A 41,097-nucleotide genomic window follows, 5' to 3' on the forward strand; every position below is an offset into this window, starting at 1 on the left:
CTCGGTCACGAACTTCAGGTGAAAATTTGTTGGTCGTCTTGCTCATATCGGCTCCACTTTCTCACGAGTTGGAGCCTCCGGCAAACCCGACGCGGTTCAATCTCATATAAAGAGATGTTATTCGATTTCGCATCGTCCCGAAACTATTGCGTCGCAGTTTCGGGACGGATCATTCACACCACCCCATTTCCCCCATTTCTACCTTGCCGAGCAGAAGGCCGATATTTGCGTAACTCTCTATTGGGAGCCTTTGGATGCGACCGCAGAGCAACGTGCCTGCCTCCTTTGCCCAGATGATTGCGTCCATGACCGGCGGTTGGACCAGCACGTTCGACCAGTTAGACACCTTCCTCGGCGGTCCTGCCTAGTCGCAACACTCGTCTGCAGGGTTGCAGAGATTTGGCGCAATCGCGCTTTATCGATCTTTACAAGCTCGCGGTGTCGAGGTCGGCGGCGCGCACATCCGCATTGCCGGTTGGCCAAGAGGCGATCGCTGCCATGCGGACGGAACTGTCGGGCGCGATGCCAACCTTCGCAACGCCGAATGTCTCAGTGATCCAGCCAGGCCGCCAGTTTCTCCAGCGTCTGCAACCCGTATTCCACCGCGCCGAAGCCGATGACCACCTGACGCCGCTCGCGGCTGGGGTGGAGTTGGCGCATGGTCAGCACCGTCTTGCCGTCGGCCTGCTCGTCGAAAGTCACCATCACGCGGAAACGGTTGGGATCGTCCGGGTCGGGCGAGCCATGGTCCATCACGATCCGTTCGTTCGGGACGATCTCCAGAAAGCGCATGAGGTTGGGGAAGCGCTGCTCCTTGCCCTCGAACATTCCCACCATGTCGAAACGCCAGACCCCGCCCTCGCGGATATCGGCCTCGTGGCTCTCGACGCGGAGCCCGGTCGGGCCGAACCACCCAGCGAGCGCCTCCGGCTTCGTCCAGGCGGCAAACACTTTGGCGCGCGGGTGGTTCAGCAGCTTGACCAGCACGATCTCGCGATCGAGCGACCAGCTCTCGATCGGGCTTGCCACGTCTTTCATTCGCTCTCTTTCGTCGTATCCAGATAGAATTCCAGCCGCTCCAGCCGCATGGCCCAGTTGCGGCGTTCCGATTCCATCCAGTTTGCCGCCTCATCGAAGCGCGCCTTCTCCAGTCGGCACCAGCGGCTGCGTCCGCGCTTCTCGCTGATGATGAGCCCGCATTCTTCCAGCACCCTGAGATGCTGCGCGAAGGAGGGCAGCGTCATGTCGAACGGTTCGGCCAGCACGCTCACCGGCACCTCGCCCTCGGCCAGCCGCGACACCACCGCGCGCCGCGTCGGATCGCTGAGCGCGTGGAAGGCAAGGTCAAGCGGGGTCGAATGGTAAGGCATGTGTATGTGTAAGATGACCGGTGCGATCGGTCAACGATAAAAAGGTACTTGCCTTAGTGTTTACGTTTCGACATAAAGGTACTTGCCTTAGTATCGAGCCCGCGCCGGGCAACCACAAGCAAGGAGGCCCCCCATGGCAGTTCGTGTCGATCTCAACATCTCACTCGACGGTTTCGCGACCACGACGGACCAGACACCCGAGCAGCCGATGGGCGAGGACTGGATGCGCCTCGTCGGCGCCTATATCGCGACACGGACGTTCCGCGAGCGCGTGTTCAAGGACACCAGCGGGGCGGGCACGACCGGCATCGACGACAAATATGCCAGCGCGTATTTCGACAATATCGGCGCCGAGATCATGGGCGCCGGCATGTTCGGGCTGCACAATTTCCCCGACGATCCAAACTGGCAGGGCTGGTGGGGCGACGAGCCGCCATTCCACTGCCCGGTCTTCGTGCTCACCCACAGGAAACGGGCTTTGATCGAAATGGCCGGCTGCACGACGTTCCATTTCATCGAAACCACGCCGGCCGAGGCACTGAAGCAAGCAGTCGCCGTCGCGGGCGGCAAGGATGTACGCATCGGCGGCGGGGCCAGCACCGTGCGTGAGTTTCTCAAGGCAGGTCTCGTCGATCGCCTCCACGTCGCCATCGTGCCAATCCTGCTCGGGCGTGGCATCCGCCTGTGGGACGATCTGCGCGGGCTGGAAGCCGGCTACTCGGTAGCATCGGAAACGGCCGAGAGCGGCGTCATCCACCTCACGTTCCGGCGATGATCTGTCGTCACACGATCCTTAGCCGCGTTGGTCAACCTCGGTTGCGGCGTGGTCTGGATGGGCAACCTATTCCACAAACCGAGCGAGGTTTTCGAGCGTCGAACGAAGCCCGATATCGTGGTCCTTCTTGCTAATACCAATCGGCACGTTGTCGGCGACGATCGAGACATCCGTGCCGCCCGGCGCCGATGAAAGGCCCCACGTCATCCGCATCTCGCCCGCCAACGCCGGATCGTCAGATTGGAATGTAACGAGCTGGACCACGCGCTCATTCGGAACAAACTCCGCAAATCGGCCCTCGACGACATCGGTATCGTCTGACGTCTTACCCGCGCTCGGGTGATCGCCGCTATAGGTCAGCGCCATCCGGTATTTTCCGTCCGGTCGCGCATCGAATTCGTAAATCACGCCGGTCATGCCTTTGGGCGGGAGCCATTGCAGCCATGCCTCGGGATCGACGAATGCGCGATAGATCACGTCCGCAGGCGCGGCGATGAATCGGCTCGCCGAGTCGGTTCTTCGATGCTGAAGATTTGCCGTCATCGATCATTCTCCCCGCACTGTCCAAAGTCTCGCACCGCCGTTCTCCTGTATTTGCACGCTACACTACTACGCCGGTAAATCCTTGTTGAATCGGCCCAAAATCAGGCCCTTTTAATCATCCCCGTCAGGGGAAGGTTTGTCTCAACCCCGTTTGAATCGGGGTTACATGGCGGCGTCCGCGCTCGCGCGCTACCTCGACGACGCCGGCATCGTCGAGGTGATGCTCAATCCCGAGGGCGGCTCTGGATCGACCGCCTTTCGGAAGGCCTGTCCGAAACGGGGGAGCGGTTCGAGGGGCTTTTGCCTCCCGTCGTCGCCGCGCCGACCTTTGCGATCCGCAAGCCCGCCGTCGCGGTGTTCGCGCTCGACTGTTATGTCACCGCCGGCATCATGTCGGCCGAGCAGGCCGAGGCCGCATGGTGCGGTCTCGGGAACGGAAAACGGAGACTAACAATGGCGACCATCGGCACCTTCAAGAAGACCGGCAACAACGAGTTCACCGGCGAAATCGTCACCCTCAGCGTCCAGGCCAAGAACGTCCGCATCGTCCCTGACCAGCGCGCCACCGGCGAAAACGCCCCCAGCCACCGCGTCCTGGTCGGTCGCGCCGAGATCGGCGCCGCCTGGTCAAAGCGCTCCAACGAGGGCCGCGACTATCTGGGCCTCAAGCTCGACGATCCGAGCTTCAACGCTCCGATCTACGCCAATCTCTTCGACGACGAGGAAGGCGACACCTTCTCGCTCATCTGGTCCCGCCCGAACGGCCGGCGCAGCGACTGAGCCCCACGCAAGGCCCCGGCCGGATCGGTCGGGGCCTTTGCCGCGCGGGAACTTCCGCCTGCAAAAGCCGGACACGAGCAAAGCGAAGTCGCTCTCCAGACCCTCCAGCATAACGCTTCGGCTTTACGAGATCACCCCAAGGGCATCCCTGGTTATGCCCCATAAGGCCCGCCGTGCATCTGGATCATCGCCGGGCGGGACGGGCTTTAGGGGCCTTGCGCCCTTCACCGAGAAATATCCGCCAGTGGCGATCCCAAATTCAGCATCCATGGCGAGGCGGACGATGATGTCCGCGCCCCGGCGGGGATCGCCAATCTTAAGTCTCATCAGGACGCGCTCAAGCATTGGCGCGAAGCTCAGCTCTCGTCCCAGCCCGGTGACGTTGAAGCCTGGGTCGAGGCAGTTGACGGCTACGCCCGTTCCCTCCAACTGCCGTGCAAGTTCGAGGGAGAACATGATGTCCAGCAGCTTCGTGCGTCCGTAGATCCGCGAGGAACCGAGACCGGAAAAACCCGTCGGCGCGAACATATCGCGCGTCAGCTTGATCTTTCCGTGACGGCGGGACGCTTCCGATGCTGTGGTCACAATGCGCGAGGGCGCCGACCGGACCAGCGTCTCGCGCAGGACGTTCGTCAGCAACCAGGGCGAGAGGTAATTGACCGCCATCATCTCGTCATGGCCGTCGACCGTGCTGCGCGGCGCAAAGGCGTGAATGCCCGCATTGTTGATCAGCACATCGATCCGGTCGTAACGCGCGGCGATCGCCCGGCCGACGGCGCTCACTGTTTCCAGGCGTGTCAGGTCAGCAAAATGAATATCGATCTGCGCCCGCGGCGCGATGGTCCTGATTGCATTCCGCGTCGTTTCGGCGTTGGTCTCGGAGCGGGCGATCAGCACCAGATGTGCGCCTCGCTTGGCCAGCTCGATCGCCGCCAGCCGTCCGATCCCGCTCGTGGCGCCGGTCATGACGATGACGGGGGCAGGAATCTCGGACATGGACACCTCACGAAAGTAATGGATATATGTCCATCATATCCGCAATGCCAAGAAATGAAAGGAGCCCAGCTGCATGGCCTCCCTCACCGATGACGAAACAAATGAGACGTCCCCGCTCTGGCTATCGCTTGGCGAACAGCTCAACGCACTGCTGAGCGCGTCCCGTGCAGTCACGACTGAAATGGCCGCCAGCTTCGGCGCCGATCTCCAGCCGTCGGCCTACCACATTGTCCAGTGGCTTCACGCGTTCGGGCCGGCACAGGCGAGCCATGTCGCAGACGGTTTGGCCATGGACCGGAGCGCGACCAGCCGCCTCGTGCGGCAACTCAAGCAAGCCGGGATCGTCGAATCTCGGTCCGATCCGACCGACAGGCGTGCTGTGATATTGTCCCTCACGGACGAGGGCGCGGCCAAGATGCGCGCCGCGATCAACTATAAGAGTGAGGCTTTTCGCCGGCGTCTCGACGGCTGGAGTGACGCTGATCTGCGCCTCTTTACGGCGCTCCTTCGCCGCTTCAACACGGGCGCGCGGTCGACTAGCGCAACGCATGTGCCGCGGGCAGCAGGCGACCGAATCAGTCGCTCCCTACGATAGGCGGCTGGTGACCAACAAGCGCCTGTTTTTGCTCGCGCGGATCGCCAAGAACGACTATTATAGTCGTAGTTCTGGCAAGTGCGTTCGCGTCGGTGGGAGGTGATCATGCATGATCACTGCCCGCCAATCACGGGCCGCACTCGCGCTGCTGGGGTGGACACAGGAGACGCTCGCTGACAAGGCCCGCACATCGCTGACCGCGCTCAAGCGCCTTGAATCCGAGAGCGGATTAGAGGTGTACGAATCGACGCGCGATCAGGTTCGTAGGGCGTTCGAGGCGGCCGGTATCGTCCTGCTTTCCACCGACAAGGGCGAAGGGGTACTGCTGCTCCATGATCGGCTTGACCGTCAGGGGCGCCGCTGAACTCCTTCGGTCGGACTGCGAATACTGCCTGTCCCCTTTGTTATACTGGCGACCGATGGGAGTGTTAACGAACACTGGTCGAGCGAATATAGTCGCCTGATGGGACACGCGATGCCGCAATTTCTGGACGAGCCACCGATCAGCCAAACCCTTCCGACCTACGATCGCGAGCATATGGCGCTCTACCTGCGTCTCCTCGATTCGGCGCGCGATGGCGCCGACTGGCAGGAGGCCGTTCAGCTTCTCTTCGGTCTCGACCCGACGCGCGAGCCGCAGCGTTGCCGTCGGGTCCATGACACGCATCTCGCGCGCGCAGTGGATGACCGAACACGGCTATCGCGAGATCATCCGCACGGCGCAGTGATCGCGGCGATGCCGTTTCGGCACCGCCCTCCGCCATCTTCGGCGAACGGTTCTTCAACTGATGAAACCGGCCCACCGCACAGAATTCCTGACACTCCCGAAAGATCGCAAAATTAGCCTTCCCGGTCGGCGTGTTCCATACCCGCATCGCCGCAGAATTCGGCAACTGAAAGCCGCCGGGCTTCCTGATACGATCGTTGTAGCCCTCGAAATCAGGAAAAACCGCTTCGATTCTGTCGCGGATCAGGTCGTAATTGCCCGCCAGCGAGTCCCAATCGACCACGGACCTTGCCGCGAGCGTCGCCTTCGCGATACCGGCGAGTATCCACCGCTCCGATCGCACCTGATCGCTTGGCGGCTTAAGAAAACCTCGCGATGCGTGGACCATCGACATGGAGTCTTCCACGGTGATCGCTTGCCTACCTGTCGCCTGGATATCTTCGTCCGTGCGACCGAGCACCGGCAGCAAATAGTTCACCTTGGCCGTCAACAGATGTGTCCGATTCAGCTTGGTTGCGAGGCGGACCGCGAGATCGAGCTTACGGAAGCCATTGAAGCACGCCTGAGGGTCGGACGCCGCCATGGCAAGGTTGCCTCCAAGGTACACCACGGCTTTAGCGTTGCCATCACGCATTGCCGCGATGCTCTCGACGACGGAATGCCCGTGATCGCGAGGCGGCTCGAAGCCGAAGACATCGCGCAGCGTGTCGAGCAGCGCAGTCGGCGGGCGCTCTGAGATGCCGACGGTGCGGTCACCCTGCACATTCGAATGGCCACGAAGGGGGCAGACGCCGGCGCCGGGCTTTCCGATATTGCCCTTGAGAAGGAGCAGGTTTGTTATCTGCTGAACGTTGGCCGTGCCGGTGACGTGCTGGGTAATGCCCATGCCGAGCTGACGATGGTTGCCGACGATGCCGCATAAGCGGTCGCGATTTGCTCCAGGTCCTCCCGACGCAGGCCGCTTGCGCGTTCGATAGCGCCCCACTCTGCCTTCGAGGTCGTGGACAAGCGCATCGAAACCTGCGGTGTGGCGGCGATGAAAGAATGAACCAATACGGGCGCCAGATCGGCGGCCTTGGCCGCCTTGTCCATGGAAACCAGCGCCTTGCAAATTCCCTTGAGCGCAGCGGCGTCACCGCCGACCTTGACCTGGAAATATCTGCTCGCGATCGGCGTCGAAGACAACGTCGCCATCTCGATCGGCGCTTGCGGTGCCTCGAAACGTTCGAGCGCCCGCTCCCTCAGCGGATTGATGGCTATGATCCTGGCGCCACGCCTCGACGGTGACGCCAGTCGCCGATAAAAGCGCCCCATTCGCGAAGAGCAATAAGCAGCTCATGTTGTTTGACTGGCGCGATCGTCGGGAGGTGCCGCCCCACCGATCATGGCCGGCTGGCCCAGACGGCGGAGTAGCCGGCTTTCGAGCGCGCTGTCGGACTATTCTCCAAAACCTGCGCCCTTCCATCAAGATCAGGTATGGCGATCCGCCTTATATGCTGTGCAACCCTATTGGAGCGAGCGGGAGGTCGATAGAACTATGACTGCCGATACTATAGCTGCGGGACATCGCCCGTCGGGTCTGAGGGATCTTTCCGCGGAGGCGACACGGGACGTGGGAGCTGCGCTCCAAGCACTGCTCGCGGATGTCTTTGCGATCTACCTAAAGACGAAAAACTTTCATTGGCATATGAGCGGCCCACATTTCAGGGACTATCACCTGCTTTTGGATGAGCAGAGCGATCAGATATTTGCAATGACTGATCCAATTGCGGAACGTGCTCGGAAGATTGGAAGCAAAACGTTGCGCTCAATTGGCCACGTCGCTCGTCTCCAGCGTATTTCCGATAACGACGCAGACTATGTGGATCCACAAGATATGTTGGCTGAGTTGCGGGACGATAACCTCCGGCTCACTTCGGCAATGCGTCAGGTTCATAATACTTGTGACGAATATCATGACGTCGCCACGGCCAGTCTGCTCGAGAATTGGATTGACGAGACGGAACGACGAACCTGGTTCCTTCATGAGGCATCACACAAAGGGTCTCGCTTGAATTACTGAGAGGTCGCTGGCTGTGACAGTCAAGAAGTCGGAAGACGGTTGCACCAATCACGCGAGGCGATCAACGCTGTACAAGACAGCCATCCGGCAGAACGCATGACGCTAAGCCAATGACCTCGGTTCAGTATTTGCTGGCGTTGCATAACCACGAAGTAGCCGCCTCAATCGCTAAACCTCTCCGGGCGCTCGCGGCCTCGGGCTGTTTTGCGCCAAGACGATGTGCGGCATCGCCGAACGGCATTGACTAGGGCATATTATGACCAATGAGCGATCGTCCCGCAAACCCGACAGCATCGCTTTTTCCCCGTCGATCGATCGTCGAACCGTGCTCGCTCTTGGCGTGTCGGCTGCCACGGTCGTCACGCTCGGAATTCCCGTTACGGCCGCGGCCGGCCCCCGTCAACGAACGACAAAGGAGTTCAACATGTCTAGCATAACCACGAAAGATGGCGTCGAGATCTTCTACAAGGATTGGGGTCCGAAGAACGCCCAACCCATCGCTTTTCATCATGGCTGGCCGCTCAGCGCAGACGACTGGGACGCCCAAATGCTGTTCTTCCTGGCACATGGCTTTCGCGTCATTGCGCATGACCGTCGCGGACACGGACGGTCGGCGCAGGTCAGCGACGGCCATGATATGAACCATTATGCCGCCGACGCCGCGGCGGTGTTCGAACATCTTGATCTCAAGAACGCCATCCATATCGGCCATTCGACCGGCGGCGGTGAGGTGGCGCGGTACGTTGCGAAATATGGTCAACCGCAAGGCCGTGTCGCCAAGGCTGTCCTGGTCAGCGCCGTTCCGCCGCTAATGGTCAAGACCGCGAGCAATCCCGACGGCACCCCAATCGAAGTGTTCGATGGCTTCCGCAAAGCACTGGCCGCCAACCGATCGCAATTCTTCCTCGATGTGGCCTCTGGGCCGTTCTACGGCTTCAATCGATCGGGCGCGAAGGTTTCGCAAGGAGTCATCCAGAATTGGTGGCGCCAGGGCATGATGGGCAGCGCCAAAGCCCACTATGAAGGCATCAAGGCTTTCTCGGAAACCGATCAGACGGAAGACCTGAAGGCGATCAAGGTGCCGACGCTTGTCCTACAAGGCGATGATGACCAGGTCGTACCCTACAAGGACGCCTCCTTGCTTCAGGCCAAGCTGCTCAAGAGCGCTACGCTCAAGGTCTATCCCGGCTTTTCACACGGTATGTGCACGGTGAACGCGGATACGATTAACGACGATCTCCTCGCGTTTATTCGGAGCTAGCGCGGGGCACCAACGATTTTCGGCTTGGCAGGCCAAAAATCATCGCCAAACCACGTCCTCTTTCACTGGCAAAGGCGAACCTTATTGACGTCCTCGGCAGAACGAGGATCAGCATGTTGGCACGTCATCCGAGAAGTGGACCGACAACAATCCTCATTCCAAATATCGTGCTGGCTTAATTGTCCGAACGATTTGGGGTGTCTACTGACACCCACCCCACGGAGGAAGCAGCAATGGATCTCACTTTCAACGGGTCGCCTCACAGTGCTGATGCCCCGGGCGAGATGCCGCTGCTGTGGGTTTTGCGCGACCTGCTCGGCATGACCGGCACCAAATACGGCTGCGGCATTGCCCAGTGCGGGGCATGCACCGTGCATCTCAGCGGTTTCGCGGTGCGCTCTTGCCAATTGCCTGTCGGCGCGGTGAGCGGGGGCGATCACGACCATCGAGGGCGTCGGCGCAACGCCCGCCGGCGCAAAGATCCAGAAGGCTTGGCTCGACCTCGAAATGATCCAGTGCGCCTATTGCCAGCCCGGCCAGATCATGTCCGCATCTGCCCTGCTCGCCGCGAACCCGCAACCCGACGATGCCGCGATCGATGCTGCTATGGCGGGCAACCTCTGCCGCTGCGGTACCTATGTCCGGTTTCGCGAGGGGATCAAACATGCTGCGCAATCCTGACACGACCTTCGCCCCCGCTGTCGATCTCACGCGCCGCACGCTTCTGCGCGGCGCCGCGGCGCTCGGCGACGGTCTTTTGATTGGTATCGAACTGCCGTCTACGGATGCGCGGGCGGATGAGCCAGTACCGACCGGAGCGCGTTTTAACGCGTTCATCCACATTGCTCCCGACGACAAGGTGACTTTCACTCTACCAGCAGTAGAGATGGGCAAGGGTGTCTATACGTCGCAGGCGCAATGCATCGCCGAAGAATTGGACGATTGGACGTCGCGCTGGACAAGGTCATCATCGCCCCTGCGCCGGCAGACCAGGCCCTTTACGGCAGTCCTGATTTCGTCATCCAGGCGACCGGCGGATCTACTACAACAATGGCTTGGAGCGGACCATTGCGGAAGGCAGGGGCAACTGCCCGTGCGATGCTCGTGCAGGTGGCGGCGGCCGAATGGATTGTCGATGCTGCCACCCTCACAACTGAGAACGGGCACGCGTCACGCCTGCCGATGTCCCCAGCGCGCGCCGGCAGGATTGAGACGACGCAGGCCATGGGTCGAGCGCGTGGTGTGGCCGTGTCCGCATTGCTGCGGCTGTCGCCACGCGAACAAGATCTCCTATCCGCTGGAGCACATGACAAATTGTGTCGCCGATTATGCGCTCCTCGAACCGCATTCGAGCGATGACCTGACCATGCGGCTCAAACTTTTCGTCAAGGTCGAGAGCGCCCTGAACGCGCGATACGAGACCTTCGGCGCACTTGTCGACCCAACTGGGGTTTGAGCCCCCGGCGTTCCGGCCTCAGGCATCACCAACGGACCAGCAGTCGACAATCACTTCCAGAGCCCCACCGCGCCGTCCACCGTTTCTGCTGGGGTGAAATTCAAATTCTGAGCATACCATCTCGATACCAGAAGTGCGTGCTTCACAGGACAGTTACCGCGCGGTGTCGGTGGGGCTATTGATCAGACGCCCAGCGGGGGCGCCGTTCGCGGCGCCAAAGGGCGGGACTGCTACCAACGAGGGCGGTGAAGACGCGTGTGAGATGACTTTGATCAGCAAACCCACAGACAAGCGCAATTTCAGCAATCGAAATATCTGTCTCGAGTAACAACGCTTTCGCCTTCTCAACACGGTGTCGCTGCAACCACTTGTGTGGGGTCAGGCCTGTGGAAATTCTGAAAGCCCGTATAAAATGCCCCCGCGACAAACGGCATACGTTTGCTACATCGGCAAGGGTAATGTCTTCGCGTGCACTGCTTGCGAGGTAGTCCTTCGCGCGGGCTTCTGCTGCCGGAGATAGGCCGCCTCGCGCCATTGGCCGGCGCGACACAAGACCTCCATAGGTTGACTGAAGATGACCGCAAACCGCCAAAGCCACATGATCGACGACAAGCGAACACACCTCTTCCGGTCGCTCGAACATGGGAAGGAGTGATGCCGCCAGGTGACCCAGCACCGGATCAACCAGCCCCGGGGGGCAGTTCAGGTCCGCAACCCGACGATCACCCGTATCGTCAGAGAAATTATTTAGAACAGATCTCGGGATGTAGAAGGATATACCCACATGCGGATGAGTAACACGCGCGGAAAATTCGTCCTTGAGGTTGACGATACGAATTGAATTAGCTTCATATCCTTGAGAAATAAACGGCTTACCTCCCTTCCACAACTCGTGATGCTGTACGATTTCGGGATAGACGGCCAGGATGAACGTGTCTTCGGCGGGGATCGGAGTCGTTCTACCAAGATGCTGGTGGCCACAAGTGAGCTTTGTCATCCCCACCTGGGCTGATCTCAACGACCGCGTCACAATCGACGGCGCATCGCTGACTCCGTGACTGTGCGCAATAACATCGCCATATTGACGGCCTCGATCAGCCATCGCACGACGCTATGCGCTTGATATATTTATCCAAATATTTGCCTCCAGAAATAACAGCCAGTTCACCTGCGTTGCCATTATCCTGCCTTAGCCCGCCATGCATAGTCAACAAGAGGTAACCACCTATTTGGCGGAGGTAAACCCGAGAAGCGGGCGCTGGCCAAGGAACGATGTCATCCCTGCCCCCGACGCGCGCTCGGCCTGCGCGTCACGCGAAGATCCACCGGGGAGATGATCGTATGCTGGCGCGGCAATACCCCAGCGGGCTCGCGATCCCGTTCGGGTCTGAACCTTGGTGCAAATCTCCCCGATGGTCAGGCCGCCATCGAGATTTGACTCGCGGCCAAATCGGTTCCCAACAGGCAAATCGTGTTTCCTTCGTCCAAGCCGATATCGCAGGCCTGTCGCATACTCGCAGAGAATGTCGCTTTCACTGCAATCGCAGAAGAAGGCGCGCCGCCAAGTCGGGTGGAGGAGCCAGTATAATGAAACCGACGCATCCTTATTTTGCGATACTGGGGGTCACGTTCGCACTAACCGGGTCCATCAGCAGCAATGCGTCGGAAGCCGCGCCCCAGTCGGATTGGCCAACCTACAACCGCACTCTGACCTCAGAGCGCTATTCTCCTCTGGATCAGATCAACGCAGCAAATGTGAACGCGCTGAAAATTCAGTGCGTATACGATACCAAGGTCAAAACATCATTTGAGACCGGCCTCGTACAAGTGGATGGCACGCTCTTTGGTGCCACGGAGCAAGACACCTTCTCCATCAATCCGGACACCTGCCAGGAGAATTGGCGGGTGCACGAGGCGTTTCGGCATAGCCCGGTCAAAGTGAACCGCGGTGTCGCCATCGCGGGGGGCAAGGTGTTTCGCGGCACCACGGACGGGCGTGTGGTGGCCTATGATGAGGCGAGCGGCAAGCTGCTCTGGGCGACCACTATCGCCGATCCCGCGCGAGGCGAGACGGTGCCGGCCTCGCCGATTGCTTGGCACGGCATGATCTTCATCGGCAACGCCGGCGGCGACAACAAGGGCGTCAAGGGTCGGATTTATGGTCTGGACGCGAGCACCGGGAAGATCATCTGGGAATTCTACCTCGTGCCCAAGGGTCCTGACGACAAGGCGCGTGGTCCGCAGGCCAAGAGCCAGTCAGTAGCGATGTCCTGGGTCAACGCCAAAGGGTTTCCCATCAACGGCGGCGGCACCTGGACCTCCTACACCCTCGATCCGAGCACCGGGCTGCTCTACGTCCCCGGCGGCAATCCGGCGCCAGACTTCCTGAATGCCTATCGTTATGGCGATAACCTGTTCACCGCTTCGGTTGTCGTCCTTGATGCTCGAACAGGCGCCTATCAACGCCATTTCCCGATCGTCAGTAACGACTTCCACGATTGGGATGAAGCAGCCACGCCGGCGGTGTTCACGACTAAATCCGGCAAACGCATGATGGCGGTCACCCCCAAGGACGGACATCTCTACGGCTACGATTTGGCCACGCGGCTCTACCGGGAGCCCGCTCTCCCCAAAGAGCGTCACATACGGGAGTTTGAACAGTGGCCAAACGCTGCATCCGGATCATCGGAGGATCTCTCGGCGGCCTCTTCGCCGCAGCACTTCTTCGTCAGGACGGCCACGATGTGAAGATTTACGAACGATCCGTTGGCGGACTGGCCGGCCGCGGCGCGGGGCTGGTCGGCCAGCGAGAAATCTTTGCGATCCTACGGGCCGTCGGTTGCGAACACGTCGCCCAGGTTGGCGTCATCGCGAGGGAGCGGATATTTCTCGATCGGTCCGGAGCGGTCATCGAGCGGTACGGAACGCCGCAAACGCAGATCTCCTGGGATCGCCTCTATCAGACCTTCGAGGAACTCGTGGCTGACGGCGTTTATTTCCTCGGACGGTCGGTGCGATCCGTGTTCCAAGACGAGACCCGCGCGACGCTGCAATTCAACGACGGGGGGTGGGAAACCGCCGACCTGCTCGTTGGTGCAGACGGCGTCGGGTCGGTGGTCCGGGAAAGTGTGCTTGGCCAGCCCGCTCCGAGCACCTATGCCGGCTATATCGCCTGGCGAGGCCTCTTTCCCGAAACTGAGCTTCCGCCGGCGGCGGCGGAAGTCCTGTTGGATCGGTTTGCCTTCTACAGCATGCCGCGATCCCATATCCTCGGATATGTCGTGACTGGACCGAATGGAGAGATGTCTTCGGGTGCTCGCCGTTACAATTGGGTCTGGTACCGCACCGCCTCGGGCGCGGAAGCGCTCGGCGAAGCCCTTACGGACTCCAGCGGCAACAGCCATCGCTACTCCCTTGGTCCGGGAGCGCTCTCTGCAGACCGGCGTGATCAGCTTTTGACGGATGCTGCAGCTCAGCTTCCGCCGCCCTTCGCGGCCGCTGTCGCGGCCGAACCGCGCCCCTTCCTTCAGGCCATATTCGATTTCGAAACGCCTAAGATGGCGAACGGACGTATCGCGCTGTTAGGCGACGCCGCTTTCGTGGTTCGGCCGCACACCGCGATGGGGGTCGCTAAGGCCGCGGGTGATGCTTTGGCGCTGCGGGCTCATCTCGCTAAAACCGATGACATTCCGTCGGCGCTCGAAGCCTACGACATTGAACGCAGACCCGCGGGGCAATCGATCGCAGCTAGCGGCCGTCGACTGGGCAAGAGCCTGGAATAACGATCCTTGCCGGACGACCATCTCGGATGGCACGCCTCAATCCTCATCCTTGAATCTGTCGGAGGCGGCGACCGATCCCGCCCTAGCCAGTGAAAAAGGGAGCGGTTTAACCTAGAAGGGAGACGACATGAGAAGCGAATCAAATGGTGTTCAGGCGCAGGTCGTCCGGCTCTTTGGGCATCGCGATTCTGCCGAAGCGTGGGAGATTCGCGATTTTCTCAAGCGAAGTGTCGTCGAGTTTCAGTGGGTCGAACTTGCCACTGACGAAGACTGCCGAGCCGCCCTCGGACTCCCGAACCTCGCGAACGTGCGCTTGCCTGTGGTCGAACTGCCGGGCGGCGAGCGGCTGTTCGGTCCATCTTTGCGCGACGTCGCGGCGCGGCTTGGCTTCGTCACGAAGCCAAAGCTTCGGGAGTATGACCTGTCGATTTACGGGGCTGGGCCAGCAGGTTTGTCTGCCGCAGTGTATGCCGCGTCGGAGGGGCTGCGCACAGTCCTAATCGAGCGCAGTGCCGTTGGCGGACAGGCCGGCACCACGTCGATGATCGAGAACTACATGGGCTTTCCGGAAGGTATCAATGGCGCTGACCTTGCTGAACGCGCCCGCCAGCAAGCCGTCAAGTTCGGCGTCGAACTGTTGATGATGCAAGAGGGAGTGAAGTCAGAGTTTCATGACAGCCGTATTTGGACCGACCTTGCTGACGGCGGGAAGATGGTGGCGCGCGCAAACATCTGCGCCACTGGCGTCGAATGGCGCCGATTGAACCTCCCAAATGAAGACCGCCTCCTGGGCCGCGGCCTCTACTATGGAGCCGGAGCGAGCGAGGCGCCGTTCTGCGCCGGTGAGGACGTATTTGTTATTGGGGGTGGTAACTCAGCGGGACAAGCTGTGATGCATCTCGCTACTCATGCGCGAAGTGTCACAATGCTTGTGCGCGACAAGGCGCTTGCTGCGTCGATGTCTCAATACTTGTCTGATCGAATCCTGGCGGAGCCCAATGTTCAAGTGCGCTACGAAGTCGAGATTACCGGACTTGAGGGCGAAAATGCTCTCCAACGGATTGAGGTGACCTCTCGTAGCAACAAGACTTCCGAATGGGCTTCGACGCCTCGCCTTTTTGTGGCGATTGGCGGGGTCCCCAATACGGATTGGGCCATTGATACGACCATCATCAGAGATCCTGGCGGATACTTGGTTACCGGACCTGACCTGCTGAAGGAGGGTCGTGCGCCAGAGTGCTGGCCACTACAGCGGACGCCATACTACCTGGAGACGTCGGTTCCTGGCTCGTTTGCCGCTGGAGACGTCCGGCATCGTTCGATCAAGCGCGTCGCAACAGCCGCCGGTGAGGGCGCAATGGCCGTCGCCTTTGTGCATCGTTATCTGGGGGAGACGGCGTGAAGCGCAACACGCCTCCGTCCAAAAACGAGCGCCCCGAAGACGCGGAAAGCGGCGTCCTACCCGATGGCGTACAATCGGAGATCTCGGAAACTGAGTTCCCAGCGCGACGCATCTTATCACTCGTGGGCGATAAATGGTTCACCATCGTACTCTATTGTCTATCGACGCGTGAGGTTCGTCGATTCAACGAACTCCAGCGGCAGATACCAGATATCTCTAAGAAGAAGATGCTGATACAAACGCTTCGAGGCATGGAACGTGATAGACTACTCGAACGACAGTATATCATCAGGTTCCGCCGAAGACCGAGTATCGGCTGACAAGTGAGGGGACCCTCTTCGTGAACCAATAGCCTGGCTTTGCGAGTGGGCGAACCAAAACGGCGACTTCCTGGAGGCAACTGGTATTCGTCGAAATTCGCGACCAGTCGAATGACTCGGCTTATTCAGACCCTGCGTAGCGCAGCAGATCGGCGCGCTGTGTAGCCTTCTATGCCGCCCATCGATTACCGAGGGCTATGCCATATTCAACCATTTCACGACCATATTCGAGCTGCATCTCCTCGAAGCTGCCGAGCCCTGCATCAACATTTCGGCCGGCGCGCTTCAAGGCCATTGCAAGCACGGAAGCGTCCCGAGCTGCCTTTGCCGCTGCCCCGGCAGTATGGGGGCGCATGACGAATGCAGCGTCTCCAAGGAGACAAGTGCGCCCGAAGACCATGCGCGGAACTTCGACATCAACAATCGTCTGCAAGAACGGCTCGGGTGTCGCGGCGACAAGCTTTGCCAGCATTGGATGCACCTCACGATGCGCAAGCTCTACGAGCGAACGGATCGATGAAGGCGACGCCTCCCCTTGGCCCAGGGACGAATGATGCGAACGACCATCCCGATCAATCAGAAGCCTGTCTCGCTCAGTTGCGGCAGCCTTCACGTACCAAACCCAGGATCGCTCTGATCATCCCGATCGTCATATCTGTTGCATGCCTATATGGCGTTTCGCGGTAAGGTCGCAAACCTCGAAGTGGATGACACGGGCGAGCCCGCCACGCGACGCCCGTCAGTGTAGGATCCGGGATCGCACTTGAGCTGATAGTCTCTTGCGAGGGCTCCTGCCGACCTGATGAAAATCCGATTCGCGCCACATAGAATTTCCTAAATCCACGACGCTCGTCTCGGGGAATTCGATCAAATAAAACAAACGGCCAGGACCCGAACCTTTGCCCTCAACCATTTGCCCGATCGCCCTCGCCGTCTCGGCCAAACACCCGAGTTCGATGTGCCATCGTCGAGCCGCAGCGATGTGCTGTGCATCGCGTGTCGTGACGCCGATCACCAGATCGTCAACAGTCTCAGTCAAAGCATCCGACTAATCGACAAAGCTGCTGACAATTCATCAAGATCGCGGCGACCGATGTTCCTATCGTCAAGCAAAACGAGGCGGGGGATCGAGATATGCCCGAGAAGATTGACAACCGCGGGGGCGGCAACGTTACCTTTCCGACGGTTCGGTCGCGACGCGCGTGAGTTTCTCTTGGATATTTCGCCGGCGCACGCTTGGGGGCGCCGCCGCTGCCGGATTGGGCGGAGCGTTGGCTGCACTTGCGCTGGCATGGCGGCCTGTGATTGCGCCGATCCCCGTCCCGCCACCATCATCCTTCAGCACTGACCAGGTTGCTCGCGGCGCGACGCTCGCGGACATCGGCGATTGCTCCGTCTGTCACACAGCGGAGGGTGGGCGTCCGCTTGCCGGCGGACGGCCCCTGGCGACCCCGTTTGGCGTTCTCTATTCCGACAATTTGACGCCGGACCCGGACACCGGCATCGGCCACTGGTCGCCGGAGGCGTTCAAGCGCGCTATGAAGGACGGCATCGGCCGTGACGGAGCCCATCTCTATCCGGCATTGCCGTATGAGCATTTCACTCATGTGACCGATGCCGACCTCGACGCGCTCTACGCCTTCCTGATGACCCGACAACCAGTTCACGCCGAAGCGCCGGCCAACAGGTTGATCCCACCGCTAGGTTTTCGGCCGCTCCTGGCGGGGTGGAAGCTGCTGTTCCTGCACAAAGGGCCCGTGCCATTCGATCCAAGCCATTCTGCTGAATGGAACCGTGGCGCCTATCTGACCGAAGGCTTCGCCCATTGCGGCGCGTGCCACACGCCCCGCAATTTGGCCGGCGGCGAGGAAGGGTCCAGGGCATACGGTGGCGGTGTCGCAGAAGGCTGGCGCGCGACAGCGCTGGACGCGTCCAATCCCGCAGCGCGGGCTTGGACCCGCGACGCACTTTACACTTACCTCGCAACCGGAATCTCGCCGGATCATAGTGCCGCGGCTGGACCAATGGGCCCTGTGATCAAGGGCTTGTCCACAGCGCCAGAGGCTGATGTCAGGGCTATTGCCACCTATATCGCATCCAAGATGCTCGGGCGGGAGGCCGCCGAGCCATCACCGACCCTGATCGACAACACGGCTGCGGCGGCCAAGGCCTATACTGCGGGCGCGACACTGTTCGCAGGCGCTTGCGCCGGCTGTCACAGTCAGGGCGCGCCGATGCTGGGCCAAGGGCGTCCATCACTTAGCCTTGCCAGCAATCTGGGCGACGGCGACCCGACCAGTGCCATCCAGGACTTGTTGCAGGGGATTGAACCGCCGGTCGCCGGGCGTGGCCCCAAGATGCCAGGTTTCGCCGACAGTCTGACCGATGCCCAGGTGGCGGAGGTGCTCGCATATATCCGCGCTCGCTACACCAATCGTCCGGCTTGGCCGGGGCTGGAGAAAGCCGTGCGCGTCACGCGCAAGGAGGGCGCCGAGCCATGAGCTTTCGCATCAACGTAAATGGCAACGATCACCAGATCGACGCCGATCCGGAAACGCCACTTCTCTACGTGCTCCGCGACGAGCTTCAGTTGAACGGGGCGAAATACGGTTGCGGCCTCGGCCAATGCGGAGCCTGCACGGTCCAACTCGACGGCAACGCCGTCTTCTCCTGTGTCACACCGGTGATCGCGGTCGTGAACCGCAAGGTTCGGACCGTCGAGGGATTGGGCTCGATCGACAAGATGAGCCCTCTGCAACGTGCATTTGCCGACGAACAAGCAGCCCAATGCGGATATTGCATAGCCGGAATGATCATGCGCGCTCAGGCTCTGCTCGACCTCATCCCCAAGCCAGACGAGACACAGATCCGGCGACACATGCAGACCAACCTCTGCCGCTGTGGCACCCATATGCGCATCCTGCGGGCTGTGCGACGGGCGGCCGGTCTTCGCGTCGACGGACACGCAGCGCATGAGTGAGCCCCTTCGACCCACGATCCTTTCGCGCCGGCAGGCCCTCGCCGCGGGCGGCCTACTCGTTGTCTTTGGCTTCTCCTCGCGCGCCTTGGCTGAAACGTCGGGTGGTGGCGAAGGGGGCCCGGCCCCTAAGGCGGTCCGCCCCGACCTGCCCGGTAGCCTGAAGGGCACGCCGGTGCTCGATGCTTGGATTCACATCGCTCCCGATGGCGGGGCCACGGTCTTTTCCGGCAAGGCAGAGTTGGGCCAGGGGATCCGCACGGCGCTGCTTCAGGTCGCGGCGGAGGAACTCGATTTGCCTCCCGGTGTCATCACGTTCACCACCGCCGACACCGCCCTGACTCCTGACGAAGGCCTCACGGCAGGCAGCCATTCTATGCAGGAAGGCGGTGTGGCGCTCGCGAACGCCGGCGCGAACGTTCGAATGCTGCTGACGCAGGCTGCCGCGCGCCAATGGGGACTCGCCCCCGACCAACTTACCACGACCGGCGACGGACATGTCGCCGCACCGGACGGGCGGCGGCTAGGCTACGGCCCGTTGGCCGCGTCGTTGTCGCTGCACGTCGAGGCGGTCGCCGATGCGCCGCGGCGCGATCCGGCACACTACCGGACCCTGGGGCGCAACCTGCCGCGTGTGGACATTCCGGCCAAGCTGACGGGCGGCGAGGCCTTTCTGCAGGATATTCGGCTTCCCGGCATGCTGCACGCGCGGGTCGTTCGGGGTCCTAGCTACGGCACCCGGCTGACAAAGCCGAACCTCGCTGCCGCGCGCCAGATGACTGGCGTGGTCGCCGTCATCCAGAACGGCGAGTTCGCCGCGGTGGTGGCCAAGAAGGAGTGGCAAGCTATTCAGGCGATGCGGGTCGCCCAGGATTCCGACTACGTCCGCACACGACCGCCTCTGCCGATGGCCGATGGTCCCCACCACCTGCAAACCCTGCCTCGGCGTGAGATCACCGTGCTGAAAACCAACGACGGGGCCCTGCCCGCTGCCCATACGTTACGCGCGACCTATAGTCGTCCCTGGTACAGCCACGGCTCGATCGGTCCGTCCTGTGCGGTGGCGCTGGCGAAGGACGGCGGCCTCACGTTGTGGTCGCATAGCCAGGGCGTGTTCGACATGCATCGCGCCATCGCAGAGCTCGTTGGGCTACCGCCCGAGAAGGTGCGCTGCATCCACACACCGGGCTCCGGCTGCTACGGCCAGAACGGCGCTGACGATGTGACTGCCGAGGCCGCATTGATCGCAATGAAGCTCCCCGGACAGCCGATCCGGCTTCAGTGGATGCGCGAGCAAGAGTTCGGTTGGGAACCTTGCGGGTGCGCCATGGTGACAAACGTCGACGCGGCAATCGACGCCAATGGGCGCATCTCCCGCTGGACTTATGAGGTCTGGAGCAACTCCCATAACAATCGGGCAGTCAAAGCCGGCGGCTACGCGGTCGCCCAGCAGATCGATCCGCCGCTGGCAATGCAGCCCCCCGAGCCGATTCCGATGCCGGAGGGCGACGGCGACCGCAACGCCAATCCGCTATACGTCTTCCCCAACATGGACGTCCGCTATCATTTCATTGCCGAAGCGCCGCTTCGGGTCTCGGCACTGCGGTCACTTGGCGCCCACCTGAACATCTTCAGTCTCGAAAGCATGCTGGACGAATTGGCGCTCGTCGCTGGCGTCGATCCCCTCACTTTCCGGCTGAACCATATGAAGGACGAGCGCGCGCGCGCCGTGATGCAGGCGGCGACCGACCGGTTCGGCTGGTCGAGCCGACCCCGCGGTGACGGACGCCGGGGCTGTGGTATGGCCTTCGCCCAATACAAGAATATTGGGGCCTATTGCGCTATCGCACTGGAGATCGAGGTCGAGCGCGAGACCGGCGCCATCACAGTCCATCGCGTCAATGCCGCAGTCGATGCAGGCCAACCGGCCAATCCCGACGGCATCCGCAACCAGGTCGAAGGTGGGATTATCCAGTCGCTCAGCTGGGCCGCAATCGAGGCGGTCACTTATGACGCGTCCAAACGGACCAGTTTCGATTGGGGCAGCTATCCGATCGCCCGCTTTACCGAAATGCCAGGATCCATCGACGTACAGGTCATGGACCGGCCAGGTCTGCCCTTCATCGGGGCTGGCGAAACCGCACAGGCCCCGGCATCGGCGGCGTTAGCGAACGCTTTGGCCGATGCGATCGGCGTTCGGCTTCGCGATATGCCGCTGACAGCTATGAAAGTAAAAGCGGCCATTGGCGTATTAGGAGAACGCTAGGCCAAAGACGCGCGTGAATAGGCTCCAGAGCGGTGGTCGTCGGCGTCTCTCAATCTCAAACGCCTTGTAGTTGCGTATCTATCGTGAACGCGAAACCCGTGACGCTGCCGTATTCGTTCCAAGTCAGGCCGAACCATAATGACCGCTGTGTCGAAAAGCATCGCTGCGTCTCCTAAGCAGCTTCTGCCATAGCTTGTCGCGGTGGCCTTCTTCATGGGGTCGCTGGACACGACAATTTTGAACACAGCGGTTCCGGTCATCGCCAGGGCGCTCAGCGTGACCCCGCTGGCGGTGAAATCGGTGTTGGCGAGCTACGCTTTGAGCCTAGCCGCCTTTATTCCGTTATGTGGATGGATGGCTGACCGTTTTGGCACCCGCCTGGTATTTGCCTCGGCCATTGCCGTCTTCACCATGGGTTCTGCGCTCTGCGGGCTCACGACCGACATGCAGGCTTTGGTGCTCAGCCGCGTCCTGCAAGGCGCCGGCGGCGCGATGATGGTGCCGGTTGGCCGCATTACGCTGGAAAAGACGTTTCCACGATCCGAACTCGTCAAAGCCATGAGCTTTGTTGCGATTCCCGGGCTCGTTGGCCCCATGCTCGGCCCGCTCGTTGGCGGCGCCATCGTCAGCTATTTCCATTGGCGCGCAATTTTCCGGCATTAGGTAGCAAAAACCACCGAAAGCGGACTACATATTTGAATTAATGGGTTATTTCACTACGCGTTTTCACAGCGCCCGGTGCGCGTATGCGTTGTCAGTTTGATAGTGGTTGCGCGAAAAGGGTTGTCTCGGGCACGCGACTTTCTTTCGGCGTGTTTTTCTTGTTGAAATTTACGAAGAACTTCGTATATTGAGGACGAAATGGCTTTCAAGGGCGTCACGTTTCGCGTCATCAAGGCACTGAAGGAGGGTACTTATCAGCATGCGGCTCGTGGGAGCATCGAGGACAAGAATGCCTTGATGACTGGCGATATTTCCCCCGAGGACCTGATAAAGATCATCGACAGGTGCAATGGTACGCATCATGAAAGTTCTGAACACCATGAGTTCAAGGGTGTTGAAGTACATATCCTCAAACGAGATGGCTGGTACATAAAATTCTATTTCGTTGATCCGGACACGGTCTTCATAAGTGTACATCCATCAAGGTAGGCGAACATGAAAATCTGGTATGCTGGAGATAAGAGCAAAGCGCTCTGTGAAAAATGCCGGAAAGTTGTTGCGACGACTTTCGACTACCACGACGTGCCTTTCGAAAGCGGAATCGGCGTAGCGAAGCAGATCATGGCGGCAACCTGCGACGAGTGTGGTACCGTTGTGGCTATCCCGCCGCAGTCGACGCCAGCAATCCGTGTTGCTCGTGAGATTGCCTCCAGACCCCTGGAAGTGGTTATGGCTGCGCCTTTTATGGATACGTTGGACCTAGCGTCCTATCGGATCGATCCTTCGGCTGGCGTGATACTTCGAAAGTCACTGATCGCATACTTCGTGCACAGGTCTGTAAACGACGATTCGTTGGTGGAGAGGCTTCGCAGAAACGCAGAGCTTCATCGCGAGAAATGGAGAAGCTGGCACGATACACCGTCGAAGCGGCTTTCGATGAAAGTGACCCCACGCGTTGGCGACGAGTTTGACGAACTCGTCAAGAAGAGTGCGCTGAATAAGACAACGTTGGTCAAGTCCATCGTAATGGATATTGCCTCTGAAATCGTTGAACCTGAAGAACCCCGAATGATGCCCGAGTTGCGCAGGATGGCTGCGGCGCTTGCTGCGTAGGGCCAAGCCCGTTAACCATCTGCTTCTCCTCCGATGGACTCCTCATAGGATTCCAGGTAAGAACCTGGGTCATGTTCAGGATGATGCGCATACAGCTCTAATATTCCAGCGGTCGTGATTGGCCGCCGTTCTGCTGTGTCTGTCGTCGATTTCTGGAGCCTGAACATGACCTTCAACGCCATCGCCTTTGCCGCCATTCCCCTCCGCCCCCACGCTTCCATGTTGGCTGTCACCTCCTTGGGCGGGGGCTTGGAAATACGCCCGACCTTACTCCGGATTGTGGAGGGGTTGAGCCATGGCGAACCCCGACGACACGCCCAAGGGCCAGCATTTTCTGCTCTCACCAGAGTGCCGAACGCTGACGGTGTTCGATCTCGCCAAGATGCGGGATACGACTGCCAACAACGGGTTTAAGCGCCTGCGCTGGCACGAGACAGAGGGCGAGCCTTACTGCCCAAAGTGCGGAACGTTGCGGTGCCACACGATGAGCCGCAACCGCTTCAAATGCACCGAGAAGACCTGCAAGGCGGTGTTCAGCGTCACCTCAGGCCCAGTGTTCCATGCACGCAAGCTGAGCTTCAAAAAGATGCTCATCGCCATCTGTTTCTCGGCGAACTCGGTGAAAGGCAAGGCGGCGCTCCAGCTCTCGCGCGAGATCGGCGTCCAATACAAGACCGCATGGGTCCTCCTGATGAAGCTGCGCGAGGCCATCGCATGGCGCAGGGAGGGGATGGTGCTCGATGGCGAGGTCGAAATTGACGGCAAGTACGCTGGCGGCCACATCCACCCAAACCGGCCCACTGAGGCCTGTAACTGGCGTCAATTCATGCTCGGCGAGTATCCCATTACGAAGCCTCGGCAGACACGAAACGGCGAGCCGGGTACCCAATGATCGCAACACCGAGAAGGCACACCATTCACGTCACCAGGGGATCGTTTCGTTCTGCCAGCGTGTGAACGTGCCCGTCGGGCTGTCCGGCCCCAGAAGCGCGACCCGCACCGCCTCACGAGCGCCCTGTTCGACAGTCTCCGTGCCCGCATATGCATTGAGATTTGTCTTAGTGAAGCCTGGGGAGACGGCGTGGACTTTGATCCCCTCCGGCTCCAACTCGATCGCCATCGCGAGCGTCAGCGCGTTGAGCGCCGTCTTGGACGCCGGGTAGACAGGGCCGAAGATTGAACGGTGGGGGAAGGCCGGATCCGCGTTCCTCGCCAGCGAGCCGGCGCCGCTCGACACGTTGACGATGCGCGCGTCCGGCGTCGTGCGCAGGAGCGGCAGCATTGCCTGATAGACGGCGAGCACGCCAAACACATTCGTGTCCCAAACCGCGCGCATTTCGTCGAGCGACACGTTGCTCGGGCGCGTTGTCGCTGCGTACTCCTCGACGGACTGACCGGGCCGCTTCGTCGTATTCGAGATGGCAGCGTTCTGGATAAGCACGTCGAGGCGGCCAAACTCCTTGCGAACGCGCTCCGCGGCCGCAGCGACCGAAGCCCGATCCGTCACGTCGAGTTGGAGGGCGTGGGCATTCGGCCCAACCTCGTTGGCCGCGGCTCCGCCGCGCTCAAGGTTGCGCGACCCGACCAGCACGGTGAAGCCATGTGCGACCAGGTCCTTTGCGATCTGGAGGCCTATGCCTTGATTGGCCCCCGTAACTAACGCGACGCGCTTGTCCTGCATGGCAATCTCCTGCTCGTGTTGAATTCTGGCTCGACGGGTCAGGCCGCCTCGGCCGCCCACGCTTCGGCGTCGGCGCCGGCCGGGATGCGCATCGGCGATGACGGATCGGTCGCCGCGCGCCACACAGCTTCGGCGACGTCCTGCAAGCGGGTGATCGGGGCGGACGCATCGAGCAACGGCGCGAAGGTCTTCTTGACGAGATCGGCATACGCCTCGTGATCAAGGCCAACCCTATGCGCGTTCTGCCTGAAGCGGGTGTCGGGGGAACTGCCCGGCAGCACCAGGCGTGCCCGCACGCCGAATGCCTCGAGTTCCAGCGCCAGCGACTCGGTGAACGCATTCACCGCGGCCTTGCTCGCGCGGTAGGCGGCGTTGAGGGGCATTGGCTTCAGCGTCAAACTCGACGTGACGTTCACGACAACTCCAGTCCGGCGTTCGCGAAACTGCGGCAACACCGCCTGCGTCACGGCGATCGTGCCGATGGTATTGGTCTCGAACATCTCGCGCACTGTCGCCATGGGCACGAATTCGACCGGGGACGCCGCGCCGTAGCCCGCGTTGTTGACGAGGACGTCGATCGGCCCGGCAGCCTCGATCGCGTGGCGAATGCTCTGCGGATCAGTGACGTCGAGCGCCAGCAAACGCAGGCGATCTGATGGCGGCAGCACGTCGGCTTGCGGCGTGCGCATCGTGGCGACGACCTTCCAATCGCGAGCCAGAAAGTGGCGGGCAATTTCAAGGCCGAATCCCGACGAGCAACCTGTGATCAGGATGGTTTTCATGGGAGCTCCCCGTGCGGTGGCTGGGATGTGCCAAGACGATAGACCTCCGAACCTGCACTTGCTACAATCGATCATCCGAATTTCATTTGTAGGAGTCCGGAATTGATCGATCCGTTGGCGGAAGTCGTGACGCTGCTCGAGCCGCGCGCTCGGTTCTCTAAGCTTGTCCTCGGCGCCAGTCCCTGGCGCATCAGCCGTTCGGACGCCGGCGAGCCGTTCTATTGCGTGGTTCTGGAGGGTGGGTGCCGCCTTGCAATCGACGGACATGAGCCCATCGACCTCCAGTCGGGTGACTTCGTCCTCATTCCCGCCGCCTACGGTGTCGCGATGTCCAGTCTCGAACCACCACCGCCAGGCGTTGAAACGCTGACGCCCATCACGATGGGCAACAACGAATTCAGGATCGGCGCCGCCGACAACCCCATCGATGCGCGGCTGATGGCGGGCCATTGCAGCTTCGGTTCGCCAGATGCGGCCCTGCTGATCTCATTGCTGCCGAAACTCGTCCATGTCCGCGGTGAACAGCGGCTCGCAACGCTCGTACAGCTCGTGCGCGACGAAACGCGCGAGCAGCGGCCCGCACGCGAGGTCATCCTCACCCGCCTGCTGGAGGTGCTGCTCATCGAGGCGCTACGATCGGCGACAGGAACCAATGCGTCCCCAGGCCTGGTGCGGGGGCTCTCGGATAGCCGCCTCGCGGCGGCGCTTCGCGGCATGCACGAACATCCAACGCGCGCGTGGACTGCCGCGGAGCTGGCGAAGGAGGCGGCGCTCTCGCGCTCAACCTTTTTCGAGCGCTTCAACCGCGTAGTCGGCGTCGCGCCGATGGAATATCTGCTCACCTGGCGCATGGCGATCGCGAAGGATCTGCTGCGCCGTAAGGAGAGCCGTGTCGCCGAGATCGCGCAACGCGTCGGTTATAGCTCCGCCAGCACCTTTAGCGTCGCCTTCACGCGGCATGTCGGCCGGCCGCCGACACAATATGCGCGCGACGAGCAGTCGGCCCTGAACGGCGCGTGAGTCAACCCTCTTGGCCTTGCGAGATGTGCGCGAGATGTGCGCACCGCGCGGACAGGGGAGAGCGAGTAGGCAATGGTTTGTCTCAAACCCGCCGCGGGCTTGCCAGCCTGCAACGGCATGATGCCGGCATTGGCGAACAAGCCGGTGATCGGAACACCGAGCGCGATGATCCGGGCCGCAGCGCGCTGGAGGCCGGCCTGATCGGAGAGATCACAGATCACGATCGAGGCTCTGCCGCCCTAGCCGCCGACTCACCGAACAGAACTTGACGCATACCGAAGGCTCGCCCGAGGGCGCTCCGTTCGCGGCGGTGAACCTCTAGACGTTCGTGGCCTTGAACCGAAATAGCGCGTCCGACTGGATTCCAACCGGTATAGCGCGCCTGTTCCTGCGAGACACACCTCGCGCCCCACAACGATCGCGCAATCGGATCACCGTTCCGATGAAGGGAGGCTCTATGTCGGACAACAAGTTTCTCACCGTCGACGAAGTCGCCGAGCGTTATCGCGGCAGCGTATCCGTCGGAATGCTTCGAAACTGGCGCGCTGTGAAGATCGGGCCTTCCTTCGTAAAGATCGGCAAAGCTGTCCTTTACCCACTCGACGAGCTTGAAGCCTGGGACAAGGCGAATAGAGTGACCTGCAGTGCGTCAAAGAGACTCATCGCGAGTGCCTATGATTGAACGTGACGATCACGTTCAGGCACTGGATACATACCCCCGTTACCGGCACCAGTATTCTATCGCCGAAAAAACCATTAAGTTTCATATCGTTATGCGGCCAGATTGTGTGTTCCACAACCACCCCACTACCACCTCCAACGTCACGCTGGATCACGCTCAATACCGCTGAATCATCAAGCAAATAGCCGCTTTTGGCGCATTGCGTACAGGGGGTGGTTATGGCAAATTGGGGGCGGTTAGAGGGATTGAAAACGGCTTTCCGATCCCAGCAAACGATCCCCGTTTCTCCTCGACCGATCCCTGTGGGGAGTAGGAGGAACGCCATGCCAAGCCTGACCGACACCACAATCCGACACGCACTGAAGCGCGTCGAACTGAGCCAGAAGCAGGAGAATCTCGCCGACGGCGAAGGACGCGGCACTGGCCGTCTGGTGCTCGTGCTCAAGCCTATGCCGAAGCGCGTTACGGCCGATTGGATGGCGCAGCAATGGCGAGACGGGAAACGCTCGAAGAAGAAGCTCGGTTCGTATCCCTCAATGTCACTCGCTCAAGCGCGTGAAATTTTCAAACGCGACTTCGCCGACGTAATCCAGAAAGGTCGCAGCATCAAGATCGCGACCGACACTCGCCCGGGAACCGTCGCCGATCTATTCGAGGGCTACGTCGCGGCGCTGAAGACCGCCGGCAAACCCTCTTGGAAGGAAACGGAGAAAGGCCTCAACAAGATTGCCGATACGCTTGGGCGCAATCGCCTCGCCCGCGAGATTGAGGCCGAAGAGATCGTGGAGCTGATCCGACCGATCTATGAGCGCGGCGCCCGATCGATGGCTGATCATGTGCGGTCCTATATCCACGCAGCCTTTAGCTGGGGGATGAAGTCGGACAACGACTATCGGAACACATCTCCTCGGCGCTTCCGGATTCCCTTCAACCCGGCCTCGGACATCCCGACCGAGCCGAAGGTCCAAGGCACACGCTGGCTCAGCGAGGACGAGTTCGTCCAGCTCTATCGCTGGCTCGATTGCCCCGACACTCCTGTCCACCCTTCATATCCGCGCGCCGTGCAGCTCATCATGCTCACCGGCCAGCGCGTCGAGGAGATCGCGCGGCTGCATGTCGATCAGTGGGACGCCGCCGAGCGGATCATCGACTGGTCGAAGACGAAGAATCTTCAGCCGCACGCCGTCCCGGTCCCGTCGCTCGCAGCCGAGCTCATCGAGTCGATCAAGCCTAACGAATTCGGCTGGTACTTTCCTTCGGCGAAAGATCCGTCGAAGCCGGTCAGCCACGGTACGCTCTACAGCTTCGTCTGGCGGCAGCGTGACCGCGGCGTCATCCCCTACGCCACCAACCGCGACCTGCGGCGGACGTTCAAGACGCTCGCCGGCAAGGCTGGCGTGTCGAAAGAGATTCGAGACCGCCTCCAGAACCACGCGCTGCAAGACGTCAGTTCCAAGAACTACGATCGCTGGAACTACATGCCCGAGAAACGCACCGGCATGGCTCGCTGGGACAAGTTCGTTCGCGCGCTTCTGAAAAAGAAGAAGACCGGCGCCAGCACGATGAAAGAAGCGGCATGAGGCTGGCGCGCATCTTCGCCGCCGCCGTCGCGCTCGGAGCCGTGGGCTATGCAGCCAAGGCACAGGCCGATCCATGCGAGGGGCAGCTACCGACGCAACCCGGCGTTCGCTTTGCCGGGATTGTTCGATACGTGGGCGACGGCGACAGCCTTTGTATAGGGAGGACCACCGATCCGAAAGAATGGATCGAAGTGCGCCTCTCCGATTTCAACGCGACGGAACTCCACGACGCCGGAGGATCGGCGGCAAAAGCGGCGCTCGAGCGGTTGGCTCTTCGCCACGAGGCGGTCTGCACGAGCCAACGCGGCCACAGCGGTCGCGTCATCTCCTTCGACCGTGTGATTGCTCGTTGCGAAATCCGATCAAGGAGTATCGGCGACCTCCTTCGCGCCGCCGGTCTCGCTGAGGGTGGCAACTGATGCCGGCCTCATCACCCTTGACCCAGCATAGCTTGGAAGCTATATGAATTGGGACGTCAGACTTCACCACGCCTTCGAGGCGGAGTTTCTGGCTTTCGAGCGCGGCGTTCAGACCGAACTTCTGGCCGTCGCGAAGCTGCTCGCCGAATTCGGCCCGCAGCTCGGTCGCCCCTATGTCGACACGCTCAAAGGCTCGAAACACACCAACATGAAGGAAATGCGTTTCTCTGCCGCGGACGGGGAATGGCGTGCAGCCTTCGCGTTCGATCCTGAGAGGAACGCCATCGTTCTGGTCGCGGGCGACAAGTCGGGCGGTAGCCAGAAGCGCTTTTACAAGCAGCTTATTGCCAAGGCGGACAGCCGGTTTTCCGACCATCTGGAAAACCTGAAATCCGTAAAGAAGGGATGATCCTATGGGACGGAGCATCGATCAGGTCATAGCTTCCCTGCCCCGCGACCAGCAGGAGCAGATCGAAGCGCGTTATGACGAACTCCGACAAGAGGTCGAAGGGCTGCGCGAGCTTCGCCAGATCGCCGGCAAGGCCCAGGAAGATGTCGCGGCCGCCCTGAACATCAAGCAACCGTCAGTTTCCAAGATCGAGAACCAGGCGGACATGTATCTCTCGACTCTCCGCGGCTATGTCGAAGCGATCGGTGGCAAACTCGAACTGACGGTGAAGCTGCCGGCCCGGCCGCCCGTGAGGATCGAACATCTCGGCGACTTAACTCAGCCGGCGGCGAAGCCGCCAGGTCGGCGAGCTGGTTCTCGGCGGAGGCTTGCTTGACGCCCGAGACAATCACTCGACTGCTAGCCGCTATGAATGCCGGCCGCCTTCTGGTGGTCTGCGGCGCCGGACTCTCGATGGCGCCGCCCAGCAGCCTGCCGTCGGCCCGTACAGTCGCCGAGCGGTGCTTCGACAAATGCCGTCTCGAATCTGACCCGAACTGCGATCTCGGTCTTCGGGACAATCTGGAGGCACTCGCAGAGCACTTTGCAGGCCTCAACACCCTGCAATCGGTCTTTATCGAACATCTCGTGCCCTGGCCCGCTTTTGTGCGGCCTTCGAATACAGGGCATGCCGCGATCGCGGATTTTCTCATCACCCGCGCCGCCGTTGCCGGCATATCGAGCAACTACGACACGCTGATCGAGCGACGCGCTTGGGACTACGGCGCGGATTTCCGCGGCTCGCTCGACGGAGACGAAGCCACCGCCGATTCCGTCCGTCAGGCACCATTGTTGAAATTCCATGGCTGCTCCCACCGTGATCGGCAAGCCACGGTCTGGGCGCCTTCGCAGCTCGACGATCCGACCATCTCGGGGCGCATTGCGCGAAGCAAAGTTTGGATGGCTGCCAACCTTCGGCAGAAGGATCTGCTCGTCGTCGGCTTCTGGTCGGACTGGGAATACCTCAACGCCGTGATCGGCGAAGCGCTGATCGACGTACAGCCGCTGTCCGTGACCGTCATCGACCTCTCGCCGACAAACGCGCTCGAACAGAAGGCCCCGCAACTCTGGGAGATCGCGCACGCACAAAACGTGACGTTCGAACACGTGCAAGAGTCAGGAGCTGCGGCGCTCGACGAGCTTCGCCGAGCCTTCTCATCGAACTACCTGCGTCAGGTCCTGGACGCCGGACGAGCCGCCTTCGAGCAAGCTACCGGAGCCCACTGTGACCCGGCTTGGCTAGACGTCGGAAATTTCGACAGCGAGGCCCTTTATGGTCTGAGGCGGGATGCCGAAGGCGTCTCTGCGGCGGAGCCGGCCAAGCTGCTGCGCCCGGCAAATCCGGAAGCTCTCGGCTTCTTCCACTTGCTGCTCCGTAAAGCGGGCGCCGTTCAACGCGCCGATGGTTATGATCTGAACGGCCGGACCGTCCGAGTCCTCAACGGGGCGCAATCCATCCTTGGGACGCTACGCGGGAAGTTCGTCGAACCGCCTGCCGCGATGCAGTCCGATATTGTTGTCGCGGTAGGCGCGACCGACCTGGGCGTGCCGGACAATGTCGTGCGCAGCGGGCGCGCCGGTGACGTCATTCGTCCGGACCCAGCGGGTGAATGGTACGACCTTCCTGGGGCAAGAGCTGCGTTGGGCATCTGATGGACATCTTCACGCAAGCCGAAATCCTCCTTCGCGACGCGCAGTATGAAACCTGGACGTGGACCGGCTCGGCTGGACCGGTGACTTGTTTCGAAAACGCGGCGCTGATGGGATTCGTCCACGTCTTCGACAGCGCAGATGCTCTCCTCGGCGCTTGGAAGGAGAACCAGCAAGCCGCGCTCGCTCGGCATGCCGCGTCGTTGCGCGGCGCCGGAGCGAAGGCATGGAACGTCTATTCGGTCTTTCTGACCCCCGATCAGGACGCGCGCCGGGGGCGCGAGATCGAGCGCATCGAAGAGGATTTCTCTTTGACTCGAAAGATCGCGAAGGCGTCCATCACCACGCCTGATGACGTTGAGAAGGCGCTGCTATCGCTGCTGTCGATACGCTCCAAGCCGCTGCTCGGCGCGTCCAACTTCGAAACGAGACTGCGCACCAGGCTGAAGGACATTCCTCCGGATGCCGTTACCGCGTTTCTCGGCGAGACCACACCGGCCGAGATCGCTCGCATCTTGGGGGCGACGTCATGAGGCTCGATTTCATCGAAGTATGCGGCTTTCGTGGCTTCAGAGATCTCGTCCGGATTAATTTCGGGCGGGGCTTCACCGTCATCACCGGTCGCAACGGCGTGGGCAAGAGCACGCTGTGCGATGCGGTCGAGTTCGCGATCACAGGCTCCATCGACAAGTACGCCGTCGAAAAGGCAGCGAAGGAGAGCCTCAGCGATTACCTTTGGTGGCGCGGCGAAGGTGTTCCCAAAGCCCACTACGTGACAGCCTCTTTCGTCGACGACAGCGGGAACCCATTCACCATCACGCGGACGCGGGAACGCGGCTCCGATCGCTCACCGGAGGAAATCCACGCCGCGCTTTGCCGTGGACCTGCGCCAGACGACGCACTTCGGCAGCTCACGCGGACGTCGATCATCCGCGACGAATGGATCGCCGCGCTCAGCCTGGATCTTAGCGAAACGGAGCGATTCGATCTCGTGCGCTCGGCGCTCGGTGCATTGGAAGGCTCGGAAGCCGGTAGCAGAGCCAAGGAGGTCGTGACTGCCGCCGAAGCCGCGCACACTAAAGATGAGGCCGCCTATGAGGCTGCCCGCACGCGACTGGCGGACAGACTGACGCAGCAGTCCGAGACACAAGCCGCGCTCAGCCGATCAGGGGACGTGTCCGGCGCGCTTCAGGTGATCGCCGCCGCGGCGCCGGATGCGCCCACCGAGCTGACGGCACGTCTGACTGCAGGTCGAGGCGCGCTCGCAACCGGACGAGCCAGATTGGGTCGGATGAGCGAAGCGCTTCAACTCGGTCGAGAGGTCGCGGCAGCGCAGGCGCTCTACAACGCTCCACAGGCTGTGGCGAACCGCGAGGCCGCATCGGCAGCGCACGGGGCAGCGCAGCGAGAGCATGAGGCCGCACAGCAAGCCCTCTCGGAAGCCCAACAACGCCTCTCGCGGGAAGAAGAGATGGACGCGATGGCGGCGTCGCTGAGCCTCCTCGTCGAACACGGCGAGCGCCTCGGGCTACACGACGATCATTGCCCGCTATGTGCAGCCCATCGGACATCGGACGAGTTCGCCGCCGGTCTGGCCGCCGCGCGTCGACGGATTGCATCACTGGCGTCGGGCGTTCAGGCCGCTCGCGATGCTCTCACCTCCGCGAAACAGAACGCGCGACAACCCAGCCTCACGTTGCAGACAGCCACCGCCGCGGTTCAAGCCCATGCGGACGAGCTGCGGCGTCTGCGTGACCAGGAAGCGGCGCATGTGGATTTCTACGATCAGTGGGGGCTCGATCACCGCTTCATCCAGGATCCTGACGGCCTGGAGCAGGCCATTTCTCCGGAACGCGACCGGTTGATCGACCTCGAGCGCGCGCTACTCGTGCTGGAGGCCTCGCAAGCGGTCTCGCGAATGGCGTCGATCGAAAGCAACATCTCGGCGGTAAGAGCTGAAATCGAGAAGCTGGCACAGGCGGTCAACCAGTCACAAAATGCCGTCACAGCGGCCCGCGAAATCGAACGCTCTGTCAGACGTGTGAGCGCGGAAATCATCGATGAGCGCCTCGCGCAGATCAGTCCTCTGCTCAACGAGCTCTATCAGCGCCTGCGACCGCACGCTGACTGGCGGACAATCGACTATAGCATCCGCGGTGACGTGCGGCGTTTCCTAAGCCTTAAGGTAGGCGACGGGCTGAACCCGCAATTCGTCTTTAGCAGCGGTCAGCGTCGCGCCGCCGGTCTCGCCTTCCTTCTCTCGGTCCATCTTGCGCGGGCGTGGACACCGCTCAAGTCCCTTCTACTCGACGACCCGGTTCAGCACATCGACGATTTTAGGGCTCTTCACCTGGTCGAAGTGCTCGCCGCTCTGCGCTTGGATGGGCGCCAGATAATCTGCGCCGTCGAAGACCCCGCGTTAGCCGATCTCTTGTGCCGGCGCTTGGTGAGCACTTCGACGGAGGGAGGCCGGCGTCTCGACATCGACCTTGGGCCGCTCGGCGCCACAAGCGTGGTCATCGACCAAGAAATCAATCCGATGCCTATCGGCGTTTTGCGTGGTGTCGCCACCGCATGACGGCAGAGAGCGCGCAAATCGAGCTTCCGGCACCGCGCGAACGTCGAGCGCACGGCCCCTGGAGCGATCTGGCGCTCCACACCATTGGCTGGCGTGCGTTTCAGGATCTTTGTTCGCAGGTGTGCGAAGTCGTGCTCGGCCGACCCGTAGAGATCTTCCGTGAAGCACAGGACGGCGGCCAGGACGCGGTCTTCCTGATCCCCTCGGGAACAGACGCACCGCCCATCGGCACGGTCCAGTGCAAGCACACCTCCGATGCCATGAGGGCCTTGAAGCTCAGCGATCTCACCGCCGAGCTTGAGAATGTCGAGGAACTGGTCAAAGCCGGTCAGGCGGACACCTATGCCTTCATGACGAACATGAGCGTAGATGCGCCTGTCGCGGCGGCGATGCGCGCCAGGCTCCGAGCGCTCGGCGTACGTAAGCCGCACATCCTTGGTCGCCAGTATATCGTCCGGGTCATCAGAACCAGCGCGCGGCTGCGTGCCCTCGTCCCGCAGGTTTACGGCTTGGGGGATCTCACCTCGATCGTGGACGAGCGGCTAAGCGAGCAAAGCCGAGCGCTGCTTGACAGTTGGATTCCAAAGCTCCGCACCTATGTGCCCACAAGAGCCCATCGCGACGCCGTCAACGCCATTTCCAACCACGGCGTAGTGCTCCTGTTGGGGAATCCCTCAAGCGGCAAATCAGCGATCGGCGCGATCGTCTCGACGATCGCTTCGGAAAACCCGGATAACACCGTTCTCGCTCTGACCAGTCCCCGCGATTTCGAGGCTGGATGGAATCCGAACGATCCAGGCCGCTTCTTTTGGATCGATGACGCCTTCGGCTCGAATGTGCTACGCGACGACTATGTGCAGGACTGGGCGTCGGCCTTCTCGAAGCTGCGCGCCGCGATCAAGCACGGCAACCGCTTCCTCCTGACCTCCCGCAAGCATATCTATGAAGCGGCGCGGCGTCGGCTCGGACAGCGCAACCTTGCCCAATTCGCTGATGGCAGCGCCGTCGTCGATGTCGGCGAACTGACATTCGAAGAGAAGGCGCAGATCCTCTATAACCATGTGAATTTCGGCGAGCAAAGTCAGAGCTGGCGATCGAGCGTCAAGCCACACCTGCCCGCAGTCGCCGCCGTACACGACTTTCTTCCTGGGATTGCCGAACGTCTTGGCGACCCGAACTTCACCAAGGGGCTCGCGCCCCGCGAAAGCTCCCTCGTTCGCTTCATGGAAGAACCGACAGAGCATTTGATCGATACGGTCAATGCCCTGGATGATCAGCTTCAAGCCGCGCTCATCTTGGTTTACGTCCATCAAGCCGGCTTCGATCCCAGCGAGCACGATGTGTTGGCCGCCCAGGCGGTCGCGGAGCTGACGGGGTACAGCCTCGCTAAGATCCAGGATTGTTTCGCCGAGCTGAAGGGCTCGTTCCTGAAACTTTCCGGATCAAAATGGACCTTCGCCCATCCGACGATATCCGACGCGCTGACGGAGATCCTGCGTCAGAAGCCGCATATGATGGCGGCGCTCATACGGGGCGCGACGATCGACACCATTCTCAACAGTTTCACGTGCGAGGGCTCGCCTCTCATTCGAGACGCACTTGTCATCCCGGCGACGCTCGACGATGCTCTGGTCGGCCGGCTCGGCCACACCCCCGATGAATGGCACCGCAATTGGATGCTATTCCACTTCCTGTCTTATCGGGCGAGCGGACCCGTATTCGCCAAAGCGGTCCAACAATTCCCAGATTTACTTCGACGGTCCTGCTGGCGAACCGACCTCGCTGGCAACAATCCCCAGATCGCGGCCTACGCCCGAGCCCATCACCTCGGCGTCTTGCCGGACGATCTGCGCTGGGAGGCGGCCGACACCCTGGAATTCGCCGTCGTCACGAACCTAGATCCTTCCGTCTTCGATGAACCAGACATGCTAGCGCTCATACCTCCGATGAAATTGGTCGGCATGGGGTTGGCACTGCGAACAACTGTGCTGCCTTCGCTTGAGGAGCGGATCGACGAGATCGTCGCCGACGCTGACTTGGACGAGGAGCCTGACAGCCACTTCAAGAAGCTTCTTGGCGTGCTCGATCGCATTGAGGCGATCGGTGTCGACGCGGACGCCACAGCCCTAATCGACGATGCGCGCAATCAGGTTGCGCGGTCGATCAAGGGACTGGAAGAGCGCAAGCGCAAGCAGGAGGAAGGCTCAGAAGACGAATCGGATTGGACGCACATCGTGACGCAAAAGAAGGAGGAAGCTCCGGCTCCCACTCCAGTCGCCACGAAGCGCTCGGTGTTCGACGATGTCGACAAATAGTCAGGAGATACCGAGCGGTTGTCCGAAAGCGGCTAGGTGATCGCATCGCCGCCTCGTGACGGCGGGCTACTGAGGTACGTCGACGCTAAAGGGTTGCCAACGCGGGACATCCAAATTCCTGACTTCACCTCGACAAGATCAAGGTCAAGAGCCGAAATTACCGTTGACGAGCCCAGCACGCCCCGGAGAAAGCGATGTCCCCTCTTGCCAGGACGCAAGGCAAACAGGCTTGATAGTGGAAGGCGTCGCCGGTTGCATCGATCGGCCCGCCTCAAGTAGATAAAAGTAAAGTGGCCCGCATACGGGCGGGAGGACTCATGGCGGGCGAAGAACACGTCTCCGTTGCAGTAAGAGATGACTTTCTGGCGCGCCAAACAAAGGCCAAGCCAATACCTGCGCTCGCCGAGCTGCTGTGGAACAGTCTCGACGGAGAGGCCAGCGACGTCTCGGTGGAGTTCGTACACAACGATCTGGCGGGCGGCATGTCCAAGATCGTGGTCTACGACAATGGCGACGGGTTCTCCCGCATCGATGCACGGGCGCTGTTTGGCAATCTCGGTGGCTCGTGGAAGCGCCATACGCGTCAGACGAAGCGCACTCACCGCATGATCCATGGCCAGGAGGGTCGCGGTCGTTACAAGGCATTCGCCCTCGGTCAATCGGCCACCTGGAAAGTGTGTTACGACGGCGCAGACGGGCGCAAAGCGTTTGACGTCAGACTCCTGGAATCTGACCTCACGGACGTCACAATCACGGAGGAGATCCCTGCCCCTGACCGAGGAACAGGCGTGATCGTTGAAATCGACGATCTCCGACGCGATTTCAGGGTCTTCGAGAGCGAGGAAGGTCTTCAGGATCTGAATGAGATTTTCGCTCTCTACCTCATGAACTATCGCGGCGTGTCAGTAGCGATCGCCGGCCAAAGGCTCGATCCCGAGAAGGCGATAGCGAGCCATCACAAAGCTCCTCTTCCGCCGATTGTCGCTGCGGACGGCAGCCAACATAGCGTGGAGTTGGAGGTCATCGAATGGCGAACGGATGCGCGCCGCGTGCTCTATCTCTGCTCCGCGAACGGATTTCCGTTTGATCAGGTCGAGACCCGTTTTCACATCCCCGGCTTCTCGTTTTCGGCGTACCTGAAATCCAGCTACGTCGAGGAGCTTCACAACGAGGAGCGGGTCGCGCTCTCGGAAATGGATCCGCTTCTGACCACTGCGGTCGAACATGCCCGATCCGCGATCAAGGACTATTTTCGAGAGAAAGCAGCGGAAAAGGCCCGCTCGCTCGTCGACGAATGGATCGCCGAGGATGTGTATCCATATCGGGGCGATCCGCAAAACGCCGTCGAAAAGGTAGAACGTCAGGTCTTCGATATCGTCGCGGTTCAAGTTCAGGAGCTGGCGCCGGACCTCGGGCTTAGCTCGGCAAAGGCAAAAGCCCTGCATCTTCGCATGCTTCGCAACGCCATTGAGCGCGGACCGGAGGAGTTGCAACTGATCTTGAAGGAAGTTCTGGACCTGCCAGCCCGCAAGCAGAAAGAGCTTGCCACGCTCCTGCAGGAGACAACGCTTTCCGCAATCATCACGGCCGCCAAGACCGTTGCCGACCGGCTAAAATTCATCGCTGCCCTTGAATCGATCGTCTTTGATCCCGAAACCAAGGGCCGGCTCAAGGAGCGAACCCAGCTCCACAAGATCCTCGCCGAAAACACCTGGATTTTCGGCGAAGAGTATAACCTGTGGGTCAGCGACAAGGATCTTCGCCGCGTCCTCGAAAAGCACCGAGATCACCTCGATCCTGACATCTCGATTGACGAGCCCGTGAAGGTGATCGGCAAGACGCGCGGCATCATCGATCTAATGTTCTCCCGATCCACCCGCCGACACCGAGCCAACGACATCGAACACATGATCGTCGAGCTTAAGGCCCCGAAGGTGAAGATCGGCGCCAAGGAAATCACCCAGGCGAAGCAATATGCGATCGCTGTCACATCGGATGAGCGATTTTCGACCGTCGAGGGAGTCCGCTGGCACTTCTGGCTTGTGTCCAACGCCTATGATGACTTTGCCAAACACGAAATCGATAGCGGGCCGGATCGGGAGCGGCGCCTAATCGCAAAAGGACCTCGACATATCGTCGGCATCAAGACGTGGGGCGAACTCATAGAGGACAACCGCGCCCGCCTTCAGTTTTTTCAGGAGCATCTGCAGCATTCCGCCGATGAGAGCACCGCGATTAAGTATCTCCAGGAAAAGCACAGCCAATACCTTGAGGGTGTCGTCGTCGAGGAAGCCGGCGAAGGCCAAGACGGCGAACCGGCGGACCCTGCCCCGGAAACACCGAACAACCTGTTTAGCCGACTGGTCTAGATGTGGCCTCTCAGGGCCATCTCGAGGCTGGTCCGCTTCACGGCCGAACCCGAGGAGCCGTCCGAACAGATCGATTTGCCGGAGAGCGCTGCGCGCTCGACGCACGAACTGTTCTCCAGCCAGTGTGAGGTAGACACCGCCATGGTGTCGATGGAAGAGCGAAGCTCCCAGGTGGTCCTCAAGGTCGCGGATCCGTCGGCTAACTGCCGACTCACTGATCTCAAGGCGCAACGCTGCTTTGCGAAAGCTGCCATGCTCTGCTGCCGCTAAGAAATAGCGGAGATGACGTACGGCGATCACCTGTTGTTTCGGCACGCAATGACTTCTCGATCAAACCACGTTATCTCATGCTGCACCTGGCCAGAGCGCACTAACGCTACTGTCTTCGGCTACGGAGGGGGAGGTCAGATGTCGACGGCGAAATGCTATGTTCCTGCGCATGATGTCCGCCCCCCCCCAGCAAACGGGCGAGCGAAGATATGCTCCGCTCGCCGGACGCGGGTGCGTTTGACATCGACCCCATGGGCCTCAGGCCGCCTGGGATCGAGCGGTCTTGAGGGCGGCCGACCACCATAGCAGGTCGTTGATCATCGTCTCGGCCGCGTCATCGCTCTTGGCAAGCGCCGCCTTGACGTCGCCGCCGGTGAAATAGGCCATAAGCGTGTCGGGCGGCAAATGCACGGCGCTGCGGATCGGCGCCATCTGCAGCTCAACCGCTGTGTCGCGAAGCTGCTGAACGCTGCGCACCCCGCTGGCACCACCGTAGCTGACGAAGCCGATCGGCTTGCGGTTCCACTCCGGATACACCCAGTCGAGCGCGTTCTTGAGCACAGCGGGCGGCCCGAAATTATACTCGGCCGCAACGATTACGAAGGCGTCCGAGTTGGCGATCTCGGACGTCCAGCGCTGCACCGCTTCATCCGGGTAGGCCGGTCGGCCAGGCATCGCCGGCGGCATCATCTGATCGAAGAACGGCATCGTGAAATCACGGAGGTCGAGAAGCTTGGCCGTGACGCTCTGGCGCTTCGCCAGATGATCATGGAACCACTGCGCCGGCTGATCGCCGAACCGGCCCTCGCGCGTGCTGCTGATGATAATCGAAACCGTCGTCATGCGTTGATCCTTTTGTTGATCCGGGTTGCTTTTGAAGAAGCGAAAGAGCCTGTTGATCATCGCGGCCGTATCGCTTGGATGCGAGCTTCGCCGGCCGCGAGGGCAGCGGCCGAGGTGTGGACCGAGTAGTATCCGAGGACGAGATCGTGCCGATGGGGAACGGCTGAGCCGAGCACGAAGGTCGCGCCCTGCGGGCCGGCCTCGATTGCGATCGGTATCTCGCCGGGCTCGAATGCTGCGAGTTCGCCGGCGTCGATCACCTCGCCCGCCATGAGACTGCCATTGGCGACGCTCAGAAACGAAACGGCATGGCCTTCTGGCGGCATGAACGTCCAGTGCTCGCCGGGATCGAGCGTGACCAGAAGATAAGTCATGCCCACTGGCGACTGCGCGGGGCTCTTCGCGCCCGCATATTCGCCGACCATCACGCGGGCAGGCCCGACGCCGGGCGTGAACTGCGCCTCGATGAATTGCGACAGCGACGGCGCATTTTCGAGTTCGGGGGACAGCGCTACCCAAAGCTGGAAACCTTGAATCGAATTCGATGCTCCGGCCGTCACTTCGTCGCCGTGCCACACGCCACCGCCGGCCCGCATCCATTCGAGGCCGCCATACCGGATTGTGCCGCTTCCATCCTTGGGATCATTGAACAGCATCTCGCCTTTGGTAACGACCGTTATCGTGCCGATGCCGGAGTGAGGATGGACCGTAGCCTTGTCGATGACAGAGCTATCCGCCTCAAAGAAATCGAGGAACACAAACGGCTTGAGGAGTTCACCGAGGTCTGATGGCCCCATCAGCCGGGTTATCGCCCCCGACGGGCGGCCACGAGTCTTGGTGACGATGGTGCGCGCACGACCGCGCTCGGTCGGCAGGACGCTCGCCGCAGATGAGTGTGTGATAGTCGACATCGGCCTTCCCTCCTCGGGTCGACCTACATTGCGGCGTGGCCGTCCATCGAAGAAGCCACTTTGATCTGATCAGAAGTATCAGTATATATGATGGATGATCGAAAGCGTTTCCCTCGACCAACTGCGTATGTTCGTCGCCGCCGCCGATGCCGGCAGCTTTTCCGCGGCAGCGCGCCAGCTCAACCGGGCTCAGTCCGCCATCAGCCAGGCCATGGTGGCGCTGGAGAGCGTGTTGGACATCTCACTGTTCGATCGCTCGGAGCGTCTTCCAAAGCTGACGCCAGAGGGCGTTAAACTGCTCGGCACCGCACGCGGGATCGTGCGCGATGCCGATGCGCTCAAGGCACATGCCCGCAACATGGCTGGCGGGCTGGAGCCCGAACTCTCCATCGTTCTCGACACAATGTTTCCGCAAGGTTTACTGACCAAGGTCGCGCGGGAATGGGCGGCCGCGTTTCCCG

Annotated in this window: 41 protein-coding genes and 5 pseudogenes; 32 read left to right on the forward strand and 14 right to left on the reverse strand. The window is 61.0% G+C overall.

Annotated elements, in window-relative coordinates; translation table 11 throughout:
• Positions 1 to 549 precede the first annotated feature (549 nt).
• Both PY650_RS29740 and PY650_RS29745 read right to left on the reverse strand, forming a co-directional pair.
• Positions 550 to 1,038 carry an SRPBCC family protein gene (locus PY650_RS29740; RefSeq protein ID WP_285883358.1) on the reverse strand — a complete coding sequence of 163 codons (489 nt, stop codon included), beginning with the start codon at positions 1,036 to 1,038 and terminating at the stop codon, positions 550 to 552.
• Entirely contained in the window at positions 1,035 to 1,370 is a 336-nt protein-coding gene (locus PY650_RS29745) for an ArsR/SmtB family transcription factor (RefSeq protein ID WP_285883359.1), read from the reverse strand. The genes PY650_RS29740 and PY650_RS29745 overlap by 4 nt, the downstream gene beginning before the upstream one ends.
• A 133-nt stretch (positions 1,371 to 1,503) precedes the next feature.
• Between PY650_RS29745 and PY650_RS29750 the strand changes: the two genes are divergently transcribed.
• Positions 1,504 to 2,145, forward strand: a complete 642-nt coding sequence (locus tag PY650_RS29750) for a dihydrofolate reductase family protein (protein WP_285883360.1) — start codon at positions 1,504 to 1,506, stop codon at positions 2,143 to 2,145.
• 66 nt (positions 2,146 to 2,211) lie between these two features.
• On the opposite strand, the gene PY650_RS29755 is transcribed toward PY650_RS29750, so the two are convergent.
• Positions 2,212 to 2,688: an SRPBCC family protein gene (locus PY650_RS29755; protein WP_285883361.1), complete on the reverse strand. Its 477-nt coding sequence runs from the start codon at positions 2,686 to 2,688 to the stop codon at positions 2,212 to 2,214.
• Positions 2,689 to 3,141: 453 nt separating this feature from the next.
• Here PY650_RS29755 and PY650_RS29760 point away from each other — a divergent pair, with 453 nt between their 5' ends.
• Positions 3,142 to 3,468, forward strand: a complete 327-nt coding sequence (locus tag PY650_RS29760; RefSeq protein WP_285883426.1) for a DUF736 domain-containing protein — start codon at positions 3,142 to 3,144, stop codon at positions 3,466 to 3,468.
• Positions 3,469 to 3,591: 123 nt separating this feature from the next.
• Here PY650_RS29760 and PY650_RS29765 read toward each other — a convergent pair whose 3' ends face one another.
• A complete protein-coding gene (locus PY650_RS29765; protein WP_285883362.1) occupies positions 3,592 to 4,464 on the reverse strand; it encodes an SDR family NAD(P)-dependent oxidoreductase in 873 nt (290 codons plus the stop codon).
• 73 nt (positions 4,465 to 4,537) lie between these two features.
• Between PY650_RS29765 and PY650_RS29770 the strand changes: the two genes are divergently transcribed.
• The 3 genes and pseudogenes from PY650_RS29770 (at position 4,538) to PY650_RS29780 (ending at position 5,787) form a co-directional block, all read left to right on the forward strand.
• Positions 4,538 to 5,059 (forward strand): MarR family winged helix-turn-helix transcriptional regulator, encoded by a 522-nt coding sequence (locus tag PY650_RS29770; protein WP_285883364.1) that lies wholly within the window; start codon positions 4,538 to 4,540, stop codon positions 5,057 to 5,059.
• A 109-nt stretch (positions 5,060 to 5,168) separates the two neighbouring features.
• Positions 5,169 to 5,423: a hypothetical protein gene (locus PY650_RS29775; RefSeq protein ID WP_285883366.1), complete on the forward strand. Its 255-nt coding sequence runs from the start codon at positions 5,169 to 5,171 to the stop codon at positions 5,421 to 5,423.
• A gap of 99 nt (positions 5,424 to 5,522) precedes the next feature.
• Positions 5,523 to 5,787, forward strand: a pseudogene (locus PY650_RS29780) (DUF2285 domain-containing protein).
• Positions 5,788 to 6,366: 579 nt separating this feature from the next.
• Here PY650_RS29780 and PY650_RS29785 read toward each other — a convergent pair.
• Positions 6,367 to 6,672 (reverse strand): annotated as a pseudogene (locus PY650_RS29785) (CbbBc protein); the annotation flags it as partial.
• Positions 6,624 to 7,100, reverse strand: a complete 477-nt coding sequence (locus PY650_RS29790; protein ID WP_285883368.1) for a molybdopterin-binding domain-containing protein — start codon at positions 7,098 to 7,100, stop codon at positions 6,624 to 6,626. The pseudogene PY650_RS29785 and the gene PY650_RS29790, both read right to left, overlap by 49 nt.
• Positions 7,101 to 7,323: 223 nt before the next feature.
• Here PY650_RS29790 and PY650_RS29795 point away from each other — a divergent pair, with 223 nt between their 5' ends.
• From PY650_RS29795 to PY650_RS29810, 4 genes and pseudogenes are all read left to right on the forward strand, one after another.
• On the forward strand, positions 7,324 to 7,848 hold the full coding sequence (locus PY650_RS29795; RefSeq protein ID WP_285883369.1) for a Dps family protein: 525 nt from the start codon (positions 7,324 to 7,326) through the stop codon (positions 7,846 to 7,848).
• Positions 7,849 to 8,272: 424 nt separating this feature from the next.
• Positions 8,273 to 9,109 (forward strand): alpha/beta fold hydrolase, encoded by an 837-nt coding sequence (locus tag PY650_RS29800; RefSeq protein WP_285883428.1) that lies wholly within the window; start codon positions 8,273 to 8,275, stop codon positions 9,107 to 9,109.
• A gap of 233 nt (positions 9,110 to 9,342) precedes the next feature.
• Positions 9,343 to 9,790 (forward strand): annotated as a pseudogene (locus tag PY650_RS29805) ((2Fe-2S)-binding protein).
• Positions 9,774 to 10,565, forward strand: coding sequence for a hypothetical protein (locus PY650_RS29810; protein WP_285883371.1), 792 nt, complete (start codon positions 9,774 to 9,776; stop codon positions 10,563 to 10,565). The pseudogene PY650_RS29805 and the gene PY650_RS29810 overlap by 17 nt, the downstream one beginning before the upstream one ends.
• A 175-nt stretch (positions 10,566 to 10,740) precedes the next feature.
• On the opposite strand, the gene PY650_RS29815 is transcribed toward PY650_RS29810, so the two are convergent.
• Positions 10,741 to 11,562, reverse strand: a complete 822-nt coding sequence (locus tag PY650_RS29815) for a helix-turn-helix domain-containing protein (protein ID WP_285883373.1) — start codon at positions 11,560 to 11,562, stop codon at positions 10,741 to 10,743.
• A 590-nt stretch (positions 11,563 to 12,152) separates the two neighbouring features.
• Between PY650_RS29815 and PY650_RS29820 the strand changes: the two genes are divergently transcribed.
• The 4 genes from PY650_RS29820 (at position 12,153) to PY650_RS37520 (ending at position 16,069) form a co-directional block, all read left to right on the forward strand.
• Positions 12,153 to 13,313, forward strand: a complete 1,161-nt coding sequence (locus tag PY650_RS29820; protein WP_285883375.1) for an outer membrane protein assembly factor BamB family protein — start codon at positions 12,153 to 12,155, stop codon at positions 13,311 to 13,313.
• Positions 13,226 to 14,347 carry an FAD binding domain-containing protein gene (locus PY650_RS29825; RefSeq protein ID WP_285883377.1) on the forward strand — a complete coding sequence of 374 codons (1,122 nt, stop codon included), beginning with the start codon at positions 13,226 to 13,228 and terminating at the stop codon, positions 14,345 to 14,347. Before PY650_RS29820 ends, PY650_RS29825 begins: the two co-directional genes overlap by 88 nt.
• A 127-nt stretch (positions 14,348 to 14,474) precedes the next feature.
• On the forward strand, positions 14,475 to 15,749 hold the full coding sequence (locus tag PY650_RS29830) for an NAD(P)/FAD-dependent oxidoreductase (RefSeq protein WP_285883379.1): 1,275 nt from the start codon (positions 14,475 to 14,477) through the stop codon (positions 15,747 to 15,749).
• A gap of 122 nt (positions 15,750 to 15,871) precedes the next feature.
• Positions 15,872 to 16,069, forward strand: a complete 198-nt coding sequence (locus PY650_RS37520; RefSeq protein ID WP_432761598.1) for a winged helix-turn-helix transcriptional regulator — start codon at positions 15,872 to 15,874, stop codon at positions 16,067 to 16,069.
• A 169-nt stretch (positions 16,070 to 16,238) separates the two neighbouring features.
• Here PY650_RS37520 and PY650_RS29835 read toward each other — a convergent pair.
• Positions 16,239 to 16,685: pseudogene (locus tag PY650_RS29835) on the reverse strand (FAD binding domain-containing protein); the annotation flags it as partial.
• A 586-nt stretch (positions 16,686 to 17,271) separates the two neighbouring features.
• Here PY650_RS29835 and PY650_RS29840 point away from each other — a divergent pair.
• The 7 genes from PY650_RS29840 (at position 17,272) to PY650_RS29870 (ending at position 23,980) form a co-directional block, all read left to right on the forward strand.
• Positions 17,272 to 18,570 (forward strand): cytochrome c, encoded by a 1,299-nt coding sequence (locus PY650_RS29840; RefSeq protein WP_285883382.1) that lies wholly within the window; start codon positions 17,272 to 17,274, stop codon positions 18,568 to 18,570.
• Positions 18,567 to 19,049, forward strand: a complete 483-nt coding sequence (locus tag PY650_RS29845) for a (2Fe-2S)-binding protein (RefSeq protein ID WP_285883384.1) — start codon at positions 18,567 to 18,569, stop codon at positions 19,047 to 19,049. The genes PY650_RS29840 and PY650_RS29845 overlap by 4 nt, the downstream gene beginning before the upstream one ends.
• Positions 19,042 to 21,312, forward strand: a complete 2,271-nt coding sequence (locus tag PY650_RS29850) for a xanthine dehydrogenase family protein molybdopterin-binding subunit (protein ID WP_285883386.1) — start codon at positions 19,042 to 19,044, stop codon at positions 21,310 to 21,312. The genes PY650_RS29845 and PY650_RS29850 overlap by 8 nt, the downstream gene beginning before the upstream one ends.
• 201 nt (positions 21,313 to 21,513) lie before the next feature.
• Positions 21,514 to 21,975 (forward strand): MFS transporter, encoded by a 462-nt coding sequence (locus tag PY650_RS29855; protein ID WP_285883388.1) that lies wholly within the window; start codon positions 21,514 to 21,516, stop codon positions 21,973 to 21,975.
• A gap of 198 nt (positions 21,976 to 22,173) precedes the next feature.
• A complete protein-coding gene (locus PY650_RS29860) occupies positions 22,174 to 22,464 on the forward strand; it encodes a hypothetical protein (protein WP_285883390.1) in 291 nt (96 codons plus the stop codon).
• Positions 22,465 to 22,470: 6 nt separating this feature from the next.
• Positions 22,471 to 23,088, forward strand: coding sequence for a hypothetical protein (locus tag PY650_RS29865; protein WP_285883392.1), 618 nt, complete (start codon positions 22,471 to 22,473; stop codon positions 23,086 to 23,088).
• A gap of 295 nt (positions 23,089 to 23,383) precedes the next feature.
• Positions 23,384 to 23,980 (forward strand): transposase, encoded by a 597-nt coding sequence (locus PY650_RS29870; protein ID WP_285883394.1) that lies wholly within the window; start codon positions 23,384 to 23,386, stop codon positions 23,978 to 23,980.
• A 30-nt stretch (positions 23,981 to 24,010) separates the two neighbouring features.
• Here the strand turns inward: PY650_RS29870 and PY650_RS29875 are convergent, their stop codons facing one another.
• Positions 24,011 to 24,769, reverse strand: a complete 759-nt coding sequence (locus tag PY650_RS29875; protein WP_285883396.1) for an SDR family NAD(P)-dependent oxidoreductase — start codon at positions 24,767 to 24,769, stop codon at positions 24,011 to 24,013.
• A gap of 38 nt (positions 24,770 to 24,807) precedes the next feature.
• Entirely contained in the window at positions 24,808 to 25,551 is a 744-nt protein-coding gene (locus tag PY650_RS29880) for an SDR family oxidoreductase (protein ID WP_285883398.1), read from the reverse strand.
• Between the two features lie 102 nt (positions 25,552 to 25,653).
• Here PY650_RS29880 and PY650_RS29885 point away from each other — a divergent pair, with 102 nt between their 5' ends.
• From PY650_RS29885 to PY650_RS29935, 11 genes are all read left to right on the forward strand, one after another.
• Complete coding sequence (locus PY650_RS29885; protein WP_285883400.1) at positions 25,654 to 26,571, forward strand: AraC family transcriptional regulator; 918 nt, start codon at positions 25,654 to 25,656, stop codon at positions 26,569 to 26,571.
• A gap of 457 nt (positions 26,572 to 27,028) precedes the next feature.
• Entirely contained in the window at positions 27,029 to 27,253 is a 225-nt protein-coding gene (locus tag PY650_RS29890) for a helix-turn-helix transcriptional regulator (protein WP_285883401.1), read from the forward strand.
• 323 nt (positions 27,254 to 27,576) lie between these two features.
• A complete protein-coding gene (locus PY650_RS29895; protein ID WP_285883403.1) occupies positions 27,577 to 28,833 on the forward strand; it encodes a tyrosine-type recombinase/integrase in 1,257 nt (418 codons plus the stop codon).
• On the forward strand, positions 28,830 to 29,252 hold the full coding sequence (locus PY650_RS29900) for a nuclease (RefSeq protein ID WP_285883405.1): 423 nt from the start codon (positions 28,830 to 28,832) through the stop codon (positions 29,250 to 29,252). Before PY650_RS29895 ends, PY650_RS29900 begins: the two co-directional genes overlap by 4 nt.
• 43 nt (positions 29,253 to 29,295) lie before the next feature.
• Positions 29,296 to 29,661: a type II toxin-antitoxin system RelE/ParE family toxin gene (locus PY650_RS29905; RefSeq protein WP_285883407.1), complete on the forward strand. Its 366-nt coding sequence runs from the start codon at positions 29,296 to 29,298 to the stop codon at positions 29,659 to 29,661.
• 4 nt (positions 29,662 to 29,665) lie between these two features.
• Positions 29,666 to 30,037: an XRE family transcriptional regulator gene (locus PY650_RS29910; protein WP_118137698.1), complete on the forward strand. Its 372-nt coding sequence runs from the start codon at positions 29,666 to 29,668 to the stop codon at positions 30,035 to 30,037.
• Positions 30,034 to 31,353: an SIR2 family protein gene (locus tag PY650_RS29915; protein ID WP_285883410.1), complete on the forward strand. Its 1,320-nt coding sequence runs from the start codon at positions 30,034 to 30,036 to the stop codon at positions 31,351 to 31,353. Before PY650_RS29910 ends, PY650_RS29915 begins: the two co-directional genes overlap by 4 nt.
• The gene (locus tag PY650_RS29920) at positions 31,353 to 31,883 is read left to right on the forward strand and encodes a hypothetical protein (RefSeq protein ID WP_285883412.1); all 531 of its coding nucleotides are present in this window, start codon (positions 31,353 to 31,355) and stop codon (positions 31,881 to 31,883) included. The genes PY650_RS29915 and PY650_RS29920 overlap by 1 nt, the downstream gene beginning before the upstream one ends.
• Positions 31,880 to 33,928 carry an ATP-binding protein gene (locus tag PY650_RS29925; protein WP_285883414.1) on the forward strand — a complete coding sequence of 683 codons (2,049 nt, stop codon included), beginning with the start codon at positions 31,880 to 31,882 and terminating at the stop codon, positions 33,926 to 33,928. Before PY650_RS29920 ends, PY650_RS29925 begins: the two co-directional genes overlap by 4 nt.
• Positions 33,925 to 36,243, forward strand: coding sequence for an nSTAND3 domain-containing NTPase (locus PY650_RS29930; protein WP_285883416.1), 2,319 nt, complete (start codon positions 33,925 to 33,927; stop codon positions 36,241 to 36,243). Before PY650_RS29925 ends, PY650_RS29930 begins: the two co-directional genes overlap by 4 nt.
• 317 nt (positions 36,244 to 36,560) lie before the next feature.
• On the forward strand, positions 36,561 to 38,612 hold the full coding sequence (locus PY650_RS29935; protein ID WP_285883418.1) for an ATP-binding protein: 2,052 nt from the start codon (positions 36,561 to 36,563) through the stop codon (positions 38,610 to 38,612).
• Here the strand turns inward: PY650_RS29935 and PY650_RS37215 are convergent.
• The 4 genes and pseudogenes from PY650_RS37215 to PY650_RS29950 all read right to left on the reverse strand — a co-directional run bounded on the left by PY650_RS37215 (position 38,609) and on the right by PY650_RS29950 (position 40,636).
• A complete protein-coding gene (locus PY650_RS37215; protein WP_349644527.1) occupies positions 38,609 to 38,794 on the reverse strand; it encodes a hypothetical protein in 186 nt (61 codons plus the stop codon). The genes PY650_RS29935 and PY650_RS37215 overlap by 4 nt on opposite strands.
• A pseudogene (locus PY650_RS37220) lies at positions 38,784 to 38,927 on the reverse strand (helix-turn-helix domain-containing protein); the annotation flags it as partial. The pseudogene PY650_RS37220 and the gene PY650_RS37215, both read right to left, overlap by 11 nt.
• A 213-nt stretch (positions 38,928 to 39,140) precedes the next feature.
• The gene (locus tag PY650_RS29945) at positions 39,141 to 39,725 is read right to left on the reverse strand and encodes an NADPH-dependent FMN reductase (RefSeq protein WP_285883420.1); all 585 of its coding nucleotides are present in this window, start codon (positions 39,723 to 39,725) and stop codon (positions 39,141 to 39,143) included.
• 56 nt (positions 39,726 to 39,781) lie between these two features.
• A complete protein-coding gene (locus PY650_RS29950; RefSeq protein ID WP_285883422.1) occupies positions 39,782 to 40,636 on the reverse strand; it encodes a pirin family protein in 855 nt (284 codons plus the stop codon).
• A 94-nt stretch (positions 40,637 to 40,730) separates the two neighbouring features.
• Here PY650_RS29950 and PY650_RS29955 point away from each other — a divergent pair.
• Positions 40,731 to 41,097: LysR family transcriptional regulator (locus PY650_RS29955; protein ID WP_285883424.1), on the forward strand; the 367-nt coding region annotated here is incomplete at its 3' end.

The sequence above is a fragment of the Martinezella calliandrae genome, assembly GCF_030272695.1.
Lineage (GTDB): Bacteria > Pseudomonadota > Alphaproteobacteria > Rhizobiales > Rhizobiaceae > Rhizobium > Rhizobium calliandrae.

What these genes read in the sequence shown, in the direction of transcription:
- PY650_RS29830 (WP_285883379.1), top strand. Translation starts at nt 14,475, where the DNA reads ATGAGAAGCGAATCAAATGGTGTTCAGGCGCAGGTCGTCCGGCTCTTT.
- PY650_RS29925 (WP_285883414.1), top strand. Translation starts at nt 31,880, where the DNA reads ATGAGGCTCGATTTCATCGAAGTATGCGGCTTTCGTGGCTTCAGAGAT.
- PY650_RS29910 (WP_118137698.1), top strand. Translation starts at nt 29,666, where the DNA reads ATGGGACGGAGCATCGATCAGGTCATAGCTTCCCTGCCCCGCGACCAG.
- PY650_RS29900 (WP_285883405.1), top strand. Translation starts at nt 28,830, where the DNA reads ATGAGGCTGGCGCGCATCTTCGCCGCCGCCGTCGCGCTCGGAGCCGTG.
- PY650_RS29870 (WP_285883394.1), top strand. Translation starts at nt 23,384, where the DNA reads ATGGCGAACCCCGACGACACGCCCAAGGGCCAGCATTTTCTGCTCTCA.
- PY650_RS29810 (WP_285883371.1), top strand. Translation starts at nt 9,774, where the DNA reads ATGCTGCGCAATCCTGACACGACCTTCGCCCCCGCTGTCGATCTCACG.
- PY650_RS29935 (WP_285883418.1), top strand. Translation starts at nt 36,561, where the DNA reads ATGGCGGGCGAAGAACACGTCTCCGTTGCAGTAAGAGATGACTTTCTG.
- PY650_RS29790 (WP_285883368.1), bottom strand. Translation starts at nt 7,100, where the DNA reads ATGGGGCGCTTTTATCGGCGACTGGCGTCACCGTCGAGGCGTGGCGCC.
- PY650_RS29930 (WP_285883416.1), top strand. Translation starts at nt 33,925, where the DNA reads ATGACGGCAGAGAGCGCGCAAATCGAGCTTCCGGCACCGCGCGAACGT.
- PY650_RS29815 (WP_285883373.1), bottom strand. Translation starts at nt 11,562, where the DNA reads ATGACAAAGCTCACTTGTGGCCACCAGCATCTTGGTAGAACGACTCCG.
- PY650_RS29895 (WP_285883403.1), top strand. Translation starts at nt 27,577, where the DNA reads ATGCCAAGCCTGACCGACACCACAATCCGACACGCACTGAAGCGCGTC.
- PY650_RS29875 (WP_285883396.1), bottom strand. Translation starts at nt 24,769, where the DNA reads ATGCAGGACAAGCGCGTCGCGTTAGTTACGGGGGCCAATCAAGGCATA.
- PY650_RS29795 (WP_285883369.1), top strand. Translation starts at nt 7,324, where the DNA reads ATGACTGCCGATACTATAGCTGCGGGACATCGCCCGTCGGGTCTGAGG.
- PY650_RS29865 (WP_285883392.1), top strand. Translation starts at nt 22,471, where the DNA reads ATGAAAATCTGGTATGCTGGAGATAAGAGCAAAGCGCTCTGTGAAAAA.
- PY650_RS29745 (WP_285883359.1), bottom strand. Translation starts at nt 1,370, where the DNA reads ATGCCTTACCATTCGACCCCGCTTGACCTTGCCTTCCACGCGCTCAGC.
- PY650_RS29770 (WP_285883364.1), top strand. Translation starts at nt 4,538, where the DNA reads ATGGCCTCCCTCACCGATGACGAAACAAATGAGACGTCCCCGCTCTGG.
- PY650_RS29890 (WP_285883401.1), top strand. Translation starts at nt 27,029, where the DNA reads ATGTCGGACAACAAGTTTCTCACCGTCGACGAAGTCGCCGAGCGTTAT.
- PY650_RS29860 (WP_285883390.1), top strand. Translation starts at nt 22,174, where the DNA reads ATGGCTTTCAAGGGCGTCACGTTTCGCGTCATCAAGGCACTGAAGGAG.
- PY650_RS29880 (WP_285883398.1), bottom strand. Translation starts at nt 25,551, where the DNA reads ATGAAAACCATCCTGATCACAGGTTGCTCGTCGGGATTCGGCCTTGAA.
- PY650_RS29950 (WP_285883422.1), bottom strand. Translation starts at nt 40,636, where the DNA reads ATGTCGACTATCACACACTCATCTGCGGCGAGCGTCCTGCCGACCGAG.
- PY650_RS29800 (WP_285883428.1), top strand. Translation starts at nt 8,273, where the DNA reads ATGTCTAGCATAACCACGAAAGATGGCGTCGAGATCTTCTACAAGGAT.
- PY650_RS29905 (WP_285883407.1), top strand. Translation starts at nt 29,296, where the DNA reads ATGAATTGGGACGTCAGACTTCACCACGCCTTCGAGGCGGAGTTTCTG.
- PY650_RS29945 (WP_285883420.1), bottom strand. Translation starts at nt 39,725, where the DNA reads ATGACGACGGTTTCGATTATCATCAGCAGCACGCGCGAGGGCCGGTTC.
- PY650_RS29820 (WP_285883375.1), top strand. Translation starts at nt 12,153, where the DNA reads ATGAAACCGACGCATCCTTATTTTGCGATACTGGGGGTCACGTTCGCA.
- PY650_RS29750 (WP_285883360.1), top strand. Translation starts at nt 1,504, where the DNA reads ATGGCAGTTCGTGTCGATCTCAACATCTCACTCGACGGTTTCGCGACC.
- PY650_RS29920 (WP_285883412.1), top strand. Translation starts at nt 31,353, where the DNA reads ATGGACATCTTCACGCAAGCCGAAATCCTCCTTCGCGACGCGCAGTAT.
- PY650_RS29755 (WP_285883361.1), bottom strand. Translation starts at nt 2,688, where the DNA reads ATGACGGCAAATCTTCAGCATCGAAGAACCGACTCGGCGAGCCGATTC.
- PY650_RS29850 (WP_285883386.1), top strand. Translation starts at nt 19,042, where the DNA reads ATGAGTGAGCCCCTTCGACCCACGATCCTTTCGCGCCGGCAGGCCCTC.
- PY650_RS29775 (WP_285883366.1), top strand. Translation starts at nt 5,169, where the DNA reads ATGATCACTGCCCGCCAATCACGGGCCGCACTCGCGCTGCTGGGGTGG.
- PY650_RS29760 (WP_285883426.1), top strand. Translation starts at nt 3,142, where the DNA reads ATGGCGACCATCGGCACCTTCAAGAAGACCGGCAACAACGAGTTCACC.
- PY650_RS29765 (WP_285883362.1), bottom strand. Translation starts at nt 4,464, where the DNA reads ATGTCCGAGATTCCTGCCCCCGTCATCGTCATGACCGGCGCCACGAGC.
- PY650_RS29845 (WP_285883384.1), top strand. Translation starts at nt 18,567, where the DNA reads ATGAGCTTTCGCATCAACGTAAATGGCAACGATCACCAGATCGACGCC.
- PY650_RS29740 (WP_285883358.1), bottom strand. Translation starts at nt 1,038, where the DNA reads ATGAAAGACGTGGCAAGCCCGATCGAGAGCTGGTCGCTCGATCGCGAG.